Genomic DNA, 57,671 nt, shown 5'->3' on the forward strand with positions numbered 1-57,671 from the left:
ATTTATGCGCCCCTTTTTTATGGATTAAATTTACTTTTCTACAAAGGCCTTTAAGTTTGCTAAGCCTTTTTCATAATCTTTTCCGATCATAGAATCATATGCCAGTGACATCCATCTTGAGAAGATCGATGTATTTTCACCTCTAAAGTCCCAAGTTACCTTTGTGCCGCCATTAGCTGTGGGCTCAAAATAGAATGATGTAATTGCTGTACTTTGGAAAGGTTTAATGAATTCCAGTTTTTCGTCGATCTGCTTGTTTGGATTAAGCTTTTCAATTGTGATACTTCCGGTTCCAACCTCTTTTCCTTCCCAGTTAAACTTAGACCCAACAGAAACACCATCGCCTGTTACTGTATGTTTTGCTGCCTTATCCATTTGCATCCATGGATTCCATAAGCCGAAATCGTTAAAATTTAGCGTTTTCTGATAAGCTATACTGTCGGGTTTGTTAATTTCAATGGATCTGCTTACGCTGTAAGTTTTAGGAAGGAAGAAACCAATGATAAAGAAGAGGGCAATAATTACTACAATAATGCCCGCTAAAACCTTAATTATTTTCATTTTTATTTGTTTTGGTTACTTAAAATTAACTTAAAAAGTTTTATGGGGCAAACAATTAATTCTTAGAATATATAGATAGGAGATAAGGTTGTTTAACTGGGTCAAAATCATATTTTTGAGCTGAATTTATTTCTATACATGAATTATTACTATTTATTGATCAATCTGGCGCTGCTTCTTTTATCATTTTTGTTGACTTTGGATAAAAAGGCCAATCCAATCAGGAGTTGGAAGCCAATGATTCCTGCAGTATTGGTTTCCGGACTGTTTTTTTCAGTTGTTGCATTGATCTTTAATCAATTCAAAGTATCCATATTTAATGATGAGTATACTGTTGGAGCTCATATTCTTCAATTGCCAATTGAAGAGGTCTTGTTTCACTTTATATTAGCCTTTGCCGGGTTAAATATTTATGTGGTTTTGAATGCACGCTTTCCGAAAAATAATCTGGAGAGGTTTAGCCTGTCTGTAAGTAATTTATTATTGGGCGTGCTCATAGCAATGTTGTTTTTTACACATACTAAATTGTATAGTGTTATTACTTTTTCTGTGTTGTTTCTTTCGCTTTTTTACATAGAGTATGTGAACAGCCTCAGGTTTATGTATAAGTTTTACAGAGCATATGTAGTACTGCTTATTCCCTTCTGCTTGTTATATCTGTTTATTGGGGGCTTACCAATCCTTACCTATGTATTTGAAGAAACCATTAAATTAAAGTTGGGGGTAATTCCATTCGAAAATTTCTTTTACCTCATGAGTAATCTTCTGGTAAGTGTTTACTTATTTGAAGTGGTTAAAAGTAAAAGCAAAGCATAATGGAGCTGCCAATTTATACAAAGCAACAGCTTGCATTACGAAATGGCCAGGATAAGCCACAGATCTGGGTTGCCTACAGAGGTATTATTTACGATGTAACAGAAAGCAGGCTTTGGAGGAATGGCAAGCATTATGAACATTGGGCGGGTCAGGATTTGACAGATGAGCTGCCAGACGCCCCTCATACAGAAGCCGTATTTGAGAAGTTTAAGGCAATAGGCAAATTAAGTACATAAAGGAGCTCTGGTTATAGTGCTTCTTTATGTACTTAAATCAAGTTTTATGATTCTATTGTGAATGAACTTAAAGTCACAAATTCCTGAACACGTGCAGCAACTTCTTCAGACGTTAGGTTAATGATTTTTTCTGTTCCAAATTTCTCTACGCAGAAAGAAGCAAGGGCAGAGCCAAAGATTATTGCATTCTTCATGTTGTTGAAGTTCACTGTTCCTACTTTAGCCATGTAACCAATAAATCCGCCTGCAAATGTATCTCCTGCACCGGTTGGATCAAATACTTCAGCCAATGGCAATGCCGGGGCCGAGAAAATTTTATCCTCATGGAATAATAGAGCGCCATGTTCGCCTTTTTTGATGATCAGGTATTTAGGACCCATTGCCAAAATTTTCTGAGATGCCCTAACTAATGAGTATTCTCCGGAAAGTTGACGCGCCTCCTCATCATTGATAGTAAGAACATCTACCATTTTAAGTGTTTCTAAAAGATCTGGCATCATAATGTCCATCCAAAAGTTCATTGTATCTAAAACAATTAGCTTAGGCTTGTTTTTAAGGCGTTTGATGACAGTCTGCTGGACTATTGGAGTAAGATTACCTAACATTAAGTATTCGCAGTCCTGGTAGCTCTCAGGGATAATGGGATCGAAATTCTCCAGTACATTAAGTTCGGTAACTAAGGTGTCGCGACTATTCATGTCGTTGTGATATTTTCCAGACCAAAAGAAAGACTTTTCTCCCTCTTTTATTTGCAGTCCTTCGGTATCAATTCCATGTTGGGTAAACGTATCTATGTCCTCTTTATGGAAGTCATCGCCCACAACACCAACGATTTTTACTTTATTGTAGAAGTAAGAAGCGGCTAAACTTGCATAAGTTGCGGCACCACCTACTATTTTATCTGTCTTTCCGAAGGGAGTTTCGATCGCGTCAAAAGCTACAGTACCTATGATTATCAGGCTCATATGAAATAATTGAGTTTTTTTTAAATTTTTTCTCTGCAAATATTGCATAAATAAATTAAAACCCCTAATATTGCATTCCCAAAACGAACAAGATATTATGTTCCTAGGAACACATCAGAAGCGTTTTTGGACGACCAGACTCCTTCTTAGCTCAGCTGGTTAGAGCATCTGACTGTTAATCAGAGGGTCGCTGGTTCGAGCCCAGCAGAGGGAGCAGAAATGGGCAAGCAGAAGAAATTCTAGTTTGCCCATTTTTTTTGCCCCGTCCCCAGTTACAATCTTTTCTATTCACTTTCTGACTTAATGGCTTTATAACCAGCGCTAAAAAAATACAAAATGTGGTATTTTAACTATTCCCAGATTCTAACAAAAAACTTTAAACATTAAAATGTTATTAGCAATTTGCAATTAATGAAAGGAGAATAGACCTCAATCTGTCATTAGCAAACCATAAAAAACCTCAACCATGAAAAACCTAGAAACATTTAATTTATCGGTTCCTCCGTCAGTGTTGGATGATCTAAAAGATCGTTTAAAAAATACCCGTTGGCCGGGTGAAGCAGAAGGCTCTGGCTGGAATTTTGGCACAAGTGAAACTTATCTTAAAGAATTAGTGGACTATTGGATCAATAAGTACGATTGGCGCAAACAAGAAGCTGAGCTTAATAAATACCCGCAATATACTACAGATGTGAATGGCATGAAAATTCATTTTCAATACATCAAGGGGAAAGGCAAAGATTCCAAGCCTCTTCTGTTGACCCACGGGTGGCCGGATAGTTATTATCGTTTTCACAAAATCATTCCACTATTGACAGAAGGCAATCAAAGTTTTGATCTGATCATTCCATCCATTCCAGGCTTCGGATTCTCTGAAAAAAATGCAGTTCACAATGAAGCAGTTGCAGATTTATGGAAAGTATTGATGACCGAAAATCTTGGTTATCATAAATTTTATGCAGCTGGGGGCGACGTAGGTATGAGCGTTACTAAAGCCCTTGCATCTAAATATCCCGAAGTAGTTGCTGGTGTACATTTTACAGATGTTGGTTATCCTATGGGACAGGAGGATCCCAATACCATGACAGAAGCTGAGAAGCAATTTGCGCAGTTTGTGCAACAGTGGTGGTACAGCGAAGGTGCATATGCTATGGTACAATCTACCAAACCACAATCGCTGGCCTACGGTTTAAACGATTCTCCTGCCGCACTTGCTGCCTGGATACTCAGTTTCGGCAATGCTGGGGCTTCTCCTGAGATTTTAGAAAAGGCATTTGGTGGAAGGGATGAACTGCTCACTAACATCATGATCTATTGGGTAACGGAAACGATAGGTACTTCTGCCAGGATGTACAAAATGGATGCTATGGCACAATGGAGCGGTGCAGAACCATTACAGAAAAGTAATGTGCCTGCAGGTGTAGCAGTATTCCCAAGAGAAGCACAATTCCCAAAAGAATGGGCCGAACGTTTTGTTAATGTGGTTAGCTTTAGGCAAATGAAAGAAGGTGGACATTTTGCTGCCCTGGAGGTGCCTGATGTTTTTGCTGAAGAACTAAGAGACTTCTTTTACAGTATTGCTTAGTACGCGCTAATGAAAGAGATAACATTTTAGGAAAAGTATTGTATGGTATAATTAAAATCCCTAATATTGCATTCCCAAAACAAAAATGCTATGCATCCTTAAGGACAAATTAGAAGTGTTTTTGGAAGGTCAGACTCCTTCTTAGCTCAGCTGGTTAGAGCATCTGACTGTTAATCAGAGGGTCGCTGGTTCGAGCCCAGCAGAGGGAGCAAAATTTAAAAGCCCATTTCTTAATTGAAATGGGCTTTTTTTGTAGAATGTATCTAAGGAGCTATTGCGGGTGGTGGGCAATTCTGACATCTTTTAACAGTGATCCGTTTTCTCTTAACACCAAGGTGTCCTTGTAAATCGGCTCCTTCAACAATCACGGTATAAGTTCCGGGATTATCTGCTGCATAAAACCCAATTGTTGCTTTGCCATCCTTGTCCGTAATGATATTTGGCGTCCAATATATTGTTGAACGTATATCCGACATATCAGTGATATTACCTGCAGTATATTTTGGACTATAAAACTCCTTTGGAGTGATAAATGGCATTGGTTTATATAGATAAGTGCCAACGCTTTTCTTTAGGAAAGGGCCTTTTCCACCCCGGGTAGTTACTTCAATAAAGGAATGGTCCCATGGTACATCTAGTGGTTTGAGGTAAGTACTGGTATAATTCATTTGATATTTGCCACTCACCATTACTTCTATCCCTTTAATTTCTTCAGCATCGTAATAATCAAAGATATCTTTGAGGTATTGGTATCGTGGTGTTTCCGGCGAAATAAAAAACTCAGTATTTACACCATCGATAACCAGGTGAAGCAATGTGGTGTACACACTATAATAAGTTTCGCCGGTTTTGCTAACTCTAATTCCGAACCCCTTAACGTTCTTACGCAAGAGGTCGCCAAGTGTAGTTCTGCCGGCTTTTTTTAGTTGTTCTTCATCAATGATAATATCTGCACCGCCAGGGCCATTTAAGTTTTTGGAACCTTTAACAACCTTTTTTGCATTAATAACTACCTCTTTAAGCAAATTACCTCCGGTAACACGCAATTGTTCTTTTTTTAAAGTCACCCGATTGTTAACAGCTAAATAGGTTCCGGTGTCAATATTTACAAACCATGGCACAATCGAATTGGTAATTGGGGAGAAAACAGGAGCTTTAAATTCATCCATTTCAATGCCAACATTAAAGCTTTTTCCTCTCTTGTTTTTAGCGCTTATAAAGTACGCAGGGGTATCAATCGGAGCAATCCCTTTAAAAATAAAATTTCCATTATCGTCAGTAATACTCTCTAGCACAAGTAATGGGTTTTTTGAGAATAATGTAATTGCAGATTTCGCCACTGGTTTATTGAAGGCATTGGTAACTTTGCCTTTTATTAAAAATTCCTCTTCAGCAGGATAGACCAATGGCTTAACGGGCTTAAATAACTGACTCCAATCGTAACCGGCCCAACCTTGCGCCATCAGCAAATGATTAAGATGCTGCCATTTTTCAGGATGAATTGCAGCATCGTCGTAATAACCGGGACCTTCTACATTACCTTTTAAGTCCGAAGTTAATAGCATGTGGCTTACAAGTGAGCGCTCTGCAATACTGTCTGTTTTAACCTGTCCGTTATCTGTTACTGCAAGAGAAAAACTGCCTTGTATGGGCTCACCATGATTGTCAGTTACTTTAATATTTAAAGAAATGCTATCCCTTTGCCGATACTCAGATTTATCTGATTCCAATTGAATATTTAACTGATCATCACGACCGTTGTAAAACATACGTTCATTCAGCCCCACTTTGTTTTCGTTCATTAAAATTAGGCGAACTATACCACTTGGAAAGACCTGTTTATTTAAAGTAAATTGAAACGGGCCTTTATTGAATTTAACCAATGCACCCCAACAAACTACATTTCTGGCCATACCAACCAGGTAATAAGTTTTATCGGCAGCAACAATATCTGGGGTGGGCGTAAGTGTTATATCACAGGAATCACTTTTAAATCGATTGTTTACATTTAAGGTTATGCCGCTACTTTCAACAGATGGGAGTTGATAGGTTTGGTATTTCCCGTCAGGTAATTGTATTCTGGCAGTGTAAATTTCCGCATTTTCAGGTACAAGACTAAATAGGCCCATTCCTGAATGTGTAGCTGTAAAGGAAGTAATTTCCTGCTGTTTGTTGTTGTAAATTTTGCCTGACACAACTGCTCCGTATCCATCTTCGTTTAAGGCCTTAAAGGCGATGTTAGTTTGCTGACCTGCAACCAGCTTTCCGCCCTCGGGCATAAACTGTAGGTCTACTTTTTCTGGCCTGTTTAGTATAACTGGAATCGAAATCTTACGACTGCCCTGACTTTTACGTAAATCCTGGACAACAAGCGAGATATTTTTTGAGTCAGCCTTATCAGGCAAATCGAAACTTAACTTTAAAGCGCCGTCTAAATTTGTTTCAGCTTTGTCTTTAAACAATGTTCTTTTACCATCGGAAATACTCAACTGCATTTCTCTTAACCCCACAGGAGCTTTATCGAACTGGGTGATCTTTAAGCCCATTTCAATTTTGTCTTTGCTGTCCTTTATTAAATGTGCATTATAATTGATCAGCCACTCCGATCCGGCATTGGTACCCACATAAAAGTGTTTCTTAAAAAGATAACTCTCATCAAAGTTTCTCATCCAATTGGTGTATCCGGTTAAGGTATACCCACCTTGCGTCATATCTGCGTCTAATCCTATATAGCCGCTTGCCATTCCACCGTTTACGGGAACCATAACTCGTTGAATAAGCCGATTGCTATCATTTGAAAGTTCCAGGTAAAGGACCGCGCTTTTATTTGAGTAGGTTAGAAAGGAAGCATTCAGTAAATAAGCTTTGAACCACAGGGTATCGCCAGCCAGATATGTAGGTTTGTCGGTTTGCAAGTAAAGTTTTTCTATCGAAAGACTGTCGTTTTGTGTATTAAGTTTAGCAATGATCTGACTTAGATTTTGTTTGGCAAGCGTCTGAGAGCAACCTGGTGAAATGTTGAAAAGGTGGAGCAGAACACAAATAAAAATACCTGTTATAATATGAACAGCCTTAGTTTTCATAGTTCGAGTATCTGGTTAAGATGAGTTAATTTCTTATAAAGATACTGATACACAATCTTTTTTAAAAGAGACGATTGCAATCCGGATTAAAAGAAGGAACCGGTTAAAAAGAAAAAAGAAGGTGTTCAAAAGAGTACTGCTATAGTACTCTTTTGGACACCTTCTTTTAAATAACTTACCAGCTGGTTTAAAGTTTAACCGTTGCTGGTAAGTATTTGGCGATCAGATCTTCGTAATAAGGTTTAAGTTCTGATACAACGGGAGGCTTAGGGCTTTTCGAATATAAATCGTAAGGGTTAAACTTGTCAACCCATTTAAACATTTCCTGATCGTGAGCGCTTAACAGGTGATCGTAAGCGTGTTCACGGTGCTGTGAGTAAAAGGAGTGATAGCGAATCATGTATAAAGCAGGCTCCGGCAGGTAATCTTTAGTGATGTGGTATAGATACTCGTCGTGTCCCCATGACATATGGATGTTGTCGAGCCCACATTGGTGCGTATACACCCCATATTTCGTGTTGTAGCGTTCATCTGTACTATCAGGGTTGTCTGAAAAGAAATCAGGATACACAATTTTGTCAGAGAACTTACAGCCAACTGGGAATGAATCACCAACAACATTCCACTGAGGTTCTCCAAAAAGGCAGAGCACCTTACCAAGGTCATGTATAAACCCGGTTAACACAAACCAATCCGGATGTCCGTCGGCACGGATCGCTTCGGCAGTTTGTAATAGATGTTGTAACTGATCAAGTGATGTGTCGGGATCTGAATCATCAATTAATGTATTCAGGTATTCCATTGCGGCCCACCATGGCATCTCTTTTTTATCAAACTGTAAAAAGTTAGCTTTTTTTGCAAGTACATTTCCATAAGTTTGGTACTTGTGATTCAAGCGATAAAATTCGCGTACTGAATCATTTTCCGGGCTATCGTAATTTCTAAATTCTTCTTTCTTTTTTTCAGGAACACCAGGTTCCGGATATCTTTTTAATACATCGTCCTCCCACACATCGAGGCTAGACAATGGAGATAGTTCCTCTTTTCTTGACTCTTTCATAATGCTTAATTTTTTATAGTTAATTATTTATTCTATTTTTTTTACCAAAACACTGTATATAAAGCAGTAAGTATGCCCATAATAAGAATAGAGCCTATGGCAAAACTAGTGCTGATCTTAAACATAGAGGTATCCACTTCAATTGCATTTTCACTGGCAATTTTTTGAGGCTTGCTCAAACTGATCACAATCATTAGAATCACAATGACTACAAAGTCAATAGCCATTCTGTCGAGGAAAGGATAATCCGGAAAAGCGCCATTTGTCCAGACAGGAAGAAACTTTAACACAGTTGAAAGTGGAATTGTAATCAGTGCTCCCGTCATAGCTGCCGCAGTTGTGGTGCGTTTCCAATAAAAGCCCAGCAAGAATATAGCCAGTACTCCCGGCGAAATAAAGCCCACATATTCCTGGATAAACTGGTAAGCCTGATCAAGTGATTTTAAGGATGGTGTTACAATTGCCGCAACCAGCATGGAAATCACAACCGCCCATCGGCCAACATTAACCATCTTTTTATCTGAGGCTGTTTTGTTGAAGTATTTTTTATAAATGTCAAGCGAAAAAATTGTAGATATACTGTTTGCTTTACCTGCCAATGAAGCAACAATGGCCGCTGTAAGGGCAGCAAATGCAACGCCTTTTAAACCTGCCGGCAATAAATTCATTAAGGTTGGATAAGCATGATCAGGTTTCAATACACCTCCATCCGACATTTCTGTAACAAATAAGCCTTTACTGTGAAGCACATACATCACAATTCCGGGAAGGACGGCAATTACCGGTACAAGTAATTTTAAAAATGCTGCGAATAATATACCCTTACGTGCCGTATTTAAATCGGCACCTAATGCACGCTGTACAATGTACTGGTTGCAGCCCCAGTATGCCAGATTATTGATCAGCATGCCGCCAATTAGTACAGACAACCCCGGCAGTTCCTTATAGTATTTATCAGATGAATCAAATATCATGTGAAAATGATCTGGAGCCTCCTTCCTTAAGATAGACAGACCCTTAAAAATATCCTCACCAAATCCGTATTCCCTGGAAAGTAAAGAAAGTGCAAGGTAAGTGGTAATCAAACCGCCAAAGATCAAGACCAGTACCTGAATCACATCGGTATAGCCAATAACTTTCATTCCTCCTAAAGTGACCACCATAGAAAAGATGCTGAGCCCCACAATACTCCACTCAAAGCTAATGGGTGATATAGAAGAGATGGCTAATGCACCCAGGTAAATGATAGAAGTAAGATTCACAAAAACATACACCAACAACCAGAATACAGCCATAATGGTGCTTACCTGATCATTATACCGCTTTGATAAGAATTGCGGCATGGTAAAAATCTTGTTCTTCAGGTATACCGGGATGATAAAAATAGCCACAATGATCAGTGTTGCGGCTGCCATCCACTCATAAGAAGCAATGGCAAGTCCCAGTGCAAAGCCAGAACCAGACATCCCAATGAAATGCTCAGCAGAAATATTTGAAGCAATCAATGAGGCCCCAATAGCCCACCAGGTAAGCGAACCCTCTGCCAGAAAAAAATCCTTCGCACTACTGGATGTGGTTTTTTTCTTATGATAAATGTAATAGCCATAGGCCGCTATCGCGATAAAATAAATAAAGAAAACTACATAATCGGCTATGTCAAGATGATTCATATTTGGTTTGCGCTAAATCAGTTTCCCTCATATAAATGAGTTAAATTAATTATATTACATTTGGTTAAAAGCAAAACCTTAGGGTGGTCTTACTTATCAAAGCTGTATATAAAAATATTAAATCTGAGATTAAGCAGGCATTTTATTTACGAATACGTTTAAGTAAAAACCCCACCATTATTGGCAAAAACTTTCAAATTTAAATGTAAATGAAGGGAACTGTAACTGTAAAAACGCTAGCTAAAGAGTTAAATATATCTATTGCCACTGTTTCAAAAGCATTAAATGACAGTTATGAAATTAGTTTGGAAACCAAGCAAAAGGTTTGGGACCTCGCTAAAAAGTTAAAATATGAACGTAATCCATCTGCAAGTAACCTCCGTAGTCATAAAACAAAAACTATAGCCGTTATTATTCCAGAGATTGCTAATAATTTCTTCTCGCTGGCCATAAACGGGATTGAAGAAATAGCCAGGAAACGTGATTATCATGTATTGATCTATCAAACCCACGAAAACAGTGATACAGAAATTGCTTTTACTGATAGCCTGTTAAGCGGCAGAGTAGATGGAATATTGATTTCTGTGTCGAGTAATACAAATAATAATGAGCATTTTAAAGAGCTGGTTAAGAAAATACCGGTTGTTTTTTTTGATAGGGTTTTTGAAGATATAGATGCCGTAAAAATAACAACAGATGATTATGAAAGTGCTTACAATGCAACTTGTCATCTAATAGAATGTGGTTGTAAAAAGATTGCCTATCTGTTTGCACTTAATAATCTGGTGACCGGTAAAAATAGGTTTGCCGGATATCTGAAGGCTTTAGAAAAGTACAATATGCTTTATACTGATGAGATGATTGTTCATTACGACAAAGATACCAGCAAGAATTATGAAAATATAAAAGCCATGGTATCGAACCAGAAGCCAGACGCTGTTATTGCTTCAATCGAGGAGCTTGCTTTGCCCTGTTATTATGTTGCTCGCGAGTTAAATCTAAATATCCCGAAAGATCTAAAAATAATAAGTTTTTCCAATCTTAATACTGCACCTCTTTTAAATCCATCCCTTACAACAATTGAGCAGCCTGCTTTTGAAATTGGAAAAGAAGCAGCTGGTATTTTATTCAAAATATTAGAAAAAAAGTATTTAGAACCAAATGAAAACCACATCTTAAAATCCCGCTTGATTAAGCGCGAATCAACATCTTGCGGCTAGCTTGTTCGTTTTTGTTTATTGTATGGGTTAACAAGAATAAATAAGATCTGATCATGTAAATATTCCTTAGATTTTCTTAACATTGTCTTAATCTAAATTAACCAAATGGAGAATAAGCTCTTGCATCATTTATTATGGGAACGTATCAGGGGAGGTGATAATGGTGCATTTTTTGATCTCTACAAAGCGCTTTATTATGACCTGGTTAATTTTGGTATTCGTGTATGCGGAGATGCTGAAACATCAGGGGAGGCAACCGATCAGGTATTTATTACCATCTGGGAAAAACACGAGCAGCTAAACAGGGTTGATAATGTGCCTGCTTACTTGCGTACATTTTTAAAACGTAAGATTTTACGACTGTTAGAGCGTAAGCGCAAAATTAATGATGCGCTGCAAAATGCAGGTGCAGAGGGCGAGTGGATGGAGATGTCGTACGAAGAGTTTATAGTAAAAGTTCAGACCGATGAGTTGGTACGATATAAACTTAAAAATGCGCTGGAGAAATTGACCTTCAGGCAAAAACAATTGATTCATCTAAAATTCTTTGATGGATTGAGCTATGAACAAATAGCTGATCAAACTCAACAAACCATTAAAACTGCTTATAATACGGTTTATGATGCGCTTAAGATATTGCGTAAAGAGTTGAAAGACTAATAAATTCAGAATGGCGGGATGGTAAAAGTGTGCTATTAAGCAATGTTATTCGTGTAAAGTAAAAAAAAGTAAAATTTTCTTAGGAAAAACATAACATTTTTGGCACTGGTATTATAAAAGCCAAATGTTATGATAGATCGTAGTCTTTTCAATGTTGAAGACTTTTTAGTAGATAATACCTTCCAGCTATATTGTGCCGGAACAGATAAACTTTGTATTAGCTACTGGGAAAATTATATTAAAGCACATCCTGAGCAAGAGACTGTTATTGCCGAAGCAAAACGCTTGTATGTGATATTAAGTGGGAACAAGAAACCATTAAATAAACAGGTAGACCTCTTGAAAAATAATATTGAACCTCAAAATGAGGCTGATATTATCCCTATCCATAAAAATTATATGTGGCTGAAAATTGCAGCGGCGGTTCTGCTAATGGTAGGCGTTGCGGTTATCTTTAAAAATAACCCTAAAGAAAATACCCCAAAGGTTAGTTTGGTTACCAATTTTAGTACAAAAGGTGGCGAAAAGAAAAAAATCACGCTATCGGATGGTTCTGTGGTTTTGCTTAATGCCAAAAGTACATTAACGCTCGATAAGAATTTTAATGAAAAAAACAGGGAGGTTAATTTAGTTGGAGAGGCCTTTTTTGATGTTACCCACAATAAGAGTAAGCCCTTTAAGGTACATACCGAAGATTTTGATATCAATGTGCTTGGTACCTCTTTTAATGTTAAAATATATCCGGGAGAAGCAACATCTGAAACAGTGCTGATTAAGGGCCTGATTGTGATGGAGGGAAAAGGAACCAAGGGGAGCTCTATAACTTTAAGGCCAAGTCAGAAGGTTACTTTTTATAAAAAAGTTGACGAACTTCCTAGTAACATCAAACCACAAAAACCTTCAGTTGTACATCCGCAAATAGCTATTAATCAATATACCAAAGTTAACGACAGCACAATTGTAGAAATGGCCTGGACGCAAAACAGGCTGGAGATTTTAGATCAAACTTTTGCTGAAGTTAAAGGGGACTTGGAAAGATGGTACAACGTAGAGATTATTTTTAATGATCGTGAAGTAGAAAAATATCGTTTTACAGCAACATTTAGACATGAAAATATAGAGCAGGCATTAAAGGCATTTCAAGACGCAGAACATTTTAAATATGAAATAAAAGGGAATCAAATTACCATATCTAAATAATTAGAAAGGGACGGTGTTGACGCACCGCCCCAATAATTTTTTTGATATAAGCACTGGCAGTTTTATGCGCAAACAGATTGCTGCCAAATACTAAAGCAACCAAAAAAACAAAAATATGATTAATTATTACTTACTGCAAGTGCGTCCCGATGTCAGGACGTTCTTAAAATTCATTATTTTAATGAAATTAACCTGTATTATAATTTTTATTACATGTCTCAATGTTTCGGCATCTGTCTTTTCTCAGCAAAAGATATCACTAGATGTTACGAAAACAAAGCTGGGCAAAGTTTTGAAGATTATTGAAGAGCAAAGTGATTATCATTTTGTGTACAGTTCGTCAAATGTTCCTATAAACAAGGACATCACATTGTCGGTAAAAAATACTTTAGTTACAGATGTTTTAGCTGTAATATTTAACAACACTAACTTAAATTATTCTGTTTCTGGTGCAGGGCTGATTGTAATTAGCCGGAAAAAAGATATTAAAGTCAGCGGCACCGTCAAGGACGCTAATGGCGGACCTTTACCGGGGGCAACGGTTCGAATTAAAGGAAGTGGTGCAGGAACATCAACCGATATAAATGGTAAATTCTCAATATCGGCACTCCCAAATGCAATTCTAGTAGTTTCATATGCTGGTTTTCAGACAAAAGAAATAGCCGTTGATGGTAAAACAGACTTACAGGTTGTATTAACAGAAGACACCAAATTGTTAAACGAGGTAGTGGTAACAGCTTTGGGTATTAAAAAGGAACGTAGAGCACTGGGATATTCTGTTTCTCAGGTTCAGGGCGAATCTTTAACGCAAGCCAGAGAAAACAATGTAGCTAACGCTTTAGTCGGTAAAGTTGCAGGTCTGGACATCAGCTCAACTTCAGGTGGTGCAGGTGCAGCTACAAGTGTTACCATTCGTGGTGTTTCCAGCCTTAGCCAAAGTAATCAGCCACTATATGTAATTAATGGTGTGCCAATGGAAAATAAGCCTACAGGTTTAAACAATATCAATCCAAATGGGAACTCAGGTAGTCAGTGGGACAACGCCCCGGATCTTGGAGATGCAGTGGGTAACTTAAATCCTGATGATATTGAAAGTATCTCTGTATTGAAAGGTGCAGCCGCATCAGCACTTTATGGTTCAAGAGCTAAAGCAGGTGTTATTCTTATTACAACTAAAAGTGGTAAAGGAAATAGCGTTGACTTTAATAGTAATTACGTGGTAGAGCAAATCATGGACAGAACCGACTGGCAGTATGTATATGGGCAGGGGGCCAACGGCACAAAACCATTAGACAAGGCTGCGGCCGCACAAGTTGGTGGATCTAGCTGGGGTGCAAAATTAGACGGGACCAGCGTGGTTCAGTTTGATGGTGTTTCAAGACCGTATTCAGCACAGCGTAATAATATAAAGAACTTTTATGGTAATGGCGGTACATGGTCTAATACACTTGCCTTAAACAAAACATTTGAAGGAGGCGCAATCCGCTTTTCTGCCAATGATGTAAATAACAATTCTGTAGTTCCAAATTCAGGACTGAATAGACAATCATTTAATTTGGTAGGTACATTTGAGCCAGTTAAACGCTTAAACATTGATGCCCGCTCTAATTATATTTTGGAGCAGGCTAAAAATAGACCAATGGTGTCAGACGGTGCCGGTAATGCTAACTATAATGTGGTGTTTTTACCCACCAGCGTTAGCGTAAATGATCTAAAGCCAGGGAAAGATGCAGATGGGAATGAATTAAAGTACAATACCGGAAATGCATTTGCTACCAATCCATGGTTTGCTGCAAACGAATTTGTTAATGACACTAAACGCGAGAGATTAATTAGCTCTTTCAATGCACGCTATACTTTTGATAACGGTCTGTTTATTCAAGGTCGTGCAGGTCGCGATGCTTACTCTGATACTTATAAGAATGTGGTGCCATCAGGAACTGCGTATTATGAACCCGGCAAAATTGCAGAACAGCAAACCAAGTTTGCAGATGTTAACACCGATGTATTATTGGGGAAATCATTTGCTGTAGGTGATGAATTTACTGTTACTCCAAATGTTGGGGCAAGTTTCAGAAATACCAGAATTAATCAAACAACAAATAATGGGACTAATTTCGCAGTGTTTGGAGTTTATAACATCTTAAATGCTAAAAACAAATCAGTTGGACATATAGAGACCGAGTCAGAAACTCACTCGGTATATGGCACTTTAGAACTTTCTTATAGAGATATACTTTATTTAACCGGTAGCGGAAGATCAGACTGGTTTTCTACACTTGCTACTCCTGGAAAAGACAATAAACTCAGTGTTTTTTATCCTTCTGTAAGTGGTTCATTTGTGTTCTCAGAACTTTGGAAACCCTCATTCCTTAATTTCGGTAAGTTAAGGGCAGGCTATGCCATTGTTGGACAAGCAACCGATCCTTATCAAACCTTACTTACCTATGGTTTTAGAAGTGAAACCTTGAATGGAAATCCATTAGGTATCATAAATAACTTAAGTATTCCTAATCCGGGATTAAAAGCTTCTAAAGCAACTGAGCTGGAAATTGGTACTGAGTTAAGATTCTTTGGCGATCGTTTAAACCTGGATATGACCTGGTACAAAAAACGTTCAAAAGATGAGATATCTGTAGTTACCACATCAAGTACAACTGGTTATTCCGGAGCAGTTTTAAATTCTGGAGAAATTGAAAACAAAGGGGTAGAGGCACTAATCTCTGGGGTTATTCTTAAAAATGAAGATTTTACCTGGACTTCATCAGTGAATGGAACGTATAATGATAATACGGTGCTTTCTTTAGCAGAAGGATTGCCTTCGCAACTATTGGCAACTTCCAGATCGGGGGTTGGGTTTTTACAGAATATACCGGGGTTAGCTGCGGCTCAGGTAATGGCATATGATTATAAGTATGATGCTAACGGCGCAATTTTAAAAGATGCACTTGGAGAACCGTCAAGAGGAGATTTAAAAGCATACGGATCGGCATATAATAAATGGTTTGCAGGCTGGAATAATGAGTTTAACTATAAAGGGGTAAGTCTTTCTTTCCTTATTGATGGAAAATGGGGAGGCAAGGTATTCTCGGCAACTGATTACTACGGATATATTTTCGGATTACATAAAAATACCCTTGTAGATCGTGAAACTCTTGGGAATAATGCGGCAAAATTCTATGAAAATACCGCCAATAATGTATCTAATAAATTTGTACAGGATGCGAGTTTCATCAAATTCAGACAGTTAACGTTGGGCTATAATTTCCCGGCAAAAATGTTTAATAATAAAGTAAAAAGCTTAAATGTAAGTCTGGTTGGCAGAAATTTATTTATTCTGATGAAGAAAACAGACAACATCGATCCAGAATCGAGCTACAATGCTACATTTCCAGGAATGGAGTTAGGAGGGGTGCCGCCAGTAAGAACTTTCGGCGTAAACCTAAGTGTTAAGTTTTAATTATTTAAAGATAAAGAGAAATGAAAACGAATATATTAAACAAATATAGCCTGGTATTACTTGTTACTGTTCTAGTAGGTACAAGTTGTACAAAAGATTTTAAGGACATCAATACCAATCCAGTTGCCTATGGGCCGAGTAGTTTTGATCCAAATTACACATTAACATCAGCACAGCTTACTTATACAGGGAGTATAGATTTTGCATACGATACCTGGCGTGGAAATTTGATTTACTCTGCCACAATGATGCAGGGTTTTTCTACAGTGATTAGCTATTGGGCAGGCGACAAGTATCTTTTGAATGAAGGCTACACAGCTGCGTATTGGGGAAATGGTAGTGTAGGTGCGTATATAGAGCAAGTACGACCAATTGTTGATGTTGTTGAGTACGCCAAAGGCAAACCAAAGTTAAACAATGTGTATCAGGTAGCCCGCATCTGGAAAGCGCTGATTTTTGAGCGACTAACTGATTTGTACGGAGACGTTCCTTATTCAGAAGCCGGATTGGGAGTGTATACCGGTAATTTTACACCTAAATATGATAAGCAACAAGCTATTTATATGGATTTGCTGAAAGAGGTAGAGGAAGCTTCGACTGCTTTGAATGAGACTGGCGATGCAGTAACAGGGGATGTTATTTACAAAGGAAACATTGCACAATGGAAACGGTTTGCCAACACTTTAATGCTTCGGTTAGCAATGAGGTTAACTAAGATTGATGAAGCCACGGCAAAAACATATGTTCAAAAAGTTGTTGGTAAAACAATGAATGATAATAAGGATAACGCATTTTTGGCCCATGATGCTGCTGGATCAAGGGTAACACAAAACAGAAACAGTCAGGTGCTACTTGGTGATGGCGGACAGGAGAACTACTATGTTAAATGGTCGAAAACATTTATCGACTTTTTGAAAAATAATAATGACCCTCGTCTGGAGAAAGTTGCTGTAACACAGTTGTATTTAACAGAGAGTGGTAAAGCACAAAATCCACTTTATGTTACAGCTGCTGCGGCTCAAAAAGGAATGCCAAATGGTAAGGATTTAAGTGGACTAGCTGGTAGAGACGTTAGGCAAGACCCCTCATTTACAAGTTTCTCTGATTATTCATCTCCAAATCCGGCAATGATAAAACAAAATGGGGTAACATTTATTCTTACCTATGCCGAGAGTGAATTATTGCTTGCAGAGGCCGCACAAAGATGGGGGATAGGAGGTGTCGCGGCTGATCATTATAAGAATGGGGTTGCAGCTGCAATTACTTTTCTTGGGCAATATGATGCATCGCTGGCAATATCAGAAGGTGTTGCTGTAAGTTACGCGAATGCACATCCTTACAATTCCGCAAATGGTTTAGAAATGATTAACAACCAATACTGGGCTCATACCAATACCATGCTCGATTTTTATGAAACCTGGTCTAATTGGCGTAGAAGTGGGTTTCCTGCATTAACACCAGTTGTATACCCTGGAAACGCAACTAATGGTACTATTCCTCGTCGTTTCCCTTATCCTGTAGAAGAAGGTGCGAAAAATGGTGCTAATTACAAAGAAGCATCTGCCGCAGTGCCGGGTGGAGATAAATTATCTGGTAGAGTATGGTGGGATAAACAATAGTCCATCAAAAACTATTATTAATGATCAGAAGGCCCTTCAGTTATACTGCTGGGCCTTCTGATTTTATTGAAAAATCTTGTAATACTAAGCTAATTCATGTAAATTCACATTGCCTTATGTCAAATCTATCTGTTTAATCTGAACAGTTAAAATCATTAAAATAGCATGTCAAATATTAACTTGATTATCGAAGAAAGACCAAGTAACATTGGTAATTTTATGGTTGGCAGACTTTTGCCCTTTCGTGAAAAAAGAATGGTTGGGCCATTTGCCTTTGTAGATCACATGGGCCCCACAAGTTTAAGTGACCACGAGAATTTTGATGTTCCCCCACATCCGCATATTGGGCTTTCTACTTTAACCTATCTTTTTGAAGGAGCCATAATGCATAAAGATAGTTTGGGTAATGAAACTGAAATTCAACCTGGGCAGGTAAACTGGATGACTGCAGGAAGCGGAATTGTTCATTCAGAAAGAACACCAGTCTATTTAAGAACTTCCAATAAAATGCTCCACGGGCTTCAAATATGGGTTGCTTTACCAAAAGCCCTGGAGGAAATGGAACCAGAGTTTTTTCATTTTAATGAAGATGAGATTCCGCACTGGACAGAAAATGGAATTGATTTTAAACTGATTGCCGGTGATGTATTTGGACACTTCTCACCAGTACCGGTGTACAGCCCGCTTTATTTTCTGGAGTTAAAAAGCGCCAAAAGTCAACCTGTTAAAATAGGTAAAGATCTATTCGGTGAAAGTGCCTTATATATTCTTGAGGGTGGCATTGAAAGTGAAGGACATATCTTTGGGCCTAAACAACTCCTGGTGGCTAAAGACAGTAAGCTGTGCGAATTTGTAATGCAGGAAAATTCAACAATATATATATTTGGCGGAGAGCCTTTTTCTGAGGAACGTTTTATTTACTGGAATTTTGTAGCGTCTACCCGCGAAAGAATCGAGGAAGCAAAGGAAAAGTGGCTTTCACAATCTTTTATTCCAGTTCCAGGCGAAACTGATTTTGTTCCGTTGCCAGAGCAAAGTAGAAATATTAAAAACTAATTATATCAAATGAAGATTTTAGCGTTCGCCGGAAGCAGTAGTCGCCAATCAATTAATCGGAAATTGGTTATCCACACCATTTCTTTCTTTAAAGAGCATGATGTTAAGCTGTTAGATTTAAATGATTTCGAGATGCCATTATTCTCTGTAGACAGAGAGGCCAGTGACGGATACCCGGAAAAGGCTTATAAGCTAATAGATCATATATCAGAAACGGATCTTATTATTCTTTCCCTGGCCGAACACAATGGAAGTTACAGTGCTGCTTTTAAGAATGTGATGGATTGGTGTTCCCGTACAAACAGTAAGTTTTTCCAGAACAAGCCAATGTTGCTAATGAGTACTTCGCCTGGTGGATTTGGAGGCGGGAATGTAATGAATGCGGCGATAATCAGACTCCCAAAATTAGGTGCAGAAGTATTGACAACCTTTTCGCTTCCTTCTTTTCATCAAAATTTTGACCAGGAAACAGGCATCTCAAACCAAGAACTTCTTGAAACACATCTTTCCAAGATTAATGAGGTAAAAGCTAGAATGTCTCTTTAATTATGGCGTCTATTTCTTTGATTACCCTTGGGTCAATAATTATTTTGGCATGAGTGGTATCATCATATCTGGAAGCATTTATTGTTGGGTACTGCTCTAGAAATGTTTCAATAAAACCTGCAGGAGATATATTGTCATTAACTTCATAGATGAGCAGATGCTTTAACTCCTCAGAAAAAGTGTACATATCATTTAATAAAAAGCGATTGGTACTCATTTGGTAAAGCTCTTCGAATTCATTAAAAAAACGTTGCTGTATATTTTCAGGGATGCTTACAGCTGTCATAGACGATTTGAAGTTCTCTGTTAAATTAACGAGAGGAGCAATGCTGATGAGAAGTTTAGGGAATTGCAGTGTTTCCTGTATCACCAATGTATTTGCCATGCCACCTAGTGAGTGACCGATCATTGCATCGGGAGCTCCATAATTTTTTTGGAATTCTTTAATCGCCTCTGCAAAAAGGATCAGGTTGCTGAGTTCGCCTTCTGAACTTCCATTCCCTGGTGCGTCAAAGGCCCATATCTCGAGATCTTTGTTAAGTAATAACACATCAATCAATTCGCTAAAATCTATGGCTTTAGAGCCCCATCCGTGTGTAAGCAAAACCTTAATTGATCCATTGCCCCATCTAAAACAATTAAAATTCAGATCTGATTTGCTGAAATATTGATCATACACTTTTAAAGTAGAGGTTTTGGCAGCATTTAAAAGATTTTGCTGATGTAAACGACTTGGCATTTTTGGGGAGTAACAAATAAACTTCCAGAGCGTTGCCTGTAAAAGTTCAGGGTTGTGGCCCTGAACTTTTATATCTTCGATTATTTGTTTTAGATTTTTCACTTTATAATTCCCGTTGCATTACCCTTGCCGTTTGTGTACTGCCATCGTGGCTCCATCCCGGAGGGTAAAAAATATACTTTAATTTATCTTTAAAGGTAGGCGCTTTTTTAACATCGGCATATAGCGCAATAAATTCATGGAAAATGATATTTACCGGTCCAGAGTCTTCTGGCTGCTTTGTTAATCCATACTTTATTTCTTCCTCCGGTACCTCTGCCTGGAATGTTCCGAATATACGATCCCATAGAATTAATACCATACCCATATTCTTGTCAAGATAACGTACATTACTTGCATGATGAACACGATGATGTGAAGGAGTGACAAAAAGATATTCAATTATTGGATGTAGTTTTCCAACCGATTTAGTATGTACAATATTGCCATAGATTTGAGTAACCAGGTAGGCAAAAAGGATATCAACTGCGTTGAACCCCATCATCGCTAAAGGCAAATAGAAGAATACCCTGTATAGTGGTTCAAATACTGTAGACCTGAAGCCTGTGGTAAGGTTAAAATGTTCGGAAGAATGGTGGGTAACATGCATTGCCCAAAAGAAACGTACATAATGACCAGTGTAATGTAATAACCAGTATAAAAAGTCTTGAGCCAGGATGAGTACGATCCAATAAACTAATGTATTTGAAATTTGGAATAGGCGATAATGAACATAGAAATACTGAAGTAACATGAAGGTTCCGGCTTTTGTAAGGATATTGATCACAAAGGCGCTGGCCATCAGGTAGATATTGGTAAGTGTATCACGTTTCTGATAATGTTTTTTATCATGGACGTAACTAAAGTACATTTCAAACAAGGTAAGTAATATAACGAAACCAAATAGTGTTCCAACCGTTATACTTTTATCCAAATCTGTCATTTTGAGGGCTTTCTATAAATTTACGGAATTACTATTGCTTAAAAACTCGATACTGCAAGTTTAAACAGTATTGATTTAAACAAATCAAAATTCCTGATTTTTATAGAAATAGCTGTCCTTAGAGTGTCATAATCAATACTTTTACCCTAAAAGTCTGACTTTTATTACCTTCCGGTCAAATCGATTGAAAATTCATCAAATAAAGTGGCTTCCTCATCAGTATCTAAATTCGGAACGGTATAGTATTCACCTTGGATAGTAAAGTTAAAAGGTGTTTTCTCGATGCTGACTTTTAAAAAGCCGTGTCTGTTGTCGCAGTAGCTATCAAGCTGGACCTTATTAAATAAGTCACTTTTAGCGATGTAATTGTTATCGTAAGGATCTGCAAGTTGGTGTAATTCGTCAAAACCTCCGGCTCCTGCAACAATAAATGGCAGTGTTTTCCCATCTTCATATTGTTTACTAAAGCGTTGGTAATTATGTACGTGTCCGCTAAAAATAATGTCTGGTTTTACCCCAGCTTCTTTAAAGGCAGTTTCCAGAAATTCTATCATTGGTTTGCTCGATCCATGATTTGTATCTGCAGAATAAGGGGCATGGTGCATACAAACAATTATAGCCTTATCAGAGCGAAGTGTAGCGGCATTTTGCAGCTCTTTAACAAACCAGTTTTTTTGTTCCTTGGTAATGTGACCATATTTTGGAACATTGGTATGAAGGCCAATTATTGTCGCCAATGGCGATTCCATTGTCCAAAATACGTGAGGCTGAATCTGACTTTTTCTACTGCTTTCGGTCCCAAAATGAATTGTTTTAGGGCAAGTATTGCAAAATGCAGCATAAAATGCATCAAGACTTTCGTAATGTAAATCGCAGTCTGGATTTATATCTGTGTCATGATTCCCAGCAATGGCATAAATAGGGCCAGGGTAGGTCTCAAATGGTTTTAAAAACTGTTCGTTATATTGCTCTGCCTCGCCATAATGATATACAATATCTCCAAGGTGGTATAAGAATGCAGGCCTGTCGTGTTCGCTCGTTGCGCACAAGTATTGTTCGGCCATTTTCCCTGCCACCTGTTTTTGAGCATCAGCAGATTTCAGTCCGCCGGTATCACCAACCATATGAAAAACCATTTTCCCAGGTACTGTTTCATTTAAGCGATTTCCAAGATTTAATCGGTACGGGTAACTACCGGTAGGTTCAGGCAAAGGTTGAAATTTATCAAGGTCATCTACCTGATCTGTTTTAAAAACAGCGTTATACAGAATCTTTGTGCTGATCATAATCTTAACGTTTGGTGACTATCATAAAATTAGTACGCTAATATTAAGTCAGCATTAAAAATTGATTATTATCAAAAATGGTAATATTGCCTTATCAGGAGTAATTGTGATAAATCTATTGTTAAGGGTTTGGGTTGTGTTAACATAATGATAATTGAATATTAAAATGCAGTTAATTTATATTTGCGGAGTGACAACACCTCTATACGTACTTTACGAATTACTGATCAGACTCACAGAGTTAGATCCAACGATTGGCGATTTCTACGCTCATAAATACACAGATGCCGGTGCAATTATCAGGACAAACAATGGATCATTGATCGTTCCTCAACATATACTTGAAAAACAATTCTCAAATCCGTCCCAAATAACGGATGCAGATTTAAAGCAGTTAGTAAATGAATTTAAATGGAGTACTTAATTTAAGACCATCAAATTTATGTTGGGATAAAGTAACTAAGATATTATGAACTCTTTAGAAGTTAGGTGATAATCTTTTGTTAAATTTGGTTTAACACTTATTTCTTATTCATAAATTCTTATATAAATGAAAATTAAAAAATCTTTTAGCATCCCGCTTACGGCTTGTTCTTTGCTGCTTATGGCATCCTGCAATAATTCGGAACCGAAGCAAGAACTGCATTCAGGTATTATCCTTAAAAATATGGATACTACAGTGGCGCCGGGGAATAATTTTACGGCCTATGTGAATGGCACCTGGATGAAAAACACAAAAATCCCTTCTGATAAGGCTTCATATGGTATAGGGGCAATGGTGAATGATAAGGCACAGGAAGATGTTAAAGCAATAATTGAGAATGCTGCCAAGGGAAATCCTGCTGAGGGTTCTGATGAGCAGAAAATAGGCGACTTTTATGAATCTTATATAAATATGAAGGTTCGTGATTCTATAGGGCTGGCACCTTTAAATGTTGAGTTTAAAAAAATTGATGCTATCGCCTCCGGGAAAGATTTGGCTTCCTATTTTGCTTATGCCAATAAGATAGGCAATATGATTCCTTTCAATTTAAGTGTTGCTGAGGATCTGAAAGATCCAAGAAAGTACATGCTTTATACCTGGCAAGGTGGCCTGGGTTTACCAGATCGTGAGTACTATCTATTAAAGGATGCAAAATCTGCAGACATCCGTACTAAATATGTAGCCCATATTGAAAAGATGTTAACTCTTGCCGGAATTCCTGATGCAAAAGCTAAGTCTGTTCAGATAATGGCACTCGAGACCTTGATTGCCTCAAAACAAATGAAGAAGGAAGAAACCAGAAATATGGCTGGTCTTTATAATAGTTTTCCAATTAAGAATCTGAGTACGTTAACTCCAGATTTTGATTGGAACACCCTGCTAACAGAGGCAGGAGTAAAGAATCATGATACCTTAATTATTAGCCAGGTAGCATATACAAAGGATCTAAATGCCATTTTGAAAAATACACCACTTGATACCTGGAAAAATTATTTAAAATGGAGTGCTGTTACAAGCGCTGCAACTGCTTTGAACACTGCGCTTGATCAGGAGAATTTCAATTTCTATGCTAAAACATTATATGGCGTTAAAGAGCAGAAACCTCAATGGCGCAGGGCCGTTGATGTAGTTAACGGCAACCTTGGTGAGGTAGTTGGTAAACTATATGTTGAAAAGCATTTCCCGCCTGCAGCTAAGGAACGCATGCTTAAACTTGTTGGCAATCTATTGAAAGCCTACGAGACGAGTATTAAAGAGCTCGACTGGATGGGTGCAGAAACTAAAAAACAAGCACTTGAAAAAATAAACAAGTTCACTCCAAAAATTGGATATCCGGATAAATGGAGAGATTATGGTAAACTTAAAATTGCAAAGAACGATTTGTTTGGTAATGAAAAACGGTCTGCAGAGTTCGAATACAACCGGACTTTTAACAAGCTGGGCAAGCCTGTTGACCGTACAGAATGGGGGATGACACCACAAACTGTTAACGCATACTATAATCCTAGTATGAATGAGATTGTTTTTCCGGCTGCAATTCTTCAGCCGCCATTTTTTGATATGACTGCAGATGATGCGGTAAATTATGGAGGTATTGGTGCGGTGATTGGTCATGAAATAGGTCATGGTTTCGACGATCAGGGAAGTACATTTGACGGCACAGGTGCAATGCGTAACTGGTGGACGGCGAAGGATCAAAGTGAGTTTAAAAAGAGAACAAGCGCTCTAAAAGCGCAATACAGCGGGTTTAAAGTTTTTCCTGATCTGAATGTAAATGGAGATTTTACACTTGGAGAAAATATAGGTGACCTTGGCGGATTAAGTATTGCACTGAAGGCCTATAATGCAAGCTTAAATGGTAACCCAGCACCAGTTATGGATGGATTTACTGGCGAGCAAAGAGTATTCCTTGGATGGGCTCAGGTATGGTTAAATAAATCAACAGATGAGGCATTAAGAAATCAGGTTGGAACAGATCCCCATTCTCCGGCTAAGTTTAGGGTTAATGGTGTAGTTAGAAATATACCAGAGTTTTATACTGCATTTAATGTAAAACCAACAGATTCTTTATACCTGGCACCAGAGAAAAGAGTTAAAATCTGGTAGCGTATTTATCAGAGAGCCGGCATAAAAGAAAAGCTCGTATCATTAATCATGATACGAGCTTTTCAATTTAATTGAGATTACGGTTAATATTAGATTGATAAAGTTCTTTAACTACTGATATAGCTTTCTAGCTGAGATATGGTTTGTTTCTGATCTGCAATGATGAATTTAACCACATCACCTATGGAAACCATTCCAAGTAATTGATTGTCCTGCATTACCGGTAAATGTCTGATATGTTTGTCAGTCATGATTTGCATGCACAGGTCTATACTGTCTGTCGGCACGATGGTGATTGGATCGGGTGTCATTACCTCTTTTATCGGAGTGCCAGCCGATGATTTCCCATACAGTATGATCTTCCGGGCATAATCTCTTTCTGTAAATATACCCTGTAGCTTATGATCTTCAAGAATAAGCAACGCGCTTACATTCTTTTCCATCATCAACTGAAGCGCCTCTAAAACAGATGAATTTTCTGTAACTGAGAAAATCTGTACAGGTTTAGCATTAAGTATTTGTTGTACTGTTTTCATAAGCGATTAAGAATTAGCTATTTAAATTTAACTAAAAAAAATTAAATCACCATTATCTTATACAAAAAAATATTATTTCATCAGAGGCAATATTTCCTCTACATATTTCCTGTCATTTGCCAGTCTGGGAACCTTATGTTGTCCTCCAAGTTTACCTTTCGATTTTAGCCAGTTATAAAAAGTATTGTTAGGGGCATTATGTACTTTAGGACGACGTAGTGCCATATCTTTAAATCTTTTGGCATCATAATCAGAATTCACTTCTCTTAAAGTCTGGTCCAGAACATCTACAAAGAGTTCAAAATCATTGGGCTGATGATCAAATTCGATGATCCATTCATGACCTCCAACCTCTTCACCTTTAAAGTAAATTGGGCAAGCAGTATAATCTTTAAAAACTGCTCCTGTTGCATCACAGGCTTTGCAGATCGCTTGTTCGGCGTTGTCTATAATAACTTCTTCTCCAAAAGCATTTATGAAGTGCTTTGTTCTGCCTGTTATCCTTATTCGGTATGGAGACAGACTTGTGAACTGAACGGTATCTCCAATCATGTACCGCCAAAGACCACCATTTGTGGAAATTATGATGGCGTAGTTTTTATTTAGTTCTACCTGTTCAAGAGTTAAGGTATCAGGATTTTCATCATCAAGTTTTTCAAACGGTAAAAATTCGTAGTAAATGCCGTAGTCAAGCATCAGCAGAAGTTCATCAGAATCTACTTCATCCTGAATGCCAAAAAAGCCTTCAGAAGCATTATAGGTTTCCAGGTAATACATGTGATTACAAGGGATTAGTTCTTTGAACTGCTCTCTGTAAGGTTTAAAATTTACTGCTCCATGAATATAAAGCTCAAGATTTGGCCATACCTCAAGCAAGTTGGCTTTGCCTGTAATTTCCAATACTTTTTTAGCCAATACTATTGTCCAGGTGGGTACCCCGGCAATATTGGTTACGTTCTCTTTGATGGTAGCCTCAGCCATTTTTTCCATCTTTTCCTCATAGTTCTCCATTAGTGCAATGGAGATATTTGGTGTGCGGTAATATTCGGCCCACATAGGCAGATTTTTGATCAGCACGGCCGAAAGGTCACCATAAAAGGAGTCTTCATTGAGCTGGTTAATTTGATGGCTGCCGCCAAGAACCAGCCCTTTCCCGGTAAAAATCTCATTGTCAGGTCTGTTGTTGCAGAAAATCGACAACATGTCTTTCCCTCCTTTAAAATGACATTCCTGCAAAGATTCCTCTGATACGGGAATAAACTTACTTCTGTCGCTGGTGGTGCCAGATGATTTGGCAAACCATTTAATTTCAGTTGGCCAGAGGATGTTTTGTTCTCCTTTAAGCATCCTTTCTATATATGGCTTTAGCGTATCGTAGTTCTGTAGAGGAACACGTTCTTTAAATTGTTTAGGGGTCTCAATAGTACGGTAATCATATTTTTCCCCCCATTCAGTATCCTCAGCACTGGAAATTAGTTTTTGAAACCATTCTTCCTGTACATCATGTGGGTACTTCATAAAAAGCTCAATCTGGTGAACGCGCTTTTTCATATACCAGGTAAAAATTGAATTTACAATTGCCATGCTTTTGTTTAAGTAGTGAATTATAAGTTTTTACTTCGTAATACGAAATTAGAGCCTAAGTAAACCCGTCTTACCATTTCATTGGCAGCAAGTACTTCCGGAGTGCCGGATTCGAGGATTTTACCCTCAAATAGTAAATAAGCTCTGTCGGTGATTGATAAAGTTTCCTGTACGTTGTGGTCGGTAATCAGAATACCTATGTTTTTTTGTTTTAGTTTGGCTACGATGGTCTGAATTTCCTCAACAGCAATAGGGTCTACTCCTGCAAATGGTTCATCCAATAAAATGAAGTTTGGACTGGCTGCAAGTGCCCTGGCAATTTCAGTTCTTCTGCGTTCTCCTCCTGAAAGCAGGTCGCCTCGGTTCTTACGTACCTTGTGTAAGCTAAATTCAGTAATCAGTTCTTCCAGTTGCTCATGGCGTTCTTCTTTGCTCATTTTAGTCATTTCTAAAATGGCCATGATATTATCTTCCACTGAAAGTTTTCTGAAAACTGAAGCTTCCTGAGCTAAGTATCCAATACCTTTTTGTGCCCTTCGGTACATTGGGTCGGTAGTAATATCCTCCTCATCTAAATATATTGTACCCTCATTTGGTTTAATCAGACCCACAATCATATAAAAAGAGGTGGTTTTTCCAGCACCATTTGGGCCTAATAAACCAACAATTTCACCCTGACTAACACTAAACGAAACGTCGTTAACAACAGTACGTTGTTTATATTTTTTTATCAGATTTTCAGCTCTTAATATCATCTAATTATATTAGTTATCAATTTCTATCGCTTTAATGTTTAGTTGCAAGCGCCGTTGATCTTTCCATATATTTTCTTCCACTGTATAACAAACAGAGAAGGGCTGGTTTGGTTGCAAAAGCGATTCATATTCTGCCAAGCCAAATCCAATGCCTTCAAAAATAGTGGAATTTTGTTGTTTTAAATTTAATTTTAAATGTTTTATACCTACAACATAAGGTTTTCCTGTAATAAATACATTATGTGAAACAAAAACGGGTGCTGTATTTAGTGGGCCAAATGGGGCCATTTGTGCTACAATACGTTGAAATTTACCATCTATCTGGCCAAACTCAATTTCTGTATCGATATTTATTTCAGGGCTTAGTAAGTCATCCGTTATGGTTGAAGCAACGATATTTTCAAAACGATCAGAAAATAATTGAATATTTTCAGGTTTTATAGTTAGCCCGGCAGCAAATTTATGTCCACCAAACTGAACCAAAAGGTCCTGACAACCAAGTAATGCTTCATATAGGTCGAACCCAGCAACAGACCTGGCTGAACCCGTAAGTAATCCATTTGAAGCTGTAAGCACAACAGTTGGCCGATAGTATTTTTCAATCAACCTCGAAGCAACAATCCCAATTACGCCTTTATTCCAGCTTTCATGATACACCACTGTAGTTTTTTTATTTACAAGGATATCGCATTCTTCAATCAAAGCAAGTGCTTCAGCAGTCATGTTTTGATCGGATGTTTTACGATCAGTGTTCTGTAGATTGATAAATAAACTCTGTTCCTGAGCCAGAGAACTTTCAGTACAAAGTAACATTTTAACAGCTTCCGATGCATGATCCATTCTTCCTGCCGCATTTATTCGGGGCGCCAATGTAAACACTACGTCTGTAAGTGTGTAATCCTTGCTCTTTCCGGAAATTTCCATTAACGCCTTTAATCCAACACAAGGCTTAGCATTTAACTTAATTAAGCCATGATACGCTAGGATTCTGTTCTCATCAATTACTGGTACAATATCCGCAGCAATACTTACCATTACTAAGTCTATATACTGCTCATAATTTTCGGCAGGTAGCTGATGTGTGTCACAATAAGCCTGGGCAAGTTTAAACCCAATACCGCAGCCTGCAAGTTCTTTAAAAGGGTAGGCGCAGTCATTACGTTTGGGATCAAGTATTGCGATTGCCGCGGGAAGTTCATCGCTGGGTAAATGGTGATCGCAAATAATAAAATCTATATTTAAGGTATTAGCGTAAGCAATTTTGTCATTAGATTTTATTCCGCAATCAAGAGCAATGATTAAAGTAAAGCCATTTTTTGCAGCATAATCAATTCCAGCTGTTGAAATGCCATAGCCTTCTTTATGCCTATCGGGAATATAATATTCAATGTCTGATGTAAATTGACTAAAGAAACTGAATGCAAGCGCAACTGATGTTGTGCCATCAACATCATAGTCTCCATATATTAATATTTTTTCTTTTTTGGCTAGGGCTACGTCAATTCGATCGATGGCTTTATCCATATCCTTCATCAAAAAAGGATCATGTAAATGAGACATCTGAGGCCTAAAATAGTCACGTGCAATATCAAAGGAAGAAATACCCCTTTGAACTAATATTTGTGCTAAGCTATTGTCTATGTTTAATTGTTGTGCAAGCAAATCTGTTGTTTCTGTATTGCCCTTTGCGGCCTGCACCCATCTTTTTTTCATCTAATACCTGTCTTCTTTTTCTCTGCGAAGCTTGCATAAACTTCTGTTTATTTTATTGCCAGCGTGTTAACTTCATGGAGGTTCCCTATCTTTGCAATGATATTGTTGTAAATATATCATTTAATTTTCTTACTAATAACTACGCCATTGCAAGTTTTCACTTTATACGAAGGATCCTATTCTGTAGACGCTACTAAAAAATTTATACCTTTTAATGCCGAAAAAGATAATCCTAAAGATCGCCCTGCCTCCCTTTTTATACACGTACAACCCTTTTTAGTTAAGCTAAAAAATAGTCTTGTTTTGTTCGATACAGGCTTAGGGTATAGTGATGAGGATGGGCAGCTGATTTTACATAAAAATATCAGGAAAGCTGGTTTTGATCCTGAGGATGTAGACATGGTTTTAATGTCTCACCTGCATTTTGATCATTCTGGAGGTATGGTTCATAACAAGCTAGATGGTAGTGTGGAATTAAGCTTTCCGCATGCAACTTATGTTATTCAACATGGAGAGTGGGAGAATGCGTTTACAAACACCTCTTCATCTTATAAAACTGAAATATTTGATTTTTTACAGCGCAATGCACAACTGAAATTTGTTGAAAACTCTGGTCAGCTTACTGATGAGATTAGTTATGAACTAACGGGGGCACACTGTCCGTTTCATCAGGTGTTTTTATTGGACGATGGGGTAGATAAAGTGTTTTTTGGAGGTGATGTTTTACCCGAACCTGAAGAGCTGTTAAGGAGATTTATTGCCAAATATGATTTCGATGGTCGAAAGGCAATGGAACTACGAGAAGAGTTTGGCAAAAAAGCAGCAGAAGAGAATTGGAATTGCCTTTTTTATCATGCAAAAAGTAAGGCTACCGGTTATATAACCTATACCGATGGGCAGTTTAAAATAATTTAAGGAACAACCAACTGTAAAAGCTCTTTAAGCCTTTCTATGGTTAAAGGTTTAGAAATAAATCCATCAACCGATTTGAAGCCTTTAGCTTTCTCAATATCATACTCATAAACAGATGAAGAGAGCATATACAAGAAAACCTTTTGGCGCTGGATGTTAAGTTTTTCATAAACTTCCAGAAATTCCCAGCCATTAAGAACAGGCATGTTGATGTCAACCAAGATGATGTGTGGAAAAATTTCTACATTATTAGCGATGCTGGTTAAATAATCTACAGCTAATTGGCCATTACTTTTCGAAATCATGTCTACCTCATAGCCTGTCTTTTCTATCACTTTTTTTATGATAAATATATTGATGTCATCATCATCAATTACAAGCATATTGATTCTAGAGTTTCCCATAAATTTCGTAGAGAGCGGAAAATGTAAAGTCCAAAATTAAAACATATTTGAATGTTTTAACAAGTATATTTATAAGAGCAAAAAAAAAGCCATTAAATGAATAATGGCTTCTAGTTTCTATTTTTTTATTTTTTTGCCACAAGCTTGATAGTCAGTTCAAAATCATCATAGATCATTTTATCGCCAACATCAGGGAACATTCCTTTTGATCTAAATTTAATACCAAATTTAGTCCTGTCCACAGTAACTTTTTCAGCGGTAGCAGTTACTGATCCATCTGCATTCCAGGCAATAGTTGCAGGGAAAGTGATAGAATTTGTAATGCCTTTAATGGTAAGATTACCTGTTACATTTGCCGTATTGGCTCCTGTATTTGTAATCTTTTTAATTACAAAAGCAGAGGTTGCAAATTTATCAACTCCAAAAAAGTCATCCGCTTTTAAATGGCCTTCTAACTTTTCACTTTTGTCGGCATCTTTAATCGTTGCCATATTTATAGTGAAATTGCCACCTGCCAGTTTTTTATCATTGAAAATCAAACTTCCTGACTGAAGATCGATAGTTCCATTGTGACTGCCTGTAAGTTTTTTGCCAACCCATGTTAATGATGATTTCTCAACATCCACTTTATAAGTAGTTGCCTTAAACACAGGAGCAATAAATGCCGAAGAGACAAATACTATTAAAAGTAATGCCAGCGAAGTGATTTTTAATTTCATTGTATTCTAATTTAATTTTTTAATACTAAGGTCTGTTTTAGCCTTTTGATACATTTAATAATACAAATGTATCAAAAGGTTTAACGGCCAAAGTTGACCTATGATAAGTTTTTAAGCTAGATCTTCTGCATAGCTTTCAATCGGCGGGCAAGCACAAACCAATGATCTGTCGCCAAATGAATCATTTACTCTTCCAACCGATGGCCAGAATTTGTAAGCAGCTACATAAGGTAGTGGGAAGGCTGCAGTTTGTCTGCTGTAGCCATGATTCCATTCATTACCGGTTACTACAGCTGCAGTGTGCGGCGCATTTTTTAGTGGGTTATCAGTTTTGTCAAGCTCGCCAGTTTCAACGGCAGTTATTTCATTTCTAATGGCAATTAAAGCATCACAGAAGCGATCTAACTCATGTTTAGGCTCACTTTCTGTTGGCTCAACCATTAATGTTCCGGCAACCGGGAAAGAAACAGTAGGCGCATGGAATCCGTAATCCATCAAGCGTTTTGCAATATCAACAACCTCAATACCGAAGTTTTTAAATCCTCGGCAATCTAAGATCATTTCGTGTGCACAACGGCCATTAGCGCCTGAATAAAGTACAGGATAATGTTTTTCTAAACGAGCCTTCATATAGTTGGCATTCAATATCGCATATTTTGTAGCGTTGGTTAATCCTTCGCTACCCATCATTGCTATATAAGCATGAGATATGATCAGAATTGAAGCTGAACCCCATGGTGCCGAAGAAACTGCATGAATGGATTTATCATTATTGATGTCTACCACGGCATGTCCTGGTAAATAAGGGACAAGGTGTTTTGCAACGCCAATCGGACCCATGCCAGGGCCACCACCACCGTGAGGAATACAGAATGTTTTATGTAAGTTAAGGTGACAAACATCGGCACCGATATTTGCAGGGCTGGTTAAACCAACCTGAGCATTCATGTTGGCTCCATCCATGTAAACCTGGCCACCATTTTCGTGAATGATGTTACAAATGTCTACTATGCTTTCTTCAAATACACCGTGTGTAGAAGGGTAGGTTACCATTAAACAAGAAAGATTGGCTGCATGTTCAATTGCTTTAGCTTTTAAATCCTCAACATCAATATTTCCGTTTTCTAATGATTTTACAACCACAATCTTCATACCTGCCATTGCCGCAGAAGCCGGGTTAGTTCCATGAGCAGACGAAGGGATTAACGCGATGTTACGATGAGCATCGCCACGATCCTGATGGTAAGCTCTGATTACCATTAAACCTGCATACTCGCCTTGAGCACCGGCGTTTGGCTGTAAACTCATAGCAGCAAAACCGGTAATTTCACTTAACCATCTGTCAAGCTCATTAAATACCGTATAGTATCCAGCTACCTGATCAGCAGGAGCAAAAGGATGCACTTTGCCAAATTCAGGCCATGTAACCGGAATCATTTCAGTTGTTGCATTTAGCTTCATTGTACATGAACCCAAAGCAATCATCGAATGACAAAGAGAAAGATCTTTAGTCTCTAATGATTTTATATAACGCAACATTTCATGTTCAGAATGGTGCGCGTTAAATACCGGATGTGTTAAATAGGCAGATTTACGTTGTAAATTTGCAGGAATTACAGTTTCAACGTTTTCATCAGCCAGCTCAACAGCATCAGCAGCAATTGCTTTTACTTTTGAGAATATTTTAGTTAATAGCTTTATATCTTCAACTGAAGTAGTTTCATCAAGAGCGATGGTAACTACACTTCCTTTATAGTTAAGGTTGATTTCATTGTCGATGCATTCTCTGTGAATAGAATCAACTAAATCGCCAAGGTCTAACTGAATGGTGTCGAAATATGCTTTGTTTAACTGTTTGTAGCCTATTTTCTCTAATGATTTAGCTAATGTAATTGCCAGGCCGTGTGTACGCTCTGCAATAAGCTTTAATCCTTTAGGGCCATGATAAACAGCGTAGAAACCAGCCATAATAGCCAATAATGCCTGTGCTGTACAAATGTTAGAAGTAGCTTTATCTCTACGGATATGTTGCTCTCTTGTTTGCAAAGCCATGCGTAAGGCATAGTTGTTATTACTATCGATGGTTACACCAATGATACGTCCTGGGATTGAGCGTTTGTATTCATCTTTAGTCGCAAAAAACGCAGCATGAGGCCCACCAAATCCCATTGGTACACCAAAACGTTGTGTTGTTCCAACTACAACATCTGCGCCCCACTCTCCCGGAGGAGTTAATAAGGTTAAGCTAAGTAAGTCGGCAACAACTGTAACTTTAACATTTTTTTCATGTGCTTTTTGAGCAAAAGCAGTATAATCAAATACTTCACCGTTTCCGGCAGGATATTGAATAATTGCTCCGAAGAATTCTTCATTTAGCTCAAACGAGTCATGCGCACCAATTACCAATTCAATTCCAAAAGGATTTGCACGGGTTTTTAAGATGTCGATTGTTTGAGGAAATAACAATTCAGAAACAAAGAATTTAGTTGCCTGTTGATTTTTGCGCAGGCTATATTGCATAAACATGGCCTCAGCAGCAGCAGTACCTTCATCAAGAAGTGATGCATTTGCTATTTCCATACCGGTAAGATCAATAACCATAGTCTGGAAATTCAACAAAGCCTGTAAACGACCCTGAGCAATTTCAGCCTGGTAAGGAGTATATTGAGTATACCATCCCGGGTTTTCCATTACATTACGTAAAATTACACCGGGAGTTAAAGTATCATAATATCCCTGACCGATATATGATTTGAAAACTTTGTTTAAAGAAGCAGTTTGTCTTAAGCTGCTCAGGTAATCTGTTTCAGATTTTGCTTTTGGCAAATTTAACGGTTGTTTCAACCTGATCTTTTGTGGAACAGTTTGTTCTATTAATTCGTCAACAGAACCAACGCCAAGCGTGGTTAGCATTGCGTTTGTGTCATCAGTATTAGGCGCAATGTGGCGGTCTTTAAAGTCTTCTTGGTAATGAATGTTTAAGCTCATGTATTCTTTGAATAAAAAGTTGCGCAAAGGTAATAAAAAAATAGCCTTTTAACCACCAACTAATATCCAGCCAACTTCTTTCTTCAGCTTCAACTTATAAGTTTTGGTAATGAAGTTGCTGCCGATGTTTTTATCTTTAAAGAATATCGAGAAATCTGTCATTTCTTTTTTGAGTGAAACAGTAACGCGAGCTATTTTTGAGTCTCCTTTTATAAGTGTAATTGGCTTCTCTTCATCAAGAACATAATTAACGGCTCTTACGGTAGCATTATGTGCATCATGTTTAATAATGTAAGGTTTTGATTTATCGGTTAGCGTAATCAAATAGAAGTACACACTGTCTTTAGATAAGAACTTCTTTTTTTGATTCTGAAGGACCATTTCAACAAGTCCTTTTTCTTCCAGGGCTTTATACTTTTGTAGCTCCAACTGATCGTTCTTGCTTCTGAACTTAATTTCCCCAATATTTATTTTGGTACTCTCGTATTCCGGATTTGCTTTAAGGTGGGCTGATATTACATCTTCAGCTGTACCCTCGTCTAAATTACCACCGCTTTTACAAGATGATATAAAGAAAATCAATGTTGCTGCGATAGTTAATAATGTGAAGTTTTTCATGGTGAGCATTATAGATTAATGTGTCAATTGTTTTAGGTATAATTGAATGGTGTTCTCCAAACCTAAATAGAGGGCATCACTGATTAATGCGTGGCCAATACTAACCTCCAGTAACCCAGGAATGCTTTCAGCAAAATATTTTAGGTTGTGTAAGTCTAAATCGTGGCCTGCATTAATGCCCAGTCCTATTTCATTAGCCTTGTGCGCAGCTGCGATGTAAGGTAAAATGGCTTTTTCCCTATTGTCGTAATAATTATGCGCATAAGCCTCGGTGTAAAGTTCAATTCTGTCGGTTCCACTTTCTGCCGCAGCCTCCACCATTTCTACTACCGGATCTACAAAGATGGACACACGAATTCCGGCAGATTTAAACACAGAGACCATCTCTTGCAGGTAATCTTTATGTTTTATAGTGTCCCATCCATGATTGGAGGTAATTTGGCCTTCTGCATCCGGAACAAGGGTTACCTGGGCAGGTTTATTTGCTAAAACCAGGTCAACAAATTTTTGCTCTCTGCAGTTACCCTCTATATTAAATTCTGTAGCTATAGTTGCTTTCAAATCAAAAACATCCTGATATCTGATGTGTCTTTCATCAGGTCTGGGGTGTACAGTTATCCCCTCCGATCCAAAGCGCTCACAATCCAATGCTACTTTAACAAGATCCGGATTGTTTCCTCCACGACTATTACGAAGGGTTGCTATTTTATTGATGTTTACTGAAAGTTTCGTCATGTTATCCCAAATATAAATATGCAAGTAAAGGTAAAAAATTTCTGTATTTTGCTATCAGTTATAATCATTCGATATATGTCATTTAAATTGTTGATCTCATTTGTCGCTTTCTGTTGTATTCAGCATGTTGTTTATGCACAGAAAGATACTGTTGTGTTTAAAGGGTATCCTGTAGTTGCGCATACAGACACACTCTTTCACATTAAAAATAAGCTTGGCTCCTTGTCTGCACCAGAAAGAGCACAAAGAACTTCTTCCAAAGTTGAGGCCTTATCTGAGGATCTTCTTTTTGTACCCGATTCTTTAATTACAGTTGATGATTCTACCCTTGTAGGAATTGTTTATAAAGGCGATATTTTATTAAGCTTATCAAAAGCTGACGCAGATTCCGTGAAGATGGATAAAGAGGTTATGGCTAAAGCTTATCAGGAAATTATTATAAATAATATCAATAATTACAGGAAGGAAACCAACGTATCAGAACTTTTAAAGCGAGCGGGATTGGGGCTGCTGATCATTGTTGTATTAGGCGTATGTATATTTTTTTTAAATAAATACTCTAACAGGTTTAACAGCTGGTTGAGTTTCAAATTGCATGAAAGAATTGGGCATTTGAAAATTAAGGATTATGAGTTGATCGACAGAAGAAGGGAGCTGATATTAATAAGCAAGTTCCTGAACTTAATTAAAATCTTTGTCATCCTTTTGCTGATCTATCTTACCCTCCCAGTTATTTTTAGGCTCTTTCCATGGACAAAACCCTGGAGCGATAGTCTGATTAGCTTTGTGCTGAACCCACTAAAGAACATATTTAGTGCTTTAATTGACTTTGTACCAAAACTGATTACTATAGCTGTTATAGTTGGGGTATTCCATTATGTGAAAAAGGCAATTAAGTTTTTAGCTTACGAGGTCGAGACTGAAAGGCTAAAGGTTAGCGGTTTTTATCCTGACTGGGCAAAACCTACATTTAATATTGTTAAGATTTTATTAAACGCCTTTATGATAGTGATGATATGGCCCTATATTCCGGGGTCGGATCTGGCCATATTTAAAGGAGTATCTGTGTTTTTGGGGATACTGATTTCCTTTGGATCATCATCGGCCATTAGTAACGGCGTGGCTGGCATGGTGATTACTTATATGCGTCCTTTTAGAATTGGAGATGTAGTTAAAATTGGAGATACTACCGGCGCTGTTTTAGAGAAATCATTATTAGTTACCCGTGTCAGAACAATCAAAAACGAAATCATTACCATTCCTAATAGTGCCATCTTAAATGGGAACACTGTGAATTATACCAGCATGTCTGTTAACGAAGGATTGATTATCCATAGCACGCTTACTTTAGGCTATGATATTCCATGGACAAAAATTCATGAACTGCTGATTAATGCTGCACTTGCAACCGAAGGCGTAATTAAGGATAGAGCTCCTTTTGTGCTGCAAACAAGTCTTGATGATTGGTACGTGTCTTATCAGCTAAATGCCTACATCAGTAATCCGGGCATTATGGCTGTTATCTATTCAGAGATGCATAAGAATATTCATGAAGCATTTGATAAAGCGGGAGTAGAGATTATGTCTCCTCATTATCAGGCAATAAGGGACGGCAATGCAAGCACTGTTCAGGTTAAAAATTAAATGAAATAAGTGTGTGAAGACGATTTTGTATCTATTAATGGTCTTAGCTATTCCTTGTTCGGCTCAGGTTAGTATTGAGGGGTATAATAAATATTTTGCAATTACTAAGTATAACAATAAGGAATTACTGATACTTCGGAAATTCAAAACCTCAGGAACTGCTTCTTATTTAGCGGTTAATCCTGCTGAACTAACTACATCAATAATTCCGGCTGCCGGAGTAATTGTGAAAGAAATGGCGTTAGACCAAGCACTTATTTATTTTGAAAATTCAGCATATTCTAAGGCAATGTCGTCGGCAAGGCAACTATCTAATAGCTTGCAGGATGCAGGAATTATTCATGGTTTCCAAAAAGAAAAAGGAATAACGTTAACAATTGATCTGTGCCCTTCGCATAAAGTTCTAGATAGAATAATCTTTACCTCACTCATTTCAGAATTTCAGAAAACAGAGAAACCGGTGCCAATTGCAATATCAATTACCGGCCGATGGATGCTTACCCATGCCAACGATTTAAATTGGCTTAAAGAGCTGGAAAAATCCAACTATATAAAGGTTACATGGATAAACCATTCTTACAATCATCATGTAAGTTCTAAAGCACCCCTTAAAACTAATTTTTTATTGGAGCCGGGCACAGATTTGAATTTCGAAGTATTAGGAACCGAACTGGCTATGTTACAACACGGGATGTTGCCATCTGTTTTCTTCCGTTTTCCGGGTCTTGTATCAGATACAGAAGTAGTAAAACGTGTGCTTTCTTATGGGGTTATTCCTGTTGGGAGTGATGCATGGCTTGCAAAAGGTCAGCCAGCCAACTCAGGGAGTATAGTTCTAATTCATGGAAATGGAAATGAACCACTGGGGGTTCAGGATTTTATTAAACTCCTTAAGAATAAGCAAAAAGACATTCAAGGCAAACAATGGATAATGTACGATTTAAGAGAAAGTGTTGAGGATGAGTTTCAACAGAAATAATGGATATGCCTGATAACAAAAAGAGGGAAATTACATTAGTAATTTCCCTCTTTTTATATCTATCCGAGTGATTAGTATCTGTAAGTATCTGGTTTAAATGGACCTTCAACCGGAACACCAATGTATTCTGCCTGATGTGCATCTAAAACATCAAGTTCAACACCAATTTTAGCCAGGTGTAAACGAGCTACTTTTTCGTCCAAATGCTTAGGTAACACATAAACTTTGTTCTCATATTGATCTGTATTGGTCCACAATTCTAATTGAGCCAAAGTTTGGTTAGTGAATGAGTTAGACATTACAAAACTTGGGTGACCAGTTGCACAGCCTAAATTTACCAAACGACCTTCGGCCAATAGGATGATGTCTTTTCCGTCAATAGTATATTTATCAACCTGAGGTTTGATCTCTACTTTAGTAGCACCATAGTTTTTGTTTAACCAGGCAACATCAATTTCATTATCAAAGTGACCAATGTTACAAACGATCGCTTTATCTTTCATGCTTTTGAAATGCTCAGCACGAACGATATCGCAGTTACCGGTTGTAGTTACAATAATATCAGCTTCTTTAACTGCGGTAGCAAATTTCTTAACTTCATAGCCTTCCATTGCAGCTTGTAAAGCACAGATCGGGTCAATTTCAGAAACGATTACACGTACACCTTGTGAGCTTAAAGATTCAGCTGAACCTTTACCAACATCACCGTAACCAGCAACAACAGCTACTTTACCAGCCATCATGATATCAGTAGCACGACGGATCGCATCTACTAATGATTCACGACAACCGTATTTGTTGTCAAATTTAGATTTGGTAACTGAGTCGTTTACATTGATTGCAGGTAAATGCAATGTTCCGTTTTTCATACGCTCGTATAAGCGGTGAACACCGGTAGTAGTTTCTTCAGATAAACCTTTGATGTTAGCGATAAGCTCCGGGAATTTATCGAAAACCATATTGGTTAAGTCGCCACCATCATCTAAGATCATGTTTAACGGCTGACGCTCAGGGCCGAAATGTAAAGTTTGCTCGATGCACCAGTCAAAGCTAGCTTCATCTAAACCTTTCCAGGCATATACCTGAATACCAGCTGCAGCAATAGCAGCAGCAGCGTGATCCTGAGTAGAAAATATATTACAAGATGACCAGGTAACTTCAGCACCTAACGCAACTAGTGTTTCAATTAAAACTGCAGTTTGGATGGTCATGTGAAGGCAGCCTGCAATGCGTGCGCCTTTTAATGGTTGAGAAGGACCAAATTCTTCGCGTAATGACATTAAACCAGGCATTTCTGCTTCTGCCAGTTCAATCTCTTTGCGGCCCCATTCTGCCAGTGAAATGTCCTTAACTTTGTAAGGAACGTAAGTTGTCTCTACTGATGACATATGTTTATTTATTAAGTTTCTAATATACAGCCTGCAAATTTACGACTATTTATGTTTATTTATTGCAACAAAAAAGGAATGGATCAATTCAACTCGTTCTGGTCTATTTGATACGATGTTTCGTATTAGATAAATCGGCATTAAAGAGCCCGATTGTTCGGTAAAAGCACCTTTTTTTCTAAGTATGGGGACGAAGTATCATCGAACAGAAACACAGAGCAAACAGCGTTCCTTTTGTAGAGTAAGACGTGTTTTGTCTAAACGTTAATTATTGTTAAAAATAAAGACCGAGCTTCACATAGAATCATTTGTCTCCTGAAAATTAATATATTTAAGGAACCAAATGACGCCTTTATGTTAAAATTCGCTCTCAGCAGTTTAATAATCTGCATTTTCTCCTATGGCCATGCTGTGGCTCAAGCAAGCAAAATTGATAGCACAGGAATGGTGACGCTCAGGATTGACCCCAACAGCGCACGCGGTGCGGCTGTATCTCAGTTCTTCGATGAAGTTATCTTTACCCCGTTAGAAACCACTAAGGAAAGTCTGTTTGGTTCTATAAATTCACTGAAAATCGCCGGCGACAATTATGTTATTTACGATTGGGAAACCAAAGCAGTATTGATTTTTACTAAAGCGGGAAAATATGTTGCGAAGATCAATGCCAATAAAATAGAGAAAGATCCTAAAGTTAAAGATCAGAGTTTCTATGGCTTTAATATTAAAAAGGAAGATGGTCAAGTGCTGATTGAGATTTCGTCAGGTAAACAAATTTACTATTTTGATTTAACTGCCAAGCTGGTAAAGAAAGTACCTATTGTTAAGGATAAACAGAAAGACTATACCAATTATAAGAAATTTAGTGATGGTACGATTATAGACCAGGCTTTTCTGGAGGAAAGTGGTAAAGACAGCATCTACTATAACGTAAGCATTTTGAAGGATGGCAAGAGGGTAGAAAGTTATTTCCCTTACCGAACGGCTGACCACAAGGGCGATGAGCGCTGGCATGGTGGCCGTGTATATGATTATGGTAATCCGGATGAGTATCTTTTTGTAAAGAACTTCTATTATAACATTTACAAATTAACGGCTAAAAAGCTTTCTTTGGCTTATAGGATCTTGTTTCCGGCCTCAAACTCTCTTCCTATGGATTATGATACCAACCCAATCTATAAAGGGAAGGGTTATGATTATTATGAGAAAAACAGGGATGTTTTTTATGATTTGGCCAACAGTTACCTGCATTTTAATAACCTGTATTTCCAGGTTAGGAACTGGAATTGGAGCCGGGATGAGAAAAAAGCTTTTATATATAACTTAAAAACAACTGAATTGACATCTATTGCAGATATAGAGCCTGATTCTACCTCTCAGTTTTTGCCGATTACGGATTTGGCATCTCAATATGATTTTACAAACAAAGGCTTTCATATCGTTACTCCTGAATGTTTTTACACCAGCTATTCTTCTCTAACGCTCTTTACCGCTAAAGAACAGAATGAAGATAAAAACAGGAAGTATAATGCTGCTTTAACAGAGTACTTTAAAACACAAAACAAGAAAAGTAATCCCATAATTATTCAGCTTAAACCAAAAAAATTCTAACGCTCCATGTTCAAATTAAATACCATAACGCTGGCATTTCTGCTCAGTATTGCCTGCTTTACGCTTAATGCACAGCAAGCTACCACTGTAAATCCAGGAACTGCAAAGGGTATTGTGAGAGATACGGCACAGAACTATGTGCTAAAATCTGCTACCGTATCTATCTATAAATCGGCCGATAGCACCTTGTTAAGCTACCAGGTAACCAATAATTATGGGGAATTTAGCTTTAAAAACCTGCCTGTAAATGTTCTTCTAAGACTGGATATTAACAATGTAGGTTACTATACTTCCAGAAAGACATTTACGATACCTGCGGGTAAGAATACCATTGACCTCCAGACCATTGTTGCCAACCGCAGGGACATCACGCTTGACGATGTAGTGATCACCGTGCCACCGATTAGTATGAATGGTGATACGTTAGAGTTTAATGCTGCGGCTTTTAAATTAGATAGTAATGCTGTGGTTGAGGATTTGCTTAGGCAGATACCCAACATCACCTTGTGGGGAGACGGACAGATTACGGTAAACGGTAAAGAGGTTAAAAGCTTATTGGTAAATGGAAAGTCCTTTTTTGGTGGTGATATGAAGCAGGCTACACAAAATCTGGCTAAAAATGCGGTCCAGAAAATACAGGTGTACAACAAATCAAGGAGTCAGCAAAGTACCAATCCTGCAGATTCTACGCTGGAGATGAACATTAAACTAAAAAAAGGCAAGGATGTTGGTTTTTTTGGTAAGATTGGCGCAGGTTATGGAACAGATAAGCGTTTTGAAACGGACGCCAGTATCAATATGTTTACGCCCAAAATGCAACTTGCCGTTGTTGGCGCCATAAACAATATTAACAAGATTGCGGATAATACGCGCGATCTCCAATCTAACAGTACGTTTAAGGGGGTTGGTACCAATGTAGAATATCAGCCTGATTTTAGGGCTGAAGGGATAACACGCCCCAGTGCACTCGGGGCAAACTTTACCTACAATTTTATAGAAAAGCCCACGTGGGAGTTAAAAAACACCTTAAAATCTAATTACTTTTTACAAGACAAGAATACCAATTACCTAGCTGATGCTAAGACAACTACCTCTGTTAACAGTACGGATAAGGTGATTGACAACAGCATTACCAACAATCAATCTTCTAATACCACGCAGCGATTTGATTCGAATTACGAGTATACTAAAAAGGGGCATAATTTGAATTTCTCCCAGGAAGTAAACTTTAATCAGGGTGATAATGTAGATCAGACTTTTCGTACGGCTACTAATTTGCAGGATGTGCTAACCAGTACAAATAATTCAATGAATACCGGAAATTACAACAATAAGAGTTTTAGGTTTGGTGGTCAGTACAGGTATTCTCCATATATCATTACACAAACAACGCGGTTTAGGGGTTTCGAGGCCAACTATAATTTGAATACCTACAATAATGAAAGCGACCGCCTGAACCTGACTGAGTTTAAATCATTTACTGGTACTGCAGCTAATCAGAAATTTAACAGAAAGTACAACACCCTTGCGGAAGGGTTCAGACAGGAACTCAATTTAACTATACAGGATCTAAAGGGGCTGATTTTTGGAAACAAAAAATACTCACGTATGAGCTTTGATTTAACGAACAGGTTACTGCTGAACTCTGATAAAAATAATAACAGGGTGCAGGATTTGGATACCATAAATAACGTATACCGGACTAACGCCTATTTAAATAATCAAATAACTACGAATGTTATTGAGGAAACACCTGGGTTGAGAATAAGAAGATCTTTCTCGAAAAGTATGTCTAACCGTTATTACAAGTCCTTGTCCCTCACGTTTCATCCTAAAGAGCTATTAATTAGTCAGGATAATAAATCTGACAGGTCTTTCCAAAACTTAAAACGCAACTACAGCCAGTTTGCCCCTGACGTAGAGATTAGTTTTTACAATAATCAATATGGGGAAACCTCGAGGAACTACTCTCTTGAGTACAGAACAACTTTGAAGATACCTAATATCAATCAGCTTGCTCCACTAACCGACAGCACCGACGTATACAATCTTAGAAGAGGCAATATTAACCTGAAAGAATCGGTACAGCGTGAATTGTCATTCAGCTTTTACAGCGATGATCAACATAGTAAAAATACGCTTAATTACAACTTCACACTAAGGGCAGGGTTGATTGCTAACAATATTGTAGACAGTCTTTTGATTGACGAGCAGAACAGGCGGACGGTCTATTTGGTCAATGCAGATGGGAATAAATATTTAAATGGCGAAGCGGGTATCAGGAAGGCTTTAAAGCTTAAAACATCGGAATTTCAGTTTAATTTATATGGAAACTTCAATACAGCTATAAACCCTGGGTATACCAATAGTGTATTTACTTATTCGAGTAATTTAAATACGTATTATAGCGGTAGTGTTAATTATACGTATAAGAGTTATTTGGCGGTGGCGCTTAGCCAATCGTGGTCTACCTACAAATCCAAACAAGAGGCCTTTAACACCCAATATAGCGGAAAGAACGTTGGCACCACATTGACGGCCAGCTATAACATCACCAAGAAGTTGACGTTGAATAGCAATATCAGTAACAACAACAGTTCTTCATCGAATTCTAAAAACATTGTTTACACCATCTGGAATGCGAACCTGGTTTGTCGCTTCCTTAAAGGTAATAATGCTGAGGTCAAATTCGCGGCCCTCGATTTATTAAGGCAGAACACCAGCGTAATTAACTATGGTGATGCCAATAGTTTTACCATAGGTAGGCAAAATGTATTGACACAATATTTTATGACCACAATTTCCTACTATCCAAGACAGTTTGGAAAGAAGGCCAAGGCTAAGAAATGATGATATAACAGAGGAGAGCGCTTGTTTTTGATTTATACAAAGTAATTTAAAGGTCAAAACTATATTGGTCTTATCGCCAATGCTTTGATGCTAGTTACAGGTACAGTACCTTTGTATACTCAAAAAGAAAATTTATAAAAATATTAAGCATATGTATCCAGAATATTTAGTTGAACCAATGCGTGCTGAACTTACAACCGTAGGTTTTGAAGAATTAAAAACTGCTGAAGCAGTTGATAGCGCCATTACAAGCGAAGGAACTGTGTTTGTAGTAGTGAACTCGGTATGTGGTTGTGCAGCTGCAAACGCGCGTCCGGCAGCAAAATTAGCTGCAGCAAATGAAAAACACCCTACAAAATTGGTAACGGTTTTTGCTGGTATGGAAAAAGAAGCGGTTGACAGAGCTAGAGGTTATATGTTGCCTTTTCCTCCATCATCACCTTCAATGGCTTTATTTAAAGATGGTAAATTAGTTCATATGATAGAGCGTCATCAAATAGAAGGCCGTCCGGCGCAAATGATTGCCGATAGCCTTATTGGTGCTTTTGAGCAGTACTGCTAGAAATAAAAAAATATAAAAGAGGGAGCCTGAAAATATCAGGCTCCCTCTTTTTGCGCTTAATATTATTTAAAGAGCAGAAAATATAAAGGTGCTTATAGAACGCGGTGGTAGGGCAGTATCTCCAATTGGATAAGGGCGAATATTGTCATCCTGCTTTTCAGAGGTTATATAATGCTTTTTAAGCTTTAAGGCCTGTCCTTTAAGTAGCCCTTTCAATACAAAATCAGTTTTTTTAGTTTCACTTGTGTAGTTAATTACATTTATTACAAGACTTTTTCCATTCGGGTCTTTAAATGCAGAAACCATTACCTGCTGGGCAACCTCCATGTCATTTAAGCTGTCGCTTCTTTGTGTTTCTATACGAACCATACCAGGGCGGATAAAAAGACTGTAATGTCCTAAGGTCCACAGATTTTTAGTAATGGTGTACTTGTTTTCAGGTTTGCTTGCTCTTTGCGGATTTAATGCGATAAGAAAGTAACGTGGATTTAACGGATTCCCGGGCTCGTATGCATTCCAGAAATGCCAGGCAGATGCATCCCCTACGGTAAAATCATGATTAATTACCTTTGCAAGGAATAATGCATGATCCATCTCGCTTGGCTTGCCTTCGATTTTATCTTTATAACCATTACCAAGCATAGAGTATTCTGATTGCCAATATTCCAGACCATTATATTTCTTTAAAGTATCTCTTAAAGATCTTCTTGTGTTTATTAGCGTACTGTCGCCGTTTTCTGTAAAATATCCATGGCCTTCAACAAACTTTGTACTATTGCTAAAACCGCCTATGTATAAAGGGCTTTTTGGATTCCAGAAGCTGTCTATCTGGCGTGATGTCCGTCCCTTGTCAGCATACAAAAAATCAAGCTGACCGGCTTCGGTGGTCAGGATTTTTGTACTAAGCTTTTGCTTCTGTAAACTGATATTTAAAGATTTAATGGTTTGATACATTTCCTCATTTGTCCATGGACTGCCTTCCTGATTAGATTGCTTTAACCAATCCCATTGGGGCTCATTTATTGGACTTATGTAGTTAAAACGAAGGCCCTCTTTATCATAATGCTTTATTACTTCGGTCAGGAAGTTTGCATAAGCATCATATTTATCGGGCCTTAAATTTGTAGAGCCATCTTTTTGCGACTTGTACCCACGGCCATTCTTGTTAAACTGTACCGGAGGGCTGTTTACAAATGCAATCAGGTCTTTTACTCCATAATTTTTTGCCTGCCGTAACATCCAGGTGTATCCTTGCTGTTTGCTCCAGTCGTAAGTTCCATCAGGAGATAAAAAACACTCTACTCTGCGCGAAGGATCTGCAATTCCACTACTGTCGCCTTGTTCAGCAGTACCCCCGCCAATATTAAACCTCCAAGCAGATAAGCCGATCCCCTTTGGCCTGCCATCTTTTTCAAATCCCCTGCTAAATAACAATTCTGCAATGTGTTGTTTTTCGGCCAATGGCCATTGCTTGCCAATTTCCTCGGTATACCAGCAACCAGAACCGCCGATGTTGTGTATTTGTTGTGCAGTTTTGTTGAGCAGAAGGGTAAATTTAATTGGTTTCTGATCTTGCGAGAATGAACTTAGGGCACTGGCTAAAAGAAAAGTGCACAGGGTAATTTTCCTAATAAAGACACTGGAAAGGAGTAGCTTAATTTTCATAGATACAATATTAATAATTGACAGCTTAATATACATATAACTCTACTTTTAATATATTTATACCTGATGAATAGACTTAAATTTACCTCAGGCATAAAAGAAATCGTTTTGTTATGTTGTTTGGCCGGCTTTTTTAGCAATTCCAATGCTCAGGATTTGACGAATATAAAATTTACGGCTACGGAGGCTACAGAGTGGACAAATTTATTTGTAAGAAATAATGGATGGTTTGGCGGTGATGGTATCTATACTATTCCATTAAATGGGGTAGAATCAGGTAAACCAGAAGCTAAGAAAACCCTCTTCATTTTTAGTGATAGTATGATTGGGAACATTAAAGATGATAAAATGGAGCCCGGAGCTAAAATGATCCATAATAGCATAGCGATATTAAAAGGTACAAAACCTGTAAAGGACAACATAACTTTTTTTTGGAAAAACGACCAGAAGGATAACCCGGAAACTGTATTTGTGCCGAAAACTCCCCTAACAGGCCCTACAGATTATTATTGGCTTGGCGATGGTTTTGTAAACCAGGAGCAAAATAATGCCATCTATATTTTTGGTTACAGGGTTAAACAGGTAAGTGATGGCGCTTTTGGCTTTTCTGAGGTAGGTAATACGCTAATCAAAATCGCCGAAAAAGAAGAGCCTCCTTATAAAACCTTTGAACAGAAAGATACTCCATTTTATTTAAGCAGTAATGAAACCGAAAAGGAAATGGCATCTTTTGGTGCAGGTATATTCGTAAACACAGCCAAGGCCGGAGCGCCTGGGCCTGATGGATATGTTTACGTTTATGGGGTAAAAGGGATGGCTAAAAAATTGCTGGTAGCAAGGGTAAAACCTAAAGAATTTGATGATTACGCTAAGTGGAACTTCTGGGATGGGGCAACGTGGAATGCAGATATTAAGAAGGCTGAAGCAATAACAGATCAGGTTTCAAATGAGCTTAGTTTATCGGTATTGCCAGATGGGAGATATGCGTTAATTTTTCAGCAGGGTGGCATGGGAAGAGCAGTAGGGATGCGTTTAGGGAAAAGCCCTATCGGGCCTTTTGGGCCAATAATAAAATTGTGGGACAGCTCTGATGCGTTAAAAAAGAAAAGTTATTTTTCTTATAATGCTAAGGCTCATCCAGGTTTATCTGAAAAAGGAGAACTTTTAATTAGTTATAATGTTAATTCTTTTGATTTCTTTAAAGATCTTGAAACGGATCCTCAGTTGTACAGGCCCCGGTTCATTAAGATAAAATTTAACTAAAACTGAAAAGGAAGTGTAAAAATGAGTGAAGAACCAGAAAAGAAGCCAATATTTTACGACAGGTGGGCATTCAGATATTTAGCAATAGCCTGTTTGGCGTTAATAGCGTGTGCGATTGGGGCAATTTTTTATAACCATCATCCAAAACCCTTAAAAGAAAACAGGTTTGCTAAGAGAGACATTCATGCAGGCAGCAGCAGGGCTATATTAACTTTGGCAAGCGGTAAAAAGATTAGTCTTGATGAAGCGCCTAATGGAGTTCTGGCTGAGGAGTCTGGGGCAAGTATTGTGAGGACAGGAAGCGGACAAATTACCTATGCTGTTCATGAAAAAGCGCTTAATTCTGATACGGTTAAAAATGTAGGGATTAATAATCTTGAGACTCCCTTGGGTGGCCAATATCAGGTTCGTTTACCAGACGGCACTAAAGTGTGGTTAAATGCGGCCTCTAAATTAACTTATCCGGCATCATTTGATCCAGGTGCTGAGCGTAAAGTAGAGCTAAAGGGTGAAGCTTATTTTGAGATCGCTCAGATTGCCAATACGCCATTTGTGGTATTTTCTGGAAAGCAGCGCATTGAGGTTGAGGCTGCGCAACTTAACATTAGTAGCTATGTTAATGATGAGGCCATAAAAACTACGCTGTTGGAGGGGATGGGCAGAATTAATTCCGATAATATCATAAAGTCGGGCCAGCAGGCTATAAATAAAAAAGGCAATTTGGAAATCATTCCTGCAAATACCAAGGAAGCAGTTGCATGGAAAAACGGGCTCTTCTTATTTGAAGATGAAAGCCTGGAAACTATAATGAAAAGTATTTCCAGATGGTACAACGTTGAAATAATTTATGCTAACGAAAACGCACCTAAAGAATTATTTAGTTTATCTGTTTCAAGGTTTGATAACATCTCTTCTACTTTAAAATCTTTAGAGAATACAGGTTTTGTACGGTTCAAAATAAAGGGGAGAAAAATAACCGTTCTTCGCTAAGTCTGGCATCTGTTGCGAAAAGCAACAGCGGCTAGGTCTCATCGAAGAAGGTGATTTTTAAGGAAAGTAGGGGGCTATCTAGTATTGCCAGTTGAACAGACAGTATTAATTATCATCAATTTATATTAACATAAGAAGGTGGTTTGCCATGCTATTTTCCTTAAATTCAGTGTCAGAGATGGGGCCTAGGAACCATCTCTGACACTGAATTAAAAATCTTTATTTAGAAGTTTCTCCAACTCTCCAAAAGATACATTCATTCTTACACGGCCTTGTTTAGCATAGGCAATCTCTCCGGTTTCTTCTGAAACAATTACTGCAACGGCATCCGTAGTTTCAGACACGCCAATCCCGGCTCTATGACGAAGACCAAACTGAGGTGGTAATTTATCATTATCAGTTAAAGGGAGGATACAACTTGCACTTTTGATTTTGTTTTCGGCAATAACAACTGCTCCATCATGTAATGGGCTGTATTTTTGAAAGATGCTCTCCAGCAATCGTTTTGATATTTTTGAATCTATTAGCTCACAACTGTTGGCAAAAAGCTGATCGTCGTAAAACTTTACAAATACAATTAGTGCTCCGGTTCTTGATTTTTTCATGCTCTTGCAAGCATCAATGATAGGTTTTATCCTTACTAAATTGTCGCGCTCAATATTTTTACTTCCAAATAAATAGCCCCACCAGGCTTTGTTTTGCTGTAGAAAAGTATTTTTCCCGATGAGTAATAAGAAGCGCCTGATCTCTGGCTGGAAAATAACAATTAGGGCTATTATCCCCACACTCATAAATTGGTTAATGATAGTGGATAGTAAATTCATTTTTAATGCATCTACAACCCAATGTATTACCAATATGATTACCATACCTAACAACAGGTTTACTGCGAGGGTGTTCTTAATCAGGTTGTAGATGTAATAGATAATTAAAGCGACAAGAATAATATCTACCGCATCTGTTACTGTTACCTTTAAGAAATCAAATTCTAAGCCTTTCATCACTGCCAAGTTATGGATTTTTATTGTTGCTGCGTCTTTTGAACTAAAGCTATACACTCTACTGCAGCTTTTACATCGTGAACACGCAATATGCTTGCTCCTTTTAATAGCGCTATAGTATTCAATACCGATGTTCCGTTAAGGGCTTCCTGCGGAGTTAAACCCAGAATTTTATAGATCATAGATTTTCTGGAAAAGCCGACAAGTAGGGGAAGCTCAAAAATGTTAAAGTCCTGAAGTTGATTTAGCAGCTGATAATTCTGGTCTAAAGTTTTTGCAAAACCGAAGCCGGGATCTAAAATAATATCTTTTACCCCCAGTTTCTGTAGTTCGGCAACTTTAAGGGAGAAGTAGTCCGTTATGTCCAATGCAAGATCTTTATATTCTGTTTGTTGTTGCATGGTTTGTGGCGTTCCCTTCATATGCATCATAATGTATGGAACCTGAAGGGCCGCAACTGTTTCAAACATGGCTTCATCCATGTCGCCCGAAGCGATATCATTTATGATATGAGCGCCTGCTTCTATGCTTTCTTTTGCTACTCTTGCTCTAAAAGTGTCTATAGAAATGATTACTTCAGGTAACTTTTTTGTGATAGCCTCTACAAACGGAACTATCCTTTTTAATTCTTCATCCGGACTCACTTCTGCTGCACCCGGACGAGAGGAGTATGCTCCTATATCTATAAACTTAGCCCCATCTTTCAGAAAGGCTTCCGTTCTTTGCAATGCATCGTCTAAAGAGCCGGCCCGGCTGTTACTGTAAAAGGAGTCTGGGGTCAGATTTAGGATGCCCATTACACATGGGGCACTGATATCTGTCAGTTTGCCTTTGACGTTTAGTGTAGTCTTTCGGTTTAAAAATGTATCTTTAGCCATTGTTTGAATACAAACTTAGATAAAATCTTTAAATGATTTTACTCAATTAGGATACAGTATTAAAACGGATGTAAACTTATTATTTTAATCGTTTTGGCAACAAACACTTCACAAGAATTTGACTCAGTAATAGCGGTTTGCAAATCGCTTTTTTTAAAGAAAACAAACGACTATGGAACAGCGTGGCGAATATTAAGGCCGGCTTCTATAACAGACCAGATCTTCATTAAAGCACAGCGGATCCGCACGCTTGAGGAAAAGAAAGTATCTAAAGTAGGAGAAGACATTGTTTCTGAGTATATAGGAATTATTAATTATTGTGCAATTGCCATGATGCAGCTTGAGCTTGGAGAAGATGATCCGTATGAGCTGGGTGTGGAAAGAGTAGAGAAGCTTTTTGACGAGAAGGTAAATGGGACTAAAGAACTTATGTTTGCCAAAAATCACGATTATGGTGAGGCCTGGAGAGACATGCGCATTAGCTCTTTAACAGATCTGATTTTAATGAAAATTTTAAGAGTAAAACAAATAGAAGACAATTCGGGGCACACCCTGGCCTCCGAAGGTGTAAATGCAAATTATCAGGATATGCTAAACTATGCTGTTTTTGCTTTAATTAAGTTGGGCGTAAAATAGCTGGTAAACAATGAAGAAAGCCGCATTAAACTTTTCCAGGATATTTGTTGGTATCCTCTTTATATTTTCAGGATTAATAAAAGCCAATGATCCACTTGGATTTGGTTATAAATTGCAGGAGTACTTTGAAGTGTTCCATATGTCGTTTCTTAGTGGCATGGCTACAGGAATTGCCATATTGCTTTGTGTATTTGAAATTGTATTGGGTGCTTTACTGCTTTTTGGTTTTTGGCGCAAACAGGTAACAACTGGTTTACTGGTGGTTATTATTTTCTTTACATTTCTAACCTTTGTTTCGGCAGCGTTTAAAGTAGTAACCTCATGCGGATGTTTTGGAGATGCCATTCCTTTAACCCCTTGGCAATCTTTTTCTAAAGATCTGGTTTTATTGGTAATGATCGTTTACCTGTTCAAAAACAGGGATAGGATACACCCGGTTACTGAAAATGCCAGATGGCAAAGCGCTTTGTTTGCTATTGTACTTACTTTTTCATTAATGTTTAGTCAGTTCACCTATAGCAGATTGCCTGTACTAGATTTTCTGCCTTATAAAGTTGGGGCTAGCTTGCCCGATTTGATGAAGATACCTGCCGGGGCAACGCCTGATGAGTATTTAATCATGTACAACATGAAGAATAAGGAAACAGGTGAAACCAAGGTGATGAGTGATAAAGATTATCTGAAAACAGAGATCTGGAAAGACGATAACTGGGAAATTATAGGTGATCCGGAGAGCAAGCTGATTAAAAAAGGCTATGAGCCTAAAATTAAAGATTTACAAATAACCGATGCTTCGGGCACCGATTATACAAAAGAACTAATAGAAAATCCATATTACAATCTGGTAATTGTAGCATACAATTTAAAAGACTCCAATGAGGAAGGTATAGCTAAGTTAAATGCGCTGGCATTAAATGCAACGGAACAATTTAATATCAGGTCCATAATGTTAACCTCGAGTTCAGCACAAGATGCAGATGCCTACAGCAAAAAAATGAAACTGTTTAGTGAAGTCTTTTATGCTGATGCTGTGCCTTTAAAAAGTATGGTGAGGGCAAATCCAGGTGTGCTTTTACTTAAGAACGGTGTTGTTATTAATAAATGGCATTATAATAATGTTCCTTCTTTTGACGAACTTACTAAAATGTATTTTGCTAAATAATCATGTTACAATACGCTTTTAAAAAATTCATCTATGGATTTGCCGTAATGGCAGGCGTAATTGTAGTCGTGTTTGTATTATTTAATGTATTGCCCGGAGATCCCGCAAGGATGACTTTAGGACAACGTTCTGATGTACAATCTTTAGAGGCTGTACGCAAAGAGTTTGGGTTAGATAGATCAAGACCTGTACAATTCTTCCTTTATTTAAATGACCTTTCGCCAATAGGGCTCCACGATAATGATAAGGAGACGAAGGACAAGTACCATTATGTAAAACTGTTTTCTGTTGGCAAAGATGTTATAGCGCTTAAATGGCCTTATTTACGCCGTTCTTATCAAACTAAACGTGATGTAACCACAATTCTTACTGAAACGGTTCCCAATACTTTCATTCTGGCACTTACAGCTATGATATTTGCTACTATAATAGGTGTTTTTTTAGGGGTACTGTCGGCTGTTCATAAAGATAGCTGGATTGATAAGACTGCAAATGCTTTTGCTATTTTGGGTATATCTGCACCTTCTTTTTTCGCCGGGATCATTATAGCGTGGTTTTTTGGCTTTGTACTTAGCGATTACACCGGGTTAAATATGTCTGGCAGTTTGTATAGCTATGATCCTTTTGAGGGTGAGGTAACCACCTGGAAAAATCTGTGGTTACCAATGGTAACCCTGGGCTTAAGGCCACTGGCTATTATTGTACAGTTAACGCGCAGTGCGATGTTAGATGTTCTTGCACAGGATTACATTAGAACTGCACGGGCAAAAGGATTAGGGAGAAATGCAATAATTTACAAGCATGCACTTAGAAATGCCCTAAATCCCGTTATCACCGCTATTTCGGGATGGTTTGCTTCACTGCTGGCTGGTTCGTTTTTTGTAGAGTATATTTTTGGTTATAATGGTTTAGGGCGCACTACTGTAACTGCACTGGAGATGTCAGATTTTCCGGTAGTTATGGGGTCTATACTTTTTATTGCCTTTGTTTTTGTAGTAATTAATATTTTTGTAGATATTTTATATGCCTTTGTTGATCCAAGGGTAAAGTTGGCTTAAAATGAAGATATTCCTGATTGGATTTATGGGTTGCGGCAAAAGTACTTTAGGTAAAAAATTAGCCACTAAATTAGGTTACGATTTTATAGATCTGGACCATGTACTGGAAGACAAGGTGGGTTCCAATATCGGAGACTATTTTGCGGCTAATGGAGAAGATGCTTTTAGAAGATTGGAAAGCAAATTACTGAAAGAACATAATTACCCTGCAAACTGTGTAGTAGCAACCGGTGGAGGCGCTCCATGTTATTTTGATAATATGGAATGGATGAACGACAACGGGGTTACCATGTATGTCGAAATGTCTCCAATTGCCCTGGCTAAGAGACTGGAAAAAGGTAAAGAAAAACGCCCCTTAATTAAAGATATGAATCATGAGCAGCTGATTGATTTTATTGAAACCAGGTTGGCTGAAAGGAACCGTTTCTATAAACGTGCTATTTTAAGTGTTGATGGAATAAACCTTACACCAGATAAGGCATTGGAGCATTTATCTCAGTTCATCTAAATACTGGTTGGTTTGTTTTTCTACTTCCAGAACTGCAAATTTAATTGCTGAACTTACTCGTTTTGTTTCTGTCTTTACCGGGATTGAAGAAATGGTTGCAAGGGCATCGGCATAGTATTTTCCCCAGGTTGATAGGATGTGCTTTTCCTGCTCGATAGTAGACTTTCCGCTCATAATGGCTTGTTTGCTCAAGCTAAATTCTGTTTTTAATCGAATTAAAGCAGCCGCTTTTACTTCATTAACGGTAAATAATGCGGTGTTTTCATCTGCTGTTACCAGTGTGTAGGCAGTGGTTAGGGCGCTGATACCAACGTTTTTCATAGTTGTTGCTGATACTTTGTCTAGCCGGTCATTATCGGTATGGTAAAAAACATCTGTAAAATGCCACATTAATAAACCCGGGATTTTGTTTTTCAGGAAAGGTGTATGATCGCTACCTCCTTCAAAGGGGTTATAGTTAACCTTCCAGTTTGCATGTTTGCCCTGGTCATTACAAATTTTCATGACCAGATCGTTATAGTAATGAGGGAAAAGATCCTCCTCCTTTACATCTCCGGATCCCCATTCTGAATGTTTATCTGTACCTCTTGTCCATATGGCCGAAGGATCGGGCATTTTTTCTATGAGGAAAGATCCTCCGGTTTTCTCTGTGTTTTCTCCAACCATATCCAGGCTCATTCCCCACATAATTCCCTTTGCCCTTTCGTTATTCTCTTTGATGTACCGCTGGGTAGAAACAATTTCATCACCCCATAGAAAGGTTAGTGTTCTTTGAGGTATAAGTTTCCCTGATTTTACCAGCGATGCAGTAAGTCTTGCCATTTCAGCTAAGGTACCTACCCCAGATGCATTGTCGTTTGCACCAGGTTCCTGTACATGAGCACTATATACAAAACGCTCATTAGGCTTAAGGTTCCCTTTTATGTTGGCAATTATAGTTAATTCTTCTGAAGGATAGGTGTTTGTTGCTACAGTAACATTTAGTTTAACAGGGCCTTTTGCTATTGCTTTCTTTAGGCGCTCTTTGGCCTTGTATGAAAGATTGATTGCCCAGCCCTTACCGTCCGGGTTATTAATTCCAGAAAATTGAATAGATGTTTGATACTTCTCGGGTTGGGTGTAATCAGGCATTGCATATCCTAAAACTCCCAGAGCCCCCGCATTGATGGCAACATTGAAAAGCCTCCCTGTTCCAATTTCTGAAAATACAATTTTGCCTTTGATGTCCTTATCATCTATGGTGCTGATATCTGCTGGATTTACGTAAATCACCTCGGTCGTAATACCTCCTATAGGGGTTGAAGAAGAGTTTATCGTAATCATATTGCGATTCATTTTAAACTCTAATAGAGGCTCATGCTCACCTTCAATGCCTACTGTGGCATTAACCGGCTCCCATGTATTTTGTTTCATCGGACGTTTTTCGATGCGGTAGGTTAATAAGCCTTCCGATTCATCTTTTTGTTCCGCTACGAACCCTGCTTTTTTTAATAGACCTTCTACATAATAAATGCTCTCATTAAAACCCTTGTTGCCAGGCAAGCGCCAGTGCTGTTCCACAAAAGATGTAGTTTCAAAGGCGTTTTTTTCATTGAACCCATTGCGGGTAATGTCGAAATAGGATAACGTAGGGTCTTGCGCAAAACTATGCGAAGCATATAATAGCAATCCGGCAAGCAGCAGTTTTTTCATGCATATAAAATATGCCGAAAGATACTAAGAATCGCAGAATCGTTATAGGCTATCTACCTGTTAATATCTTGCCTTTTTTTCATAGAGTAATCTACCGAGTATGGTCCAGATCCAATAACCCAAAATAAGACCAATAACAGCAGTACAATAATTGAAAGCCACAATTCAGAATTCAAAGCTGAAAAGCCATGTGACAGGTTGACGAAAAAAACAGCACACAATAATATTGGAATCTGTATCACAGATGCAAACCGTGTAAGCAAGCCTATAGCAATTAAAAGACCTCCTACCAGATGTACAAATCCGACAATGTGAACGGCTACGCTTGCCATCATTCCAGAAAAACCAAATACATTATTCTGTAATAATAGATCTTGAAGCACTGCCGTGTTGCTAACTATTGCAATACCCTTACTAAAAATGAGAATACCTAAAGCAATACGGATGATGTCTAGCCATTTGGCATGATGTAGATCGCCCCAACGCTCGATTTTTTGAATAACAGTCATGATAATGCCTCCTATTTTATAATGGTCTATTAAAGCTAACTAATTTTGATTAAATAACCAATAGCAAGATATTAACAATCAATATATTATAATGTTTTCCAGGAAAGGTCTGTTTGCTTCTGAAGTATAGATGAAAAAGCGGTTCTGGGAGGTAAATTTAAATATGGATAAGTCACTTTTGACAGGTATAATCCTTGAGGGTGCGCAGGTGTAATTAATGCCGGGGTCTGTTTGTTGACCAGGTAACTCTCAAATTCGTCTACACTTAAAACTCCTTTCCCAATTTTTAAAAGCTGGCCCATGATAATCCTGATCATCTTGCTTAGGAAGCGATTTGAAGCGATTTGGAAGCGTAACTTGTCGCCGGTGGAGTCTACCGCCAGATTTGCAGACATGACATTACAGATGGTGTGTTCGTATTTATCAGGGCTGGTACAAAAGGGTCTGTAATCTTTATAATTCGGAAGTATTTCAACCGCCTGTTTCATTCTATCAAAATGAAGGTCTTCAAGCAAATAAAAGGAACTGAGGCCACTTAGAAAAGGATCTTTATAAGTGTGGATAAAGTAGTCATAGGACCTTTGTACGGCATCAAATCGGGCATGTTGCAAGCCATCCATTGCAATGATATCAAATATGGCAATGTTTTCAGGCAAGAGCTTATTTAACCTGAACAAGAGATCAAAATCCCATGTTTGTTCTATATCCATGTGAAAAAAGAACTGACTGGCGTGTACATGTGCATCAGTACGCCCGCAACCGATAATAAATACAGGAGTCTTTAATACCTGAGTAAGTGCTTTCTCAAGCACACCTTGTACGTTTAGTACTCCGGGTTGTTTTTGCCAGCCGTTATAGTGTAAGCCGTTGTAGCCAATGTGAACAAAGTATCTCAATGTCTTATTTTCTAGATCTTCTGCTTAACTCGTCTACAGGCATAGACAACATTCTGCCTACTGGTTGTTTTCCTTTGTAAGTAA

Annotated in this window: 49 protein-coding genes and 2 tRNA genes (1 of these 51 running past the window's edge); 26 read left to right on the forward strand and 25 right to left on the reverse strand. The window is 38.0% G+C overall.

The window, feature by feature from the left end; all coding sequences use genetic code 11:
- Nucleotides 1-30: 30 nt before the first annotated feature.
- Nucleotides 31-561, reverse strand: coding sequence for an SRPBCC family protein (locus HQN86_RS01710; RefSeq protein ID WP_172659315.1), 531 nt, complete (start codon nucleotides 559-561; stop codon nucleotides 31-33).
- Nucleotides 562-699: 138 nt separating this feature from the next.
- On the opposite strand from HQN86_RS01710, the gene HQN86_RS01715 reads away from it, so the two are divergent.
- Together HQN86_RS01715 and HQN86_RS01720 are read left to right on the forward strand one after the other, a co-directional pair.
- Nucleotides 700-1,377: a lycopene cyclase domain-containing protein gene (locus tag HQN86_RS01715; protein ID WP_172659316.1), complete on the forward strand. Its 678-nt coding sequence runs from the start codon at nucleotides 700-702 to the stop codon at nucleotides 1,375-1,377.
- Complete coding sequence (locus HQN86_RS01720) at nucleotides 1,377-1,613, forward strand: cytochrome b5 domain-containing protein (protein WP_172659317.1); 237 nt, start codon at nucleotides 1,377-1,379, stop codon at nucleotides 1,611-1,613. Before HQN86_RS01715 ends, HQN86_RS01720 begins: the two co-directional genes overlap by 1 nt.
- 44 nt (nucleotides 1,614-1,657) lie before the next feature.
- Here the strand turns inward: HQN86_RS01720 and HQN86_RS01725 are convergent, their stop codons facing one another.
- Complete coding sequence (locus tag HQN86_RS01725) at nucleotides 1,658-2,578, reverse strand: PfkB family carbohydrate kinase (RefSeq protein ID WP_172659318.1); 921 nt, start codon at nucleotides 2,576-2,578, stop codon at nucleotides 1,658-1,660.
- A gap of 140 nt (nucleotides 2,579-2,718) precedes the next feature.
- Between HQN86_RS01725 and HQN86_RS01730 the strand changes: the two genes are divergently transcribed.
- From HQN86_RS01730 to HQN86_RS01740, 3 genes are all read left to right on the forward strand, one after another.
- Nucleotides 2,719-2,792: transfer RNA gene (locus tag HQN86_RS01730), tRNA-Asn, on the forward strand.
- A gap of 252 nt (nucleotides 2,793-3,044) precedes the next feature.
- Nucleotides 3,045-4,163 carry an epoxide hydrolase family protein gene (locus tag HQN86_RS01735; protein WP_172659319.1) on the forward strand — a complete coding sequence of 373 codons (1,119 nt, stop codon included), beginning with the start codon at nucleotides 3,045-3,047 and terminating at the stop codon, nucleotides 4,161-4,163.
- A 135-nt stretch (nucleotides 4,164-4,298) separates the two neighbouring features.
- Nucleotides 4,299-4,372: transfer RNA gene (locus HQN86_RS01740), tRNA-Asn, on the forward strand.
- 54 nt (nucleotides 4,373-4,426) lie between these two features.
- On the opposite strand, the gene HQN86_RS01745 is transcribed toward HQN86_RS01740, so the two are convergent.
- The 3 genes from HQN86_RS01745 to HQN86_RS01755 form a co-directional block, all read right to left on the reverse strand.
- Nucleotides 4,427-7,246, reverse strand: coding sequence for a hypothetical protein (locus tag HQN86_RS01745; protein ID WP_172659320.1), 2,820 nt, complete (start codon nucleotides 7,244-7,246; stop codon nucleotides 4,427-4,429).
- Between the two features lie 187 nt (nucleotides 7,247-7,433).
- Entirely contained in the window at nucleotides 7,434-8,306 is an 873-nt protein-coding gene (locus HQN86_RS01750; protein WP_172659321.1) for an inositol oxygenase family protein, read from the reverse strand.
- A 41-nt stretch (nucleotides 8,307-8,347) separates the two neighbouring features.
- Complete coding sequence (locus HQN86_RS01755; RefSeq protein WP_172659322.1) at nucleotides 8,348-9,976, reverse strand: sodium/sugar symporter; 1,629 nt, start codon at nucleotides 9,974-9,976, stop codon at nucleotides 8,348-8,350.
- A gap of 209 nt (nucleotides 9,977-10,185) precedes the next feature.
- Here HQN86_RS01755 and HQN86_RS01760 point away from each other — a divergent pair, with 209 nt between their 5' ends.
- The 7 genes from HQN86_RS01760 (at nucleotide 10,186) to HQN86_RS01790 (ending at nucleotide 19,737) form a co-directional block, all read left to right on the forward strand.
- Entirely contained in the window at nucleotides 10,186-11,196 is a 1,011-nt protein-coding gene (locus HQN86_RS01760; protein WP_172659323.1) for a LacI family DNA-binding transcriptional regulator, read from the forward strand.
- A 105-nt stretch (nucleotides 11,197-11,301) separates the two neighbouring features.
- Nucleotides 11,302-11,856 (forward strand): RNA polymerase sigma factor, encoded by a 555-nt coding sequence (locus HQN86_RS01765; RefSeq protein ID WP_172659324.1) that lies wholly within the window; start codon nucleotides 11,302-11,304, stop codon nucleotides 11,854-11,856.
- Between the two features lie 129 nt (nucleotides 11,857-11,985).
- A complete protein-coding gene (locus HQN86_RS01770; RefSeq protein ID WP_172659325.1) occupies nucleotides 11,986-13,056 on the forward strand; it encodes a FecR family protein in 1,071 nt (356 codons plus the stop codon).
- A gap of 181 nt (nucleotides 13,057-13,237) precedes the next feature.
- Nucleotides 13,238-16,516, forward strand: coding sequence for a SusC/RagA family TonB-linked outer membrane protein (locus tag HQN86_RS01775; RefSeq protein WP_246269380.1), 3,279 nt, complete (start codon nucleotides 13,238-13,240; stop codon nucleotides 16,514-16,516).
- A gap of 20 nt (nucleotides 16,517-16,536) precedes the next feature.
- Nucleotides 16,537-18,135, forward strand: coding sequence for a SusD/RagB family nutrient-binding outer membrane lipoprotein (locus tag HQN86_RS01780; RefSeq protein ID WP_172659327.1), 1,599 nt, complete (start codon nucleotides 16,537-16,539; stop codon nucleotides 18,133-18,135).
- 165 nt (nucleotides 18,136-18,300) lie between these two features.
- Nucleotides 18,301-19,191, forward strand: coding sequence for a pirin family protein (locus tag HQN86_RS01785; protein WP_172659328.1), 891 nt, complete (start codon nucleotides 18,301-18,303; stop codon nucleotides 19,189-19,191).
- 9 nt (nucleotides 19,192-19,200) lie between these two features.
- On the forward strand, nucleotides 19,201-19,737 hold the full coding sequence (locus tag HQN86_RS01790) for an NADPH-dependent FMN reductase (protein ID WP_172659329.1): 537 nt from the start codon (nucleotides 19,201-19,203) through the stop codon (nucleotides 19,735-19,737).
- Here HQN86_RS01790 and HQN86_RS01795 read toward each other — a convergent pair.
- The 3 genes from HQN86_RS01795 to HQN86_RS01805 form a co-directional block, all read right to left on the reverse strand.
- The gene (locus HQN86_RS01795; RefSeq protein WP_172659330.1) at nucleotides 19,721-20,578 is read right to left on the reverse strand and encodes an alpha/beta fold hydrolase; all 858 of its coding nucleotides are present in this window, start codon (nucleotides 20,576-20,578) and stop codon (nucleotides 19,721-19,723) included. The genes HQN86_RS01790 and HQN86_RS01795 overlap by 17 nt on opposite strands.
- A gap of 1 nt (nucleotide 20,579) precedes the next feature.
- A complete protein-coding gene (locus HQN86_RS01800) occupies nucleotides 20,580-21,458 on the reverse strand; it encodes a sterol desaturase family protein (protein ID WP_172659331.1) in 879 nt (292 codons plus the stop codon).
- 164 nt (nucleotides 21,459-21,622) lie between these two features.
- A complete protein-coding gene (locus HQN86_RS01805; RefSeq protein WP_172659332.1) occupies nucleotides 21,623-22,744 on the reverse strand; it encodes a metallophosphoesterase family protein in 1,122 nt (373 codons plus the stop codon).
- 166 nt (nucleotides 22,745-22,910) lie between these two features.
- Here HQN86_RS01805 and HQN86_RS01810 point away from each other — a divergent pair, with 166 nt between their 5' ends.
- Together HQN86_RS01810 and HQN86_RS01815 are read left to right on the forward strand one after the other, a co-directional pair.
- Nucleotides 22,911-23,168 carry a hypothetical protein gene (locus HQN86_RS01810; protein WP_172659333.1) on the forward strand — a complete coding sequence of 86 codons (258 nt, stop codon included), beginning with the start codon at nucleotides 22,911-22,913 and terminating at the stop codon, nucleotides 23,166-23,168.
- Nucleotides 23,169-23,294: 126 nt separating this feature from the next.
- Nucleotides 23,295-25,334 carry a M13 family metallopeptidase gene (locus tag HQN86_RS01815; protein ID WP_172659334.1) on the forward strand — a complete coding sequence of 680 codons (2,040 nt, stop codon included), beginning with the start codon at nucleotides 23,295-23,297 and terminating at the stop codon, nucleotides 25,332-25,334.
- A 107-nt stretch (nucleotides 25,335-25,441) separates the two neighbouring features.
- Here the strand turns inward: HQN86_RS01815 and HQN86_RS01820 are convergent, their stop codons facing one another.
- The 4 genes from HQN86_RS01820 to recJ form a co-directional block, all read right to left on the reverse strand.
- Nucleotides 25,442-25,870 carry a CBS domain-containing protein gene (locus HQN86_RS01820; protein ID WP_172659335.1) on the reverse strand — a complete coding sequence of 143 codons (429 nt, stop codon included), beginning with the start codon at nucleotides 25,868-25,870 and terminating at the stop codon, nucleotides 25,442-25,444.
- Between the two features lie 72 nt (nucleotides 25,871-25,942).
- Nucleotides 25,943-27,454, reverse strand: coding sequence for a GH3 auxin-responsive promoter family protein (locus HQN86_RS01825; protein ID WP_172659336.1), 1,512 nt, complete (start codon nucleotides 27,452-27,454; stop codon nucleotides 25,943-25,945).
- Between the two features lie 20 nt (nucleotides 27,455-27,474).
- Nucleotides 27,475-28,209, reverse strand: coding sequence for an LPS export ABC transporter ATP-binding protein (gene lptB / locus HQN86_RS01830; protein ID WP_172659337.1), 735 nt, complete (start codon nucleotides 28,207-28,209; stop codon nucleotides 27,475-27,477).
- Between the two features lie 9 nt (nucleotides 28,210-28,218).
- Nucleotides 28,219-29,922, reverse strand: a complete 1,704-nt coding sequence (gene recJ, locus HQN86_RS01835; protein WP_172659338.1) for a single-stranded-DNA-specific exonuclease RecJ — start codon at nucleotides 29,920-29,922, stop codon at nucleotides 28,219-28,221.
- Between the two features lie 147 nt (nucleotides 29,923-30,069).
- On the opposite strand from recJ, the gene HQN86_RS01840 reads away from it, so the two are divergent.
- Nucleotides 30,070-30,837: an MBL fold metallo-hydrolase gene (locus HQN86_RS01840; RefSeq protein ID WP_172659339.1), complete on the forward strand. Its 768-nt coding sequence runs from the start codon at nucleotides 30,070-30,072 to the stop codon at nucleotides 30,835-30,837.
- Here HQN86_RS01840 and HQN86_RS01845 read toward each other — a convergent pair.
- From HQN86_RS01845 to HQN86_RS01865, 5 genes are all read right to left on the reverse strand, one after another.
- On the reverse strand, nucleotides 30,834-31,238 hold the full coding sequence (locus tag HQN86_RS01845) for a response regulator (protein WP_172659340.1): 405 nt from the start codon (nucleotides 31,236-31,238) through the stop codon (nucleotides 30,834-30,836). The two genes, HQN86_RS01840 and HQN86_RS01845, sit on opposite strands and share 4 nt — an antisense overlap.
- A gap of 125 nt (nucleotides 31,239-31,363) precedes the next feature.
- A complete protein-coding gene (locus HQN86_RS01850) occupies nucleotides 31,364-31,957 on the reverse strand; it encodes a YceI family protein (RefSeq protein ID WP_172659341.1) in 594 nt (197 codons plus the stop codon).
- Nucleotides 31,958-32,068: 111 nt separating this feature from the next.
- A complete protein-coding gene (gene gcvP / locus HQN86_RS01855; RefSeq protein ID WP_172659342.1) occupies nucleotides 32,069-34,945 on the reverse strand; it encodes an aminomethyl-transferring glycine dehydrogenase in 2,877 nt (958 codons plus the stop codon).
- Nucleotides 34,946-34,993: 48 nt separating this feature from the next.
- Nucleotides 34,994-35,563, reverse strand: a complete 570-nt coding sequence (locus tag HQN86_RS01860; RefSeq protein WP_172659343.1) for a hypothetical protein — start codon at nucleotides 35,561-35,563, stop codon at nucleotides 34,994-34,996.
- 15 nt (nucleotides 35,564-35,578) lie between these two features.
- Nucleotides 35,579-36,298, reverse strand: a complete 720-nt coding sequence (locus HQN86_RS01865) for a pyridoxine 5'-phosphate synthase (protein ID WP_172659344.1) — start codon at nucleotides 36,296-36,298, stop codon at nucleotides 35,579-35,581.
- Between the two features lie 75 nt (nucleotides 36,299-36,373).
- On the opposite strand from HQN86_RS01865, the gene HQN86_RS01870 reads away from it, so the two are divergent.
- Both HQN86_RS01870 and HQN86_RS01875 read left to right on the forward strand, forming a co-directional pair.
- Entirely contained in the window at nucleotides 36,374-37,942 is a 1,569-nt protein-coding gene (locus HQN86_RS01870) for a mechanosensitive ion channel family protein (protein ID WP_172659345.1), read from the forward strand.
- A 13-nt stretch (nucleotides 37,943-37,955) separates the two neighbouring features.
- Nucleotides 37,956-38,921, forward strand: coding sequence for a polysaccharide deacetylase family protein (locus HQN86_RS01875; protein ID WP_172659346.1), 966 nt, complete (start codon nucleotides 37,956-37,958; stop codon nucleotides 38,919-38,921).
- 71 nt (nucleotides 38,922-38,992) lie between these two features.
- Here HQN86_RS01875 and ahcY read toward each other — a convergent pair whose 3' ends face one another.
- A complete protein-coding gene (gene ahcY, locus HQN86_RS01880) occupies nucleotides 38,993-40,309 on the reverse strand; it encodes an adenosylhomocysteinase (RefSeq protein WP_172659347.1) in 1,317 nt (438 codons plus the stop codon).
- A gap of 354 nt (nucleotides 40,310-40,663) precedes the next feature.
- Here ahcY and HQN86_RS01885 point away from each other — a divergent pair, with 354 nt between their 5' ends.
- The 3 genes from HQN86_RS01885 to HQN86_RS01895 all read left to right on the forward strand — a co-directional run bounded on the left by HQN86_RS01885 (nucleotide 40,664) and on the right by HQN86_RS01895 (nucleotide 45,329).
- On the forward strand, nucleotides 40,664-41,917 hold the full coding sequence (locus HQN86_RS01885; protein WP_172659348.1) for a 6-bladed beta-propeller: 1,254 nt from the start codon (nucleotides 40,664-40,666) through the stop codon (nucleotides 41,915-41,917).
- 6 nt (nucleotides 41,918-41,923) lie between these two features.
- Nucleotides 41,924-44,767 (forward strand): porin family protein, encoded by a 2,844-nt coding sequence (locus HQN86_RS01890; RefSeq protein WP_172659349.1) that lies wholly within the window; start codon nucleotides 41,924-41,926, stop codon nucleotides 44,765-44,767.
- Between the two features lie 151 nt (nucleotides 44,768-44,918).
- Nucleotides 44,919-45,329 carry a BrxA/BrxB family bacilliredoxin gene (locus HQN86_RS01895; RefSeq protein ID WP_172659350.1) on the forward strand — a complete coding sequence of 137 codons (411 nt, stop codon included), beginning with the start codon at nucleotides 44,919-44,921 and terminating at the stop codon, nucleotides 45,327-45,329.
- 66 nt (nucleotides 45,330-45,395) lie between these two features.
- Here the strand turns inward: HQN86_RS01895 and HQN86_RS01900 are convergent, their stop codons facing one another.
- Nucleotides 45,396-46,994, reverse strand: coding sequence for a glycoside hydrolase (locus HQN86_RS01900; RefSeq protein WP_172659351.1), 1,599 nt, complete (start codon nucleotides 46,992-46,994; stop codon nucleotides 45,396-45,398).
- Between the two features lie 66 nt (nucleotides 46,995-47,060).
- On the opposite strand from HQN86_RS01900, the gene HQN86_RS01905 reads away from it, so the two are divergent.
- Complete coding sequence (locus HQN86_RS01905) at nucleotides 47,061-48,257, forward strand: DUF4185 domain-containing protein (protein ID WP_172659352.1); 1,197 nt, start codon at nucleotides 47,061-47,063, stop codon at nucleotides 48,255-48,257.
- Nucleotides 48,258-48,278: 21 nt separating this feature from the next.
- Nucleotides 48,279-49,247, forward strand: a complete 969-nt coding sequence (locus tag HQN86_RS01910) for a FecR family protein (protein ID WP_172659353.1) — start codon at nucleotides 48,279-48,281, stop codon at nucleotides 49,245-49,247.
- 209 nt (nucleotides 49,248-49,456) lie between these two features.
- On the opposite strand, the gene cdaA is transcribed toward HQN86_RS01910, so the two are convergent.
- Together cdaA and folP are read right to left on the reverse strand one after the other, a co-directional pair.
- Nucleotides 49,457-50,248, reverse strand: a complete 792-nt coding sequence (gene cdaA, locus HQN86_RS01915) for a diadenylate cyclase CdaA (protein ID WP_172659354.1) — start codon at nucleotides 50,246-50,248, stop codon at nucleotides 49,457-49,459.
- Nucleotides 50,249-50,268: 20 nt separating this feature from the next.
- The gene (folP, locus tag HQN86_RS01920) at nucleotides 50,269-51,126 is read right to left on the reverse strand and encodes a dihydropteroate synthase (protein WP_172659355.1); all 858 of its coding nucleotides are present in this window, start codon (nucleotides 51,124-51,126) and stop codon (nucleotides 50,269-50,271) included.
- Nucleotides 51,127-51,219: 93 nt separating this feature from the next.
- Here folP and HQN86_RS01925 point away from each other — a divergent pair, with 93 nt between their 5' ends.
- Genes HQN86_RS01925 through HQN86_RS01940 form a run of 4 tightly spaced genes read left to right on the forward strand, consistent with a single transcriptional unit; the run spans nucleotide 51,220 to nucleotide 54,490 of the window.
- A complete protein-coding gene (locus tag HQN86_RS01925) occupies nucleotides 51,220-51,762 on the forward strand; it encodes a DUF1599 domain-containing protein (RefSeq protein ID WP_172659356.1) in 543 nt (180 codons plus the stop codon).
- Nucleotides 51,763-51,772: 10 nt separating this feature from the next.
- Nucleotides 51,773-52,924: a BT_3928 family protein gene (locus tag HQN86_RS01930; RefSeq protein WP_172659357.1), complete on the forward strand. Its 1,152-nt coding sequence runs from the start codon at nucleotides 51,773-51,775 to the stop codon at nucleotides 52,922-52,924.
- A gap of 2 nt (nucleotides 52,925-52,926) precedes the next feature.
- Complete coding sequence (locus tag HQN86_RS01935; protein ID WP_172659358.1) at nucleotides 52,927-53,982, forward strand: ABC transporter permease; 1,056 nt, start codon at nucleotides 52,927-52,929, stop codon at nucleotides 53,980-53,982.
- Nucleotide 53,983: 1 nt separating this feature from the next.
- Entirely contained in the window at nucleotides 53,984-54,490 is a 507-nt protein-coding gene (locus HQN86_RS01940; protein WP_172659359.1) for a shikimate kinase, read from the forward strand.
- On the opposite strand, the gene HQN86_RS01945 is transcribed toward HQN86_RS01940, so the two are convergent.
- The 4 genes from HQN86_RS01945 to HQN86_RS01960 all read right to left on the reverse strand — a co-directional run.
- Nucleotides 54,473-56,182 (reverse strand): M28 family peptidase, encoded by a 1,710-nt coding sequence (locus HQN86_RS01945; RefSeq protein ID WP_172659360.1) that lies wholly within the window; start codon nucleotides 56,180-56,182, stop codon nucleotides 54,473-54,475. The genes HQN86_RS01940 and HQN86_RS01945 overlap by 18 nt on opposite strands.
- A gap of 53 nt (nucleotides 56,183-56,235) precedes the next feature.
- A complete protein-coding gene (locus HQN86_RS01950) occupies nucleotides 56,236-56,691 on the reverse strand; it encodes a DoxX family protein (RefSeq protein WP_048903699.1) in 456 nt (151 codons plus the stop codon).
- A gap of 86 nt (nucleotides 56,692-56,777) precedes the next feature.
- Complete coding sequence (gene truA / locus HQN86_RS01955) at nucleotides 56,778-57,587, reverse strand: tRNA pseudouridine(38-40) synthase TruA (RefSeq protein ID WP_172659361.1); 810 nt, start codon at nucleotides 57,585-57,587, stop codon at nucleotides 56,778-56,780.
- A gap of 4 nt (nucleotides 57,588-57,591) precedes the next feature.
- Nucleotides 57,592-57,671, reverse strand: partial view of a beta-N-acetylhexosaminidase gene (locus HQN86_RS01960; RefSeq protein WP_172659362.1) — the final stretch only. Its footprint extends 1,882 nt past the window's final position; the window shows 80 of its 1,962 coding nt (coding positions 1,883-1,962); its start codon lies beyond the right edge, outside the window; it ends in the stop codon at nucleotides 57,592-57,594.

This window comes from Pedobacter panaciterrae, assembly GCF_013204795.1.
Lineage (GTDB): Bacteria > Bacteroidota > Bacteroidia > Sphingobacteriales > Sphingobacteriaceae > Pedobacter > Pedobacter panaciterrae.

Excerpts from the sequence above, each read along its gene's own strand:
- folP (WP_172659355.1), bottom strand. The coding sequence starts at position 51,126 with ATGGCTAAAGATACATTTTTAAACCGAAAGACTACACTAAACGTCAAA.
- HQN86_RS01950 (WP_048903699.1), bottom strand. The coding sequence starts at position 56,691 with ATGACTGTTATTCAAAAAATCGAGCGTTGGGGCGATCTACATCATGCC.
- HQN86_RS01810 (WP_172659333.1), top strand. The coding sequence starts at position 22,911 with ATGCAGTTAATTTATATTTGCGGAGTGACAACACCTCTATACGTACTT.
- HQN86_RS01825 (WP_172659336.1), bottom strand. The coding sequence starts at position 27,454 with ATGGCAATTGTAAATTCAATTTTTACCTGGTATATGAAAAAGCGCGTT.
- lptB (WP_172659337.1), bottom strand. The coding sequence starts at position 28,209 with ATGATATTAAGAGCTGAAAATCTGATAAAAAAATATAAACAACGTACT.
- HQN86_RS01805 (WP_172659332.1), bottom strand. The coding sequence starts at position 22,744 with ATGATCAGCACAAAGATTCTGTATAACGCTGTTTTTAAAACAGATCAG.
- HQN86_RS01815 (WP_172659334.1), top strand. The coding sequence starts at position 23,295 with ATGAAAATTAAAAAATCTTTTAGCATCCCGCTTACGGCTTGTTCTTTG.
- HQN86_RS01720 (WP_172659317.1), top strand. The coding sequence starts at position 1,377 with ATGGAGCTGCCAATTTATACAAAGCAACAGCTTGCATTACGAAATGGC.
- HQN86_RS01895 (WP_172659350.1), top strand. The coding sequence starts at position 44,919 with ATGTATCCAGAATATTTAGTTGAACCAATGCGTGCTGAACTTACAACC.
- HQN86_RS01845 (WP_172659340.1), bottom strand. The coding sequence starts at position 31,238 with ATGGGAAACTCTAGAATCAATATGCTTGTAATTGATGATGATGACATC.
- HQN86_RS01940 (WP_172659359.1), top strand. The coding sequence starts at position 53,984 with ATGAAGATATTCCTGATTGGATTTATGGGTTGCGGCAAAAGTACTTTA.
- HQN86_RS01935 (WP_172659358.1), top strand. The coding sequence starts at position 52,927 with ATGTTACAATACGCTTTTAAAAAATTCATCTATGGATTTGCCGTAATG.
- HQN86_RS01725 (WP_172659318.1), bottom strand. The coding sequence starts at position 2,578 with ATGAGCCTGATAATCATAGGTACTGTAGCTTTTGACGCGATCGAAACT.
- HQN86_RS01800 (WP_172659331.1), bottom strand. The coding sequence starts at position 21,458 with ATGACAGATTTGGATAAAAGTATAACGGTTGGAACACTATTTGGTTTC.
- HQN86_RS01930 (WP_172659357.1), top strand. The coding sequence starts at position 51,773 with ATGAAGAAAGCCGCATTAAACTTTTCCAGGATATTTGTTGGTATCCTC.
- HQN86_RS01900 (WP_172659351.1), bottom strand. The coding sequence starts at position 46,994 with ATGAAAATTAAGCTACTCCTTTCCAGTGTCTTTATTAGGAAAATTACC.
- HQN86_RS01870 (WP_172659345.1), top strand. The coding sequence starts at position 36,374 with ATGTCATTTAAATTGTTGATCTCATTTGTCGCTTTCTGTTGTATTCAG.
- HQN86_RS01755 (WP_172659322.1), bottom strand. The coding sequence starts at position 9,976 with ATGAATCATCTTGACATAGCCGATTATGTAGTTTTCTTTATTTATTTT.
- HQN86_RS01760 (WP_172659323.1), top strand. The coding sequence starts at position 10,186 with ATGAAGGGAACTGTAACTGTAAAAACGCTAGCTAAAGAGTTAAATATA.
- HQN86_RS01770 (WP_172659325.1), top strand. The coding sequence starts at position 11,986 with ATGATAGATCGTAGTCTTTTCAATGTTGAAGACTTTTTAGTAGATAAT.
- HQN86_RS01750 (WP_172659321.1), bottom strand. The coding sequence starts at position 8,306 with ATGAAAGAGTCAAGAAAAGAGGAACTATCTCCATTGTCTAGCCTCGAT.
- HQN86_RS01775 (WP_246269380.1), top strand. The coding sequence starts at position 13,238 with ATGAAATTAACCTGTATTATAATTTTTATTACATGTCTCAATGTTTCG.
- cdaA (WP_172659354.1), bottom strand. The coding sequence starts at position 50,248 with ATGAAAGGCTTAGAATTTGATTTCTTAAAGGTAACAGTAACAGATGCG.
- HQN86_RS01905 (WP_172659352.1), top strand. The coding sequence starts at position 47,061 with ATGAATAGACTTAAATTTACCTCAGGCATAAAAGAAATCGTTTTGTTA.
- HQN86_RS01820 (WP_172659335.1), bottom strand. The coding sequence starts at position 25,870 with ATGAAAACAGTACAACAAATACTTAATGCTAAACCTGTACAGATTTTC.
- ahcY (WP_172659347.1), bottom strand. The coding sequence starts at position 40,309 with ATGTCATCAGTAGAGACAACTTACGTTCCTTACAAAGTTAAGGACATT.
- HQN86_RS01785 (WP_172659328.1), top strand. The coding sequence starts at position 18,301 with ATGTCAAATATTAACTTGATTATCGAAGAAAGACCAAGTAACATTGGT.
- HQN86_RS01850 (WP_172659341.1), bottom strand. The coding sequence starts at position 31,957 with ATGAAATTAAAAATCACTTCGCTGGCATTACTTTTAATAGTATTTGTC.
- recJ (WP_172659338.1), bottom strand. The coding sequence starts at position 29,922 with ATGAAAAAAAGATGGGTGCAGGCCGCAAAGGGCAATACAGAAACAACA.
- HQN86_RS01745 (WP_172659320.1), bottom strand. The coding sequence starts at position 7,246 with ATGAAAACTAAGGCTGTTCATATTATAACAGGTATTTTTATTTGTGTT.
- HQN86_RS01860 (WP_172659343.1), bottom strand. The coding sequence starts at position 35,563 with ATGAAAAACTTCACATTATTAACTATCGCAGCAACATTGATTTTCTTT.
- HQN86_RS01735 (WP_172659319.1), top strand. The coding sequence starts at position 3,045 with ATGAAAAACCTAGAAACATTTAATTTATCGGTTCCTCCGTCAGTGTTG.
- HQN86_RS01910 (WP_172659353.1), top strand. The coding sequence starts at position 48,279 with ATGAGTGAAGAACCAGAAAAGAAGCCAATATTTTACGACAGGTGGGCA.
- HQN86_RS01780 (WP_172659327.1), top strand. The coding sequence starts at position 16,537 with ATGAAAACGAATATATTAAACAAATATAGCCTGGTATTACTTGTTACT.
- HQN86_RS01715 (WP_172659316.1), top strand. The coding sequence starts at position 700 with ATGAATTATTACTATTTATTGATCAATCTGGCGCTGCTTCTTTTATCA.
- HQN86_RS01890 (WP_172659349.1), top strand. The coding sequence starts at position 41,924 with ATGTTCAAATTAAATACCATAACGCTGGCATTTCTGCTCAGTATTGCC.
- HQN86_RS01945 (WP_172659360.1), bottom strand. The coding sequence starts at position 56,182 with ATGAAAAAACTGCTGCTTGCCGGATTGCTATTATATGCTTCGCATAGT.
- gcvP (WP_172659342.1), bottom strand. The coding sequence starts at position 34,945 with ATGAGCTTAAACATTCATTACCAAGAAGACTTTAAAGACCGCCACATT.
- HQN86_RS01790 (WP_172659329.1), top strand. The coding sequence starts at position 19,201 with ATGAAGATTTTAGCGTTCGCCGGAAGCAGTAGTCGCCAATCAATTAAT.
- HQN86_RS01865 (WP_172659344.1), bottom strand. The coding sequence starts at position 36,298 with ATGACGAAACTTTCAGTAAACATCAATAAAATAGCAACCCTTCGTAAT.
- HQN86_RS01885 (WP_172659348.1), top strand. The coding sequence starts at position 40,664 with ATGTTAAAATTCGCTCTCAGCAGTTTAATAATCTGCATTTTCTCCTAT.
- HQN86_RS01765 (WP_172659324.1), top strand. The coding sequence starts at position 11,302 with ATGGAGAATAAGCTCTTGCATCATTTATTATGGGAACGTATCAGGGGA.
- HQN86_RS01710 (WP_172659315.1), bottom strand. The coding sequence starts at position 561 with ATGAAAATAATTAAGGTTTTAGCGGGCATTATTGTAGTAATTATTGCC.